This is a genomic window from Candidatus Vagococcus giribetii, assembly GCF_017316185.1.
In the GTDB taxonomy this organism is placed as follows: domain Bacteria; phylum Bacillota; class Bacilli; order Lactobacillales; family Vagococcaceae; genus Vagococcus; species Vagococcus giribetii.
In genome coordinates, this window is sequence record NZ_JAFLVX010000019.1 from 1 (window position 1) to 57,671 (window position 57,671).

49 protein-coding genes (1 of these 49 running past the window's edge) are annotated in these 57,671 nt (G+C 35.7%); 40 read left to right on the plus strand and 9 right to left on the minus strand.

Features of this window, described 5'->3' with window-relative positions; translation table 11 throughout:
* Nucleotides 1-192: 192 nt before the first annotated feature.
* Complete coding sequence (locus tag DOK76_RS07845) at nt 193-906, minus strand: GntR family transcriptional regulator (RefSeq protein WP_206966530.1); 714 nt, start codon at nt 904-906, stop codon at nt 193-195.
* A gap of 133 nt (nt 907-1,039) precedes the next feature.
* Here DOK76_RS07845 and DOK76_RS07850 point away from each other — a divergent pair, with 133 nt between their 5' ends.
* The 5 genes from DOK76_RS07850 to DOK76_RS07870 are packed head-to-tail and all read left to right on the plus strand — an operon-like array spanning nt 1,040 to nt 5,412.
* Nucleotides 1,040-2,809 (plus strand): glycoside hydrolase family 35 protein, encoded by a 1,770-nt coding sequence (locus DOK76_RS07850; RefSeq protein WP_206966532.1) that lies wholly within the window; start codon nt 1,040-1,042, stop codon nt 2,807-2,809.
* A gap of 14 nt (nt 2,810-2,823) precedes the next feature.
* Complete coding sequence (locus DOK76_RS07855) at nt 2,824-3,321, plus strand: PTS sugar transporter subunit IIB (RefSeq protein WP_206966534.1); 498 nt, start codon at nt 2,824-2,826, stop codon at nt 3,319-3,321.
* A 1-nt stretch (nt 3,322) separates the two neighbouring features.
* Complete coding sequence (locus DOK76_RS07860; RefSeq protein WP_206966536.1) at nt 3,323-4,228, plus strand: PTS mannose/fructose/sorbose/N-acetylgalactosamine transporter subunit IIC; 906 nt, start codon at nt 3,323-3,325, stop codon at nt 4,226-4,228.
* Nucleotides 4,218-5,018: a PTS system mannose/fructose/sorbose family transporter subunit IID gene (locus DOK76_RS07865; protein ID WP_206966538.1), complete on the plus strand. Its 801-nt coding sequence runs from the start codon at nt 4,218-4,220 to the stop codon at nt 5,016-5,018. Before DOK76_RS07860 ends, DOK76_RS07865 begins: the two co-directional genes overlap by 11 nt.
* Before the next feature lie 7 nt (nt 5,019-5,025).
* Entirely contained in the window at nt 5,026-5,412 is a 387-nt protein-coding gene (locus tag DOK76_RS07870; protein ID WP_206966540.1) for a PTS sugar transporter subunit IIA, read from the plus strand.
* Nucleotides 5,413-5,469: 57 nt separating this feature from the next.
* Here DOK76_RS07870 and DOK76_RS07875 read toward each other — a convergent pair whose 3' ends face one another.
* Complete coding sequence (locus tag DOK76_RS07875) at nt 5,470-5,685, minus strand: hypothetical protein (RefSeq protein WP_206966542.1); 216 nt, start codon at nt 5,683-5,685, stop codon at nt 5,470-5,472.
* Nucleotides 5,686-5,843: 158 nt separating this feature from the next.
* On the opposite strand from DOK76_RS07875, the gene DOK76_RS07880 reads away from it, so the two are divergent.
* From DOK76_RS07880 to DOK76_RS07915, 8 genes are all read left to right on the plus strand, one after another.
* Complete coding sequence (locus DOK76_RS07880) at nt 5,844-6,863, plus strand: D-alanine--D-alanine ligase family protein (protein ID WP_206966544.1); 1,020 nt, start codon at nt 5,844-5,846, stop codon at nt 6,861-6,863.
* A 76-nt stretch (nt 6,864-6,939) separates the two neighbouring features.
* A complete protein-coding gene (gene argR, locus DOK76_RS07885) occupies nt 6,940-7,389 on the plus strand; it encodes an arginine repressor (RefSeq protein WP_206966546.1) in 450 nt (149 codons plus the stop codon).
* A gap of 19 nt (nt 7,390-7,408) precedes the next feature.
* Nucleotides 7,409-8,911 carry a phosphohexomutase domain-containing protein gene (locus tag DOK76_RS07890; RefSeq protein WP_206966548.1) on the plus strand — a complete coding sequence of 501 codons (1,503 nt, stop codon included), beginning with the start codon at nt 7,409-7,411 and terminating at the stop codon, nt 8,909-8,911.
* Between the two features lie 14 nt (nt 8,912-8,925).
* Nucleotides 8,926-9,252, plus strand: coding sequence for a nitrous oxide-stimulated promoter family protein (locus DOK76_RS07895; RefSeq protein WP_206966551.1), 327 nt, complete (start codon nt 8,926-8,928; stop codon nt 9,250-9,252).
* Nucleotides 9,253-9,541: 289 nt separating this feature from the next.
* Nucleotides 9,542-10,987 carry a proline--tRNA ligase gene (gene proS / locus DOK76_RS07900; RefSeq protein WP_206966553.1) on the plus strand — a complete coding sequence of 482 codons (1,446 nt, stop codon included), beginning with the start codon at nt 9,542-9,544 and terminating at the stop codon, nt 10,985-10,987.
* Nucleotides 10,988-11,123: 136 nt separating this feature from the next.
* Complete coding sequence (locus DOK76_RS07905; RefSeq protein ID WP_206966555.1) at nt 11,124-14,990, plus strand: SpaA isopeptide-forming pilin-related protein; 3,867 nt, start codon at nt 11,124-11,126, stop codon at nt 14,988-14,990.
* Nucleotides 14,991-18,332: 3,342 nt separating this feature from the next.
* Nucleotides 18,333-18,959, plus strand: coding sequence for a Cna B-type domain-containing protein (locus DOK76_RS13390; protein ID WP_441006654.1), 627 nt, complete (start codon nt 18,333-18,335; stop codon nt 18,957-18,959).
* Nucleotides 18,956-22,342: a Cna B-type domain-containing protein gene (locus DOK76_RS07915; protein WP_206966557.1), complete on the plus strand. Its 3,387-nt coding sequence runs from the start codon at nt 18,956-18,958 to the stop codon at nt 22,340-22,342. Before DOK76_RS13390 ends, DOK76_RS07915 begins: the two co-directional genes overlap by 4 nt.
* 82 nt (nt 22,343-22,424) lie before the next feature.
* Here the strand turns inward: DOK76_RS07915 and DOK76_RS07920 are convergent, their stop codons facing one another.
* Nucleotides 22,425-23,291 (minus strand): RluA family pseudouridine synthase, encoded by an 867-nt coding sequence (locus DOK76_RS07920; protein WP_206966560.1) that lies wholly within the window; start codon nt 23,289-23,291, stop codon nt 22,425-22,427.
* Nucleotides 23,292-23,470: 179 nt separating this feature from the next.
* Between DOK76_RS07920 and DOK76_RS07925 the strand changes: the two genes are divergently transcribed.
* From DOK76_RS07925 to DOK76_RS07945, 5 genes are all read left to right on the plus strand, one after another.
* Entirely contained in the window at nt 23,471-25,609 is a 2,139-nt protein-coding gene (locus DOK76_RS07925) for a PBP1A family penicillin-binding protein (RefSeq protein WP_206966562.1), read from the plus strand.
* A 66-nt stretch (nt 25,610-25,675) separates the two neighbouring features.
* A complete protein-coding gene (locus DOK76_RS07930; protein WP_206966564.1) occupies nt 25,676-26,026 on the plus strand; it encodes a YlbF/YmcA family competence regulator in 351 nt (116 codons plus the stop codon).
* A 99-nt stretch (nt 26,027-26,125) separates the two neighbouring features.
* Nucleotides 26,126-27,331 (plus strand): metallophosphoesterase family protein, encoded by a 1,206-nt coding sequence (locus DOK76_RS07935; RefSeq protein ID WP_206966566.1) that lies wholly within the window; start codon nt 26,126-26,128, stop codon nt 27,329-27,331.
* The gene (locus tag DOK76_RS07940; protein WP_206966568.1) at nt 27,331-30,075 is read left to right on the plus strand and encodes an ATP-binding protein; all 2,745 of its coding nucleotides are present in this window, start codon (nt 27,331-27,333) and stop codon (nt 30,073-30,075) included. Before DOK76_RS07935 ends, DOK76_RS07940 begins: the two co-directional genes overlap by 1 nt.
* Nucleotides 30,072-31,022 (plus strand): 3'-5' exoribonuclease YhaM family protein, encoded by a 951-nt coding sequence (locus tag DOK76_RS07945; protein ID WP_206966570.1) that lies wholly within the window; start codon nt 30,072-30,074, stop codon nt 31,020-31,022. Before DOK76_RS07940 ends, DOK76_RS07945 begins: the two co-directional genes overlap by 4 nt.
* A 95-nt stretch (nt 31,023-31,117) precedes the next feature.
* Here DOK76_RS07945 and DOK76_RS07950 read toward each other — a convergent pair whose 3' ends face one another.
* Both DOK76_RS07950 and DOK76_RS07955 read right to left on the minus strand, forming a co-directional pair.
* Complete coding sequence (locus tag DOK76_RS07950; protein ID WP_206966572.1) at nt 31,118-32,416, minus strand: PTS sugar transporter subunit IIC; 1,299 nt, start codon at nt 32,414-32,416, stop codon at nt 31,118-31,120.
* 12 nt (nt 32,417-32,428) lie between these two features.
* On the minus strand, nt 32,429-33,043 hold the full coding sequence (locus tag DOK76_RS07955) for a hypothetical protein (RefSeq protein WP_242542259.1): 615 nt from the start codon (nt 33,041-33,043) through the stop codon (nt 32,429-32,431).
* Between the two features lie 43 nt (nt 33,044-33,086).
* Between DOK76_RS07955 and DOK76_RS07960 the strand changes: the two genes are divergently transcribed.
* Nucleotides 33,087-33,782 carry a MurR/RpiR family transcriptional regulator gene (locus DOK76_RS07960; protein WP_206966574.1) on the plus strand — a complete coding sequence of 232 codons (696 nt, stop codon included), beginning with the start codon at nt 33,087-33,089 and terminating at the stop codon, nt 33,780-33,782.
* 143 nt (nt 33,783-33,925) lie between these two features.
* Here the strand turns inward: DOK76_RS07960 and DOK76_RS07965 are convergent, their stop codons facing one another.
* On the minus strand, nt 33,926-34,708 hold the full coding sequence (locus DOK76_RS07965) for a class A sortase (RefSeq protein ID WP_370590116.1): 783 nt from the start codon (nt 34,706-34,708) through the stop codon (nt 33,926-33,928).
* A 210-nt stretch (nt 34,709-34,918) separates the two neighbouring features.
* On the opposite strand from DOK76_RS07965, the gene DOK76_RS07970 reads away from it, so the two are divergent.
* The 5 genes from DOK76_RS07970 (at nt 34,919) to acpS (ending at nt 40,458) form a co-directional block, all read left to right on the plus strand.
* Nucleotides 34,919-35,698 carry a hypothetical protein gene (locus DOK76_RS07970; RefSeq protein WP_370590117.1) on the plus strand — a complete coding sequence of 260 codons (780 nt, stop codon included), beginning with the start codon at nt 34,919-34,921 and terminating at the stop codon, nt 35,696-35,698.
* A 125-nt stretch (nt 35,699-35,823) separates the two neighbouring features.
* Nucleotides 35,824-36,870: a D-alanine--D-alanine ligase gene (locus DOK76_RS07975; RefSeq protein ID WP_206966575.1), complete on the plus strand. Its 1,047-nt coding sequence runs from the start codon at nt 35,824-35,826 to the stop codon at nt 36,868-36,870.
* Nucleotides 36,871-36,931: 61 nt separating this feature from the next.
* Entirely contained in the window at nt 36,932-38,302 is a 1,371-nt protein-coding gene (locus DOK76_RS07980) for a UDP-N-acetylmuramoyl-tripeptide--D-alanyl-D-alanine ligase (RefSeq protein WP_206966577.1), read from the plus strand.
* A gap of 133 nt (nt 38,303-38,435) precedes the next feature.
* Entirely contained in the window at nt 38,436-40,022 is a 1,587-nt protein-coding gene (gene cshA, locus DOK76_RS07985) for a degradosome RNA helicase CshA (RefSeq protein ID WP_206966579.1), read from the plus strand.
* An 85-nt stretch (nt 40,023-40,107) separates the two neighbouring features.
* Nucleotides 40,108-40,458 (plus strand): holo-ACP synthase, encoded by a 351-nt coding sequence (gene acpS / locus DOK76_RS07990; RefSeq protein ID WP_206966581.1) that lies wholly within the window; start codon nt 40,108-40,110, stop codon nt 40,456-40,458.
* Between the two features lie 27 nt (nt 40,459-40,485).
* On the opposite strand, the gene DOK76_RS07995 is transcribed toward acpS, so the two are convergent.
* Nucleotides 40,486-40,872 carry a hypothetical protein gene (locus DOK76_RS07995; protein ID WP_206966583.1) on the minus strand — a complete coding sequence of 129 codons (387 nt, stop codon included), beginning with the start codon at nt 40,870-40,872 and terminating at the stop codon, nt 40,486-40,488.
* 118 nt (nt 40,873-40,990) lie between these two features.
* On the opposite strand from DOK76_RS07995, the gene DOK76_RS08000 reads away from it, so the two are divergent.
* The 6 genes from DOK76_RS08000 to DOK76_RS08025 all read left to right on the plus strand — a co-directional run bounded on the left by DOK76_RS08000 (nt 40,991) and on the right by DOK76_RS08025 (nt 45,768).
* The gene (locus DOK76_RS08000; protein WP_206966585.1) at nt 40,991-42,691 is read left to right on the plus strand and encodes a patatin-like phospholipase family protein; all 1,701 of its coding nucleotides are present in this window, start codon (nt 40,991-40,993) and stop codon (nt 42,689-42,691) included.
* A 4-nt stretch (nt 42,692-42,695) separates the two neighbouring features.
* On the plus strand, nt 42,696-42,914 hold the full coding sequence (locus DOK76_RS08005; RefSeq protein WP_086340958.1) for a YdbC family protein: 219 nt from the start codon (nt 42,696-42,698) through the stop codon (nt 42,912-42,914).
* A 9-nt stretch (nt 42,915-42,923) separates the two neighbouring features.
* Entirely contained in the window at nt 42,924-43,805 is an 882-nt protein-coding gene (locus tag DOK76_RS08010) for a YicC/YloC family endoribonuclease (protein ID WP_206966587.1), read from the plus strand.
* 102 nt (nt 43,806-43,907) lie between these two features.
* Nucleotides 43,908-44,522, plus strand: coding sequence for a guanylate kinase (gmk, locus tag DOK76_RS08015; protein ID WP_206966589.1), 615 nt, complete (start codon nt 43,908-43,910; stop codon nt 44,520-44,522).
* Nucleotides 44,523-44,834, plus strand: coding sequence for a DNA-directed RNA polymerase subunit omega (rpoZ, locus tag DOK76_RS08020; protein ID WP_370590120.1), 312 nt, complete (start codon nt 44,523-44,525; stop codon nt 44,832-44,834).
* 61 nt (nt 44,835-44,895) lie between these two features.
* Nucleotides 44,896-45,768 (plus strand): PhzF family phenazine biosynthesis protein, encoded by an 873-nt coding sequence (locus DOK76_RS08025; RefSeq protein WP_206966593.1) that lies wholly within the window; start codon nt 44,896-44,898, stop codon nt 45,766-45,768.
* Between the two features lie 39 nt (nt 45,769-45,807).
* Here DOK76_RS08025 and DOK76_RS08030 read toward each other — a convergent pair whose 3' ends face one another.
* The gene (locus DOK76_RS08030) at nt 45,808-46,512 is read right to left on the minus strand and encodes a TIGR00266 family protein (protein WP_206966595.1); all 705 of its coding nucleotides are present in this window, start codon (nt 46,510-46,512) and stop codon (nt 45,808-45,810) included.
* A 263-nt stretch (nt 46,513-46,775) separates the two neighbouring features.
* Here DOK76_RS08030 and priA point away from each other — a divergent pair, with 263 nt between their 5' ends.
* From priA to DOK76_RS08075, 9 genes are all read left to right on the plus strand, one after another.
* A complete protein-coding gene (priA, locus tag DOK76_RS08035) occupies nt 46,776-49,193 on the plus strand; it encodes a primosomal protein N' (protein ID WP_206966597.1) in 2,418 nt (805 codons plus the stop codon).
* A 17-nt stretch (nt 49,194-49,210) separates the two neighbouring features.
* A complete protein-coding gene (gene def, locus DOK76_RS08040; protein ID WP_206966599.1) occupies nt 49,211-49,702 on the plus strand; it encodes a peptide deformylase in 492 nt (163 codons plus the stop codon).
* Nucleotides 49,695-50,636: a methionyl-tRNA formyltransferase gene (gene fmt / locus DOK76_RS08045; protein ID WP_206966601.1), complete on the plus strand. Its 942-nt coding sequence runs from the start codon at nt 49,695-49,697 to the stop codon at nt 50,634-50,636. The genes def and fmt overlap by 8 nt, the downstream gene beginning before the upstream one ends.
* On the plus strand, nt 50,629-51,999 hold the full coding sequence (rsmB, locus tag DOK76_RS08050) for a 16S rRNA (cytosine(967)-C(5))-methyltransferase RsmB (RefSeq protein ID WP_206966603.1): 1,371 nt from the start codon (nt 50,629-50,631) through the stop codon (nt 51,997-51,999). Before fmt ends, rsmB begins: the two co-directional genes overlap by 8 nt.
* 24 nt (nt 52,000-52,023) lie before the next feature.
* Nucleotides 52,024-52,779 carry a Stp1/IreP family PP2C-type Ser/Thr phosphatase gene (locus DOK76_RS08055; RefSeq protein ID WP_206966604.1) on the plus strand — a complete coding sequence of 252 codons (756 nt, stop codon included), beginning with the start codon at nt 52,024-52,026 and terminating at the stop codon, nt 52,777-52,779.
* Nucleotides 52,776-54,620, plus strand: a complete 1,845-nt coding sequence (gene pknB, locus DOK76_RS08060; RefSeq protein WP_206966606.1) for a Stk1 family PASTA domain-containing Ser/Thr kinase — start codon at nt 52,776-52,778, stop codon at nt 54,618-54,620. The genes DOK76_RS08055 and pknB overlap by 4 nt, the downstream gene beginning before the upstream one ends.
* A gap of 139 nt (nt 54,621-54,759) precedes the next feature.
* Nucleotides 54,760-55,641 carry a ribosome small subunit-dependent GTPase A gene (gene rsgA / locus DOK76_RS08065; protein WP_206966608.1) on the plus strand — a complete coding sequence of 294 codons (882 nt, stop codon included), beginning with the start codon at nt 54,760-54,762 and terminating at the stop codon, nt 55,639-55,641.
* Between the two features lie 12 nt (nt 55,642-55,653).
* A complete protein-coding gene (gene rpe, locus DOK76_RS08070) occupies nt 55,654-56,307 on the plus strand; it encodes a ribulose-phosphate 3-epimerase (RefSeq protein ID WP_206966611.1) in 654 nt (217 codons plus the stop codon).
* Nucleotides 56,307-56,960, plus strand: a complete 654-nt coding sequence (locus DOK76_RS08075) for a thiamine diphosphokinase (RefSeq protein WP_206966612.1) — start codon at nt 56,307-56,309, stop codon at nt 56,958-56,960. Before rpe ends, DOK76_RS08075 begins: the two co-directional genes overlap by 1 nt.
* A 51-nt stretch (nt 56,961-57,011) precedes the next feature.
* Here the strand turns inward: DOK76_RS08075 and rpmB are convergent, their stop codons facing one another.
* Nucleotides 57,012-57,200, minus strand: coding sequence for a 50S ribosomal protein L28 (rpmB, locus tag DOK76_RS08080; RefSeq protein ID WP_086340982.1), 189 nt, complete (start codon nt 57,198-57,200; stop codon nt 57,012-57,014).
* A 206-nt stretch (nt 57,201-57,406) separates the two neighbouring features.
* Between rpmB and DOK76_RS08085 the strand changes: the two genes are divergently transcribed.
* Nucleotides 57,407-57,671: the 5' portion of an Asp23/Gls24 family envelope stress response protein gene (locus DOK76_RS08085; protein WP_206966614.1), read on the plus strand. Its footprint extends 101 nt past the window's final position; 265 of the gene's 366 nt are visible here — the first part of the coding sequence; the start codon lies at nt 57,407-57,409; the stop codon falls past the right edge of the window.

Below are 57,671 nucleotides of genomic sequence, written 5' to 3' on the forward strand. Positions count from 1 at the left end.
GTTTGTCTTCAATCTGAGAGGCTGACATTTGAGTCAGCCTCTTTTCTTATCCCTGAATTTTCTTCATTTAGTCAGGGGATAAAAAGTCTACTCTTTCAACAACTTCACAATTAAGGTTCAATCGAAAGAGCCGATTGTACCTTAACTCCTCCAGTTGCCAGAGCAAAACGACTTTTGACCCATCCTAATTTTTTAGTTAGGTGAAAAAGTAGAAAACTCAATTTTATAGTAATTCCATTTTTTGTAAGATTCTACAAATTCAATTACGTCACCATTGTCTTTTAATTCAGTTATCTTTTGTTGAAGAACCGTGGGAGTTTTTGGATCGATTCCAAGTTCATCAGCAATTAAAATAGGTGTGGGAAAGCAGATTTCATTTGTTTCAGTAGCTAACTGCTCATTGGCGTTAATGCCAAAATCAGTTTTGAATCGATGATAAATGGATTCGTAATAAGATTTGTTTTCAATGTTTTCTTTCAAGTAGGTACTAGGTATATAAGAAAATTGTAAGAAATACGCTTCTTCATTATAAGAGCGAATTCTAGTTATCTTATAGAAAGTTTGATTTTTTTTCAGTTTCAATTTTGCTCGAATCTCATCGTCATCACAAAGATCAATAGCTAATACTTTTACCACATCTTTGCTTTGTTCAAATATTTCAATATCAGAAAATTCTACTAGCGATCGTTTACGGGAACGAGAAATAAAGGTTCCTTTCCCCTGATGGCGAACAAGAAATCCTTCATTGGTCAATTCTTGGATGGCACGAATCACAGTAATTGAGCTGACATTGTACTTATTAATCAATTCTTTTTCACTATAAAACTTATCTCCACTAGCAAAATTACCAGATTTAATTTCCTTTTCTAGGTCGTTTTTTATTTGCAGATATTTTGGTGTTTTCATAAGAGTCCCTCACATTTATTGTATAGTTTATATATTAACTCATATTTCAAGAAAAAGATATATTGACACAATCAACTTAGTATATTAATATGTTAATATATTAAATGATAACGTTTTTACAGGAGGCGAAAAAGTGTCGACATTTGAAATAAAAGAAGAATTTTACTTAAATGGTGAAGCGATGAAGATTTGGTCAGGTGCTATTCACTATTTTAGAATTCATGAAAACGACTGGCACCATTCACTATATAATTTAAAAGCTCTTGGTTTTAATACAGTAGAGACATATGTGCCGTGGAATATGCATGAGAAACAACCAGGTGAATATGATTTTAGCGAGAACCTTGACGTGACTAAATTCATTAAAACGGCACAAGAACTAGGGCTATGGGTCATTGTTAGACCGTCACCTTATATCTGTGCTGAGTGGGAATTTGGTGGCTTACCTTACTGGTTGTTAAATGAAAGCGATATCCGTTTGAGATCCTCTGATCCTAAATTTTTAGGCTTTGTTGATCGTTACTACGAACAATTGTTTAAAAAACTAGCACCTCTTCAAATTGATCAAGGTGGTCCTATCATCATGATGCAAGTTGAAAATGAGTACGGCTCATTTGGAGAAGACAAGGATTATTTAGTGGAAATGAAGAGGCTAATGGTTAAACACGGGGCAACTGTTCCTTTATTTACCTCAGATGGTGCTTGGAAAGCAACTCTTGAAGCAGGGAGCCTAGTGGAAGAAAATTTACTACCAACAGGAAATTTTGGTTCTAAAGGAAAAGAAAATTTTGCTAATTTAAAAGCATTTCATGAGCAGCATCATAAAAAATGGCCGTTAATGTGTATGGAGTTTTGGGCTGGCTGGTTTAATCGCTGGGGCGAGCCAATTGTCACACGTGAAACAGATGAGTTAGTTGAAGCCATTTACGAAGTGATGTCTTTAGGTAGTATTAACTTATACATGTTCCATGGAGGAACTAATTTTGGCTTTATGAATGGTTGTTCAGCAAGAGGTACTAAGGATTTACCGCAAATCACCTCTTATGATTACGGAGCGCCTTTAGATGAGCAGGGGAATCCAACGGGAAAATACTATGCCATTCAACAAATGATTGCGGAAAAATTCCCATGGACCAAACAAATGGAACCAATCATTAAGGATACAATGGCAATAGAGACTATTCCATTAACGGATAAAGTAAGTTTATTCTCGATTTTAGATGAAGTTCCAACTCACGTAACGGCTAAATATCCGCTATCTATGGAAAAATTAAATCAACATTCAGGTTATTTGTTGTACCAAACAAGTTACCGTAAAGATACGGATAATGAGCGCTTTAGACTAATTGATGGTCGTGACCGCGCACAGTTCTATCTGAATCAAGAACTTATCGCTACTCAATATCAAGATGAAATTGGTGAAGATATTTATGTGGATATCACCAAAGAAATAAATGAAATTTCGATTTTGATGGAAAATATGGGACGAGTGAATTACGGGCATAAGTTATTAACTGATACACAACGAAAAGGATTACGCCAAGGTGTCATGTCAGACATTCATTTTATGTTAGAGTGGCATCATTACGTCCTTGATTTTGAAACAACGGACTTTATCGATTTTAGTCGCCAGTGGCAAGCAGGAACACCAAGTTTTTATCAGTTCAATGTCGCTCTTGATCAAGTGGAAGATACTTATATTGATATGACAGGGTTTGGAAAAGGCTGTGTCCTTGTTAATGGCATCAATATAGGTAGGTATTGGGAAGTTGGACCGTTGACAACCTTGTACATACCAAAACATATATTAAAAGAAACTAATGAGATTATTGTGTTTGAGACAGAAGGAGTTTACCAAGAAAGTATTCGGCTGGTTGACCAACCGATTAACATCATTAATTAAAAGGAGAGTTGAAGATGAATATTATTGGAGCGCGTATTGATAGTCGATTGGTTCATGGGCAGGTAGCGAATCTTTGGATTCCTAAACTACAAATTGAACGGGTTATTGTGGTAGATGATTCTATTTCAGAAAGTGATATTGAGAAAAGTGGTCTTCGTTTAGCAACACCAACTGGGGTTAATTTAAGTGTTCTGCCAATTGAAAGAGCTATTAATCAGTTGAAAGATGATCGCTACGGGAATCAACGTTTGTTGTTTGTGCTTAAATCACCAGCCATTTATCTTAAATTAGTTGAAGCAGGTATTCCTATAAAAGAAATTAATGTCGGTAATATGGCTAAAACAGAAGGCTCTTTAAAAGTAACTAACTCAATTAATGTGGTGGAATCAGATATTCAAGATTTTGAAGCAATCACTAAGCTAGGGACAAAAGTGATTTCTCAAATGGTTCCAGGTGTAAAAGAAGAAGATTTTATGACCTTATTAGATAAAGCAAAAGAAGGAGGAAAATAAGATGGCAATTGCTTGGTGGCAAATCTTACTGTTAACGTTGTATGCAGGGTATCAAATTCTAGATGAATTAGGTCCTTGGACATCTATTTCTCAACCAGTTTGGGCTGGTTTAATCACAGGGTTGATTATGGGAGATATGGGTGCAGGTTTAATTATTGGTGGTAGTATGCAGTTGATGGTATTAGGAGTGGGAACATTTGGTGGTGCCTCAAAAATCGATGCCAACTCAGGAACTATTTTAGCAACAGCTTTCTCTATTTCATTAGGAATGGCGCCTGAGCAAGCCTTAGCAGCGATTGGAGTACCTGTAGCAAGTTTAATGATTCAAATGGATATTTTAGGTCGTTTCTGTAATACGTTTTTTGCTCACCGAATCGATGCAAAAATTGAAGATATGGACTATAAAGGAATCGAAAGAAACTTCTTATACGGGTCAATGTCATGGTTCTTGTCACGTGCGATTCCAGTCTTTTTAGCTTTAACATTTGGTGGTGGCTTAGTAGAGCAAATTGTAACAGTCTTAAATGGCGATTTAAAATGGTTAGGTGACGGTCTAGCAGTTGCGGGTGCCGTTTTACCAGCAGTCGGTTTTGCTATTTTATTAAGATTTTTACCAGTCAAAAAACATTTCCCTTATCTTGTATTAGGATTTGTCATCACAGCCTTATTAACAACAGTCTTTGGTAATATTCAATTAATTGGTGGTAGCTTAGGATCTGTTGTAGAAGGGTTCAGCGCAACCTTTAATAACTTACCAATGTTAGCAATTGCTTTAATTGGTTTAGGTTTTGCGATGCTACAATACAAACGATCAGAAGAACCTCAAGCAGTAACAAATAGCACTAATGTATCAAATACAACTGTAGAATCTGATGCGAAAGGAGAAATATTAGAAGATGAGCTATAAAATGACGAAGAAAGACTTCAAACAGATTAACTTAAGAAGTATTATTGCTTTCCAATTTGGTTGGAACTATGAAAGAATGCAAGGTTCAGGTTATTTATATACCATTCTGCCTCAACTTAGAAAAATTTATGGTGACGACACACCTGAGTTAAAAGAAGCGATGAAATCTCATACTCAAGTTTTTAATACAAGTAACTTTGTTAATACTTTAATCACTGGTGTGGACTTGGCGATTGAAGAAAAAGAAGGGATTAAATCTAAAGAGACTGTTCAAGGATTAAAAGTAGGGTTAATGGGTCCTTTTGCAGCGATTGGTGATTCTATTTTCGGTTCATTATTACCAACTATCTTTGGTGCATTAGCTGCTAATATGGCCGTTAATGGAAATCCTGTGGGTTGTTTCCTTTGGTTAGCTGTTTGTTTAGCGATTATCTGGTTTAGATGGCAACAACTTCAATTTGGTTACCGTGAAGGGGTAACACTTGTGACAACGATGCAACATAAATTATCTGCTTTAACAGATGCTGCTTCTTTACTAGGTGTTTTCATGGTAGGAGCGTTGATTGCAACTATGGTTAATGTGAAAATTGCATTTGCACCACAGATTGGTGATTTAACGATTGATATCCAAAATAGTTTGGATATGATTTTACCTCGTCTATTCCCAGCTTTAATTGTCTTTGGTGTGTACTCTTTATTAGGTAAGAAAAAGATGACTTCAACAAAAGCTATTTTCATTGTGTTAATCGTGTCAGTTGCCTTATCTGCACTAGGCATTATTTCAAAATAGAGGTGTCTTGATGAAGAAAATAATATTAGCAAGTCATGGTCATTTTTCAACTGAACTAAAGAACAGTGTTGAAATGATTATGGGTGAGCAGGAAACCATTTTGATTATTAGTTTATTGCCTGATGAGGGTGAGGACGATTTTAATGAGAAGTGGGAGGCGTTAATCCAACCAGAAGAAGATTATACGATTTTTGTTGATTTACTGGGAGGAACCCCATGTAACTTGATTAGTAAGTGGGTAATGCTTAACAACAAGAATTATGATATCTACTCAGGTATGAACTTGCCTATGGTGATTCAGGCTATCAACAATCAGTACTTAGGTGAGATGGCTGGTGATCTTGTTACACAAACAAAAGAGTCTATTGTTTATGTAAATGACCGTTTGAACTAAGCCCTAAAAAATCCCCTAAAAAATTAGTGTTAAGTGCTAATTTTTTAGGGGTTATTTTTATTTATTTATCTTTTCATGCCAAAGGAAACCAAGAAAAAATGGAAGGATTAAAGAAGAGGTACCAACGATTAGAGAGATGATAAAGCTATCTATGTTGAAGACAGTTAGAATGAAATCATTGAGAATATCACCTAATTCAAAGCCAATTAGTATAAGAAAAACAACTAACCATTTATTCTCTGTTTTAAGCCATGCTTTTATTTTATCCTCCAAAGATTATCACGTCCTTTTGATATGTTCTGTTATTTAAAATTTTAGCACACTCATTTTATTTTTGCTACGATATGTTTAATAAATGAAAGGAAGGATACCTGTTTGAATAAAAATTTGGTATACTTGTGTTTACATTTAATTCGGTTGGAGGAATTTGTATGAAAATAATTGTTTTAGCAGGTGGCTTAAGTGATGAACGAGATGTCTCTTTATCTTCAGGAGCTCAAGTAGCTAATGCCTTGCAGAAAAATAATCATCAGGTTTTATTGCTAGATTTACTAGATGATGTTTCTTGTTACGAGAGTTTTGATATCGCTTACGAATCTTTAAAACAAGACACTTATTACTATGAAGTGCCAGAGATAGCACCTGATATTACCTCATTACGAAAAGACTACCAAAAACAAGGGGAAGTTCGTATGGATTTGATTCACCTTTGCCAATCAGCTGATATTGTCTTTTTAGCTTTACATGGTGGTATAGGTGAAAACGGTAAGATTCAAGCCTTATTTGATATCTATGATATTAAGTATACAGGCTCTACTCATAAAGGTAGTGCCATGGCTATGGATAAATTACTAGCTAAAGAATTAATGGCTTTTAATGGCATTAGTACACCTAAGTGGCGTGCTTATGAAGAGGGTATGACGTTTGAAGCTCCTTGTGTGGTAAAAGCCAATGACAATGGCTCAAGTATTGGTGTCTATATGGCAGATACCAAAGAAGCATTTGATTTAGCTATTCGTGAGGCAAAAACATTTAAAACAGAGATTATCATTGAAGAAAAAATTGTGGGACGAGAATTTGCAGTAGGTGTTTTAGATAAAGAGGCTTTACCTGTGATTGAAATCATTCCTAAGGTAGGATTTTATGATTACAAAAATAAATACCAAGCAGGTAGCACAGAAGAAGTGACACCAGCTCAGTTATCTGAAGAAATAACGAAAAAAATGCAAGAGATGGCAGTGAAAACTCATCAAGCACTAAGGTTATCTGCTTATTCGCGGATTGATTTCTTGATGAACGAGGCTCATGATATTTTTTGTATTGAAGCCAATACTTTACCAGGAATGACGCCAACTAGTTTATTGCCTCAAGAAGCTCAAGCATTAGGTTTAGATTATGCTACGCTTTGCGATAGATTAGTTGAGTTATCCTTAGAGAAATACACTCATTAAGTCGAATAAACATCGTCTGAGAATGGTTAGTTTGTTATAATTAGCAAGAGAAACAGATAGGGAAGGGAACACCAAGATGAAAAAGGAAGACCGTCAATCGTTAATTACCCAAATCATTGCCAATCAACCAATAGAAAATCAACACCAACTAATTGAGGAGTTGGCCAAAGAAGGCGTTGTAGCCACTCAAGCAACGGTTTCAAGAGATATTAAAGAGCTTCGAATTGTTAAAGTCCATGGTGAAAAAGGCGTGATTACATATGGTATCTTACCTGAAGTGAGTGTAGAGCAAGATGAGCATTTACGAGAGTTGTTTCAAGATTCAGTCTCTCAAGTGACTCAAGTTCAGTGTATGAATGTCATTAACACGCTACTAGGGACGGCTGATGTTGTGGCTGCTGAAATAGATGAACTCCAAATGCCAGAAATTGTTGGCACTCTTGCGGGGACAGATACTATTGTTTTAATTTCAACATCAGACGCAGAAGCAAAACGAATCAATAAACGATTAGTCGCTTATTTATAAGTTATTAAGGAGGAAGTATATGTTATCAAGATTACAAAATGGCTCAGATATTCGTGGTGTCGCAATTGCTCATGAAGAATTTCAAGTTAGCTTAGGAAAAGAAGAAGTCACACGTATTGGCTCAGGTATTTTAAGCTGGTTAAAACAGGTTAAACAGATTCAACATCGCCCAATAAAAATAGCTATTGGTCACGATAGTCGTTTGTCAGCGGACTTAATTAAAGATAGTCTAATAGAGGCCTTTTTAAAAGAGGACGTAGTAGTTTATGATACAGGACTTTCAACAACACCAGCTATGTTTATGGCGACTCAATTTGAAGAATTTGGGGCAGACTGTGGGATTATGATCACAGCAAGTCATTTGCCTTATTACTATAACGGCATTAAGTTGTTTACCACATCAGGTGGTGCAGAGCATGAAGATATTGAAGCTATTTTAGAGATGAGTACGTCTTTTGATGCCACGTTACCTATTAAAGGGAGTGTGGAGAAAAAAGATATTGTTTCTTTATACGCTCAAGACATGGTAGAAAAAATTCAACAAGAAACTAAGAGCGAACAACCTTTAGCAGGCTTTCATATTGTCTTAGATGCTGGGAATGGCGCTGGTGGTTTCTTTGCTGAAAAAGTATTAGAAGCATTGGGAGCAGATACTACTGGAAGTCAATTTTTAGAACCAGATGGGACTTTCCCGAATCACATACCAAATCCAGATAACAAAGAAGCTATGGCAAGTATTCAAGAAGCTGTCTTAGCGAATCATGCTGATTTAGGAGTTATTTTTGATACAGATGTGGACCGTGCAGCAGTTGTTGCTAAATCAGGTCAAGTCATTAATCGTAACAACCTGATTGCTGTTTTAGCACACATTGTCTTAGATAATAATCCTGGGGAAACCATCGTGACAAACTCACCTACTTCAAGTCATTTAAAAGATTTTATTGAAACGTTAGGTGGAAAACAGATTCGTTATCTATGTGGTTATCGTAATGTGATTAATAAAGCGATTGAATTAAACGAGGCAGGGATTGAAACACCTTTGGCGATTGAAACAAGTGGTCATGCTGCGTTTAAAGAAAATTACTTTTTAGATGATGGGGCTTATGTAATTGCCAAAATATTGATGCTTTTACCTAAATTGAAAGAAGAAGGAAAAACCATCAGTGAGTTGATTTCTCTTTTAAAACAACCAGCAGAAGCACAAGAAGTTCGTTTTAAAATTTCAGGAACTGAGTACCGTACATACGGAGAAGATGTCATTAATGACTTAGAAGCCTTTGTTGCAACGGTCGATGGATTTGAAGTGGATCCTGAAAATGACGAGGGGATTCGGGTCAACACAAGAGGCGCTTATGGTTCTGGTTGGTTCTTATTACGCATGAGTTTACATGAACCCTTACTAGTGCTTCAAGTCGAAAATGATGAAGCAGGCAAAAATAAATTAGTTTTTGCTAAGTTAGCTGAGTATTTTGATGGAAAAGAACGTTTAAATACAGAAAAATTAGCTGAGATTCTACAATAAAGGTGTGATGGATCGTGGTAAAGCCGATAAATGATGGACCAAAAATTAACTTTGAAAAGAAAACAGTCAGTGCCATGATTGATATTTACTACAAACAATTTAAAGATGAGGCGCATCAAGAAGAAAGAAGTGATGTCTTGTCATATGCTATGGCACGCTTGAATTACTGTCGTTTTGGGGAAGAAAAGCCAACTTGTAAAATCTGTCCTGTTCATTGCTATCAAAAAAAGTATCAGGATCAAATGAAAGTTATCATGCGCTACTCAGGGCCTCGTATGTTGCTATACCACCCAATCATGTCAGTTGAACACATGCTAAAAGAATGGCGATACAAAGGATAAGAGGATTGACTTTGAAAAATAGGGATGGTAGTATTTTTGTGTTACCAATCGAATATTAAGACTGGACTAGTAAAGGACAACTACTGGATTAAAAGAGAGAAATCATTTGCTGAAAGATTTCATCGAGTACCCCTTGAACCTACCAATGAAACAAATAGGTCTGATACCTATATCATCAATTAAGTTGTAAAGTACAAATCTACTTTAAAGCAAGGTGGCACCGCCGTTTTTGGTCCTTGCATTAAAGTAGATTTTTTTGTGTTTTAAACCAATTAGGAGGAAAGTAAAAATGGCTAAAAAACAAGGTTTCGTTAAAGAAATTACAAGTCGTGATGATGATTTTGCAAAATGGTACACAGATGTGTGTTTAAAAGCAGAATTATGTGACTATTCAAGCGTTAAAGGAATGATGGTAGTTCGCCCAACAGGAACAGCTATTTGGGAAAATATCAGAAATGTCATTGATGCTAAATTAAAAGCAACAGGACATGAAAATGTCTTAATGCCAATGTTAATTCCAGAAAGTTTATTATTAAAAGAAGCAGAGCATGTGGAAGGTTTTGCTCCAGAAGTGGCTTGGGTAACTCATGGAGGTAACAACGAATTACAAGAACGTCTTGCTATTCGTCCAACATCAGAAGTCGTCTTTGCAGAACACTTCAAAAAAATTATCCACTCTCACCGTGATTTACCAGTTCTTTATAACCAATGGGTAAGTGTAGTTCGTTGGGAGAAAAATACACGTCCATTCTTAAGAACAACTGAGTTTTTCTGGCAAGAAGGACATACTTGTCACTCAACACCTGAAGAAGCACAAGCAGAAACTAAATTAATGTTAGAGACTTATGAAGATGTTTGTGAGAATTATTTAGCGATTCCTGTGGTATCAGGCGTGAAATCTGAAAGTGAAAAATTTGCAGGAGCAGATAAAACATTTACTAATGAAACATTAATGTATGATGGAAAAGCTCTACAAATCAATACATCACATGACTTTGGCAATAACTTTGGTAAAGCATTTGATATTAACTTTACTAACAAAGAAGGTAAAGAAGAAGCAGTTTACACTACATCATGGGGATTCACAACTCGTGCTATTGGTGGCATGATCATGGTTCATAGTGATGACCGTGGTTTAGTGATTCCGCCAAGAATTGCACCAACACAAGTGATGATTATTCCAATCGCTCAACATAAAGAAGGCGTGTTAGACAAAGCTTACGAACTAAAAGACTTATTAGGTAAAAACATGAGTGTCAAAGTGGATGCAAGTGATAAACAGCCTGGCTGGAAATTTAGTGAAGCTGAAATGAAAGGTTACCCAGTTCGTATTGAAATTGGACCTCGTGACATTGAAGAAGGCAAAGTAGTAGTAGTTCGTCGTGATACATTAGAAAAAATCACTATGGAATTAAATGACGAATTAGCAGCTAATATTGAAACGTTATTAGAAACAATTCAACAAGATATGTTTGACCGTGCTAAAGAGCGTCAAGATGCTAAAACACGTACAGCAACAACTAAAGAAGAATTCTACGAGTTAATCGAAGAAGGTGGCTTTGTGTTAGCTCCTTGGTCAGGGGACCCTGAAGTAGAAGCTAAAATCAAAGAAGACACTGGTGCAACTTCAAGATGTTGGAGTTTAGATCATCAAAATGATGATTTAACAGGTGTCAAAGACTTATGGAACGGCGAAGATGCTAAATACATGATGCATTGGGCAAAAGCATACTAAACAAATGAAGAAGTTGACTTTTATGAGTCAGCTTCTTTTTTTACACAAATCCACCGTATATTGTGAAAAATAACACTATGTTTAATGTTAGACTATACATATAGTTGTATGTGTAAAAAAGAAAGTAGGGATTGAGATGAAAAAAGCTAAAAACAACACATTAGGTTTAATAGTTGTTAGTCTACTCTTTTGTTTAGGAACGGTTGGTTTTATAGATGTTTTAGCGACTTCAGATGTTCAAGGTGCTGGAAGTTTTTATACAGATGTACCCGAAGCAGAACAGTCTCTTTTAGGCGCTGCTAGTTACTTCCATATATTTGCTAATAAGGCTCATTTGGCTAATCATACTAATGGAAATGTTGCGACAAAGGAGTTATCAGGTTCAGCAAATTTCGGTACACAAGGAATATCGTGGACGGAATATGATTATGCACAACAAGTACTTGAAATAAATGGTGCTTCTGGTATTAGAGACCATACAAAAATGGTGTTCGGAAAAGATACTCAGATTGATTTGTCAGAATACAATCGACCTAAAGTGAATGGTAGACAAATGGACCGTTTATCTGGAAAAGATGTGTATCAAGATAAGGGTAGTAATGTGTACATCGACTTTAATCATGAATTTGCTAGATTAGAAAAGGTAAGTAATGAGTTGATAGCTACTGAAGCTAGTCATGTTTATTACAATAAGGATTTTAAAAACGAGAATGAGCGTGAAATAGATGTATCCAATCTTGCTGGTCCAGATGTTTATATTAGATTAGCGCCTGAAGTATTAAAATTGAATACACCTCTTACTATCAAGGGATTGGAAAAAAATCAGGGCGATGGGAATTTTAAAAACGTCTATGTGATTATAGAAACAGATAGTGCCTCAAGTTATAACGTGCAAAGCCAAATTAAATTTAAATACACTGATGGCACAGAAAGAGGAAACAAAGAAACTACTGATTTCTCAGATAACACGTTGTTATGGACGTTTAGTTATAACAATCAACCTTTTTCAGGGGATATTTATCTAGGAAGTACTTGGCTAGGTAGCATTCTCGCACCCCTTGCTTCATTAGGTGGCAGTCAAAATATTGATGGTAATATAATTGTGGATCACTTTAAAGGTGCCGGGGAAACCCATGGTTGGAATTTTCAAGAGAATAAAAAAGGTAGAGTTGTCTTAAGAAAAACATCGTCAATAGATGGAACCAAATTAGCTGGTGCAGTATTTGATCTCTATCAAGAAGGTAAAGAGGAACCAATCAAAACCGATCTAACAACAGATGCAAATGGAGAAATTTATGTAAACGATTTAAAAGTTGGACGTTATTATTTTAAAGAAACCAAAGCACCAGATGGTTATGAATTGTCTGATAAGAAAATACCTTTTGAAATAACAGCAGACACATTAAAAGAATTAACAGTTGTTGGAGTGACTAATGATAAAACACCTGAAGAACCGGAATTTTATTTAGGTGAAGTTCGTGTTCGCAAGATGGATGCAATTGACACTGCTGATCGCTTAAAAGGTGCTGTGTTTGCTTTATATAAAGTAGAAGATGGTAAAAAAGATGTATTGATAGATGGTAATTTAACAACAAATGACAAAGGTGAGGTTGTTAAAACAAAATTAAAAGAAGGTAGCTATTATTTCCAAGAAGTAAAAGCACCAGATGGCTATGAAAAATCAGATAAAAAATACCCATTTGAAATTACCAAAGAGTTTATAAAAAATAAAATAGATATCTTGGTTGATGTACCTAATAAAAAAATACCGGAGTTAGGTTCAGTGGTAATCATAAAAACAGATCAAGAGGATGACTCTTTGTTTTTAGCAGGTGCAGAGTTTTCATTATTTAAAAAAGATGGAACTGAAATAGCAACTGGATTAACAACAAATGCCGAAGGGAAACTAACCTATAAAAATTTATTACCAGGTTCTTATTACTTTGTAGAAACTAAAGCGCCAGCGGGTTATGAACAATCCAATAAGAAATGGGAATTTGAAATTGAAAAAGGAAAAATAACGGAAGAAAGAATTGTTCATATAGACAACCACAAAGAAGAAATTTTAGATAAAGGGTCAGTCACGCTTAAGAAAATTGATAGCCAAGGGAAAAATGTTTTGTCAGGCGCCCAGTTTAGTCTTTATACAGAATCAGGTGAAGAAATCGCTAAGTCATTAGAGACAAATGAGCAAGGGATACTCACTGTAACGGATTTGGCATTTGGTTCATACTATTTTAAAGAAAACAAAGCACCAACTGGTTACGAATTATCAACTCAAGAATGGAAGTTTACAATAGGACCTAGTGAAGTCAGTGAGCCGATTCTTATTGTAGCTGAAAATACAAAAGAAAAAGAACCAGAAAAAGGCTCAGTTGTGTTAACCAAAGTTGATGGTGGTAATCAAGATGTAACGTTAGCAAGTGCTATGTTTACACTTTATAAAGAATCGGGTGAGTTAATTCAAGATAATCTGACAACAAATGAACAAGGCGTATTACGCGTAGATGATTTAGAAGTTGGAAGTTACTATTTTATAGAAACGAAAGCACCAGATGGCTACTCAATTGTTTCTAAAAAACACAGTTTCGATATTAAAGAAGGTAGCGCTGAAGAGGTAGTCATGCTTCAAGCGACAAATGACAAGGAAGTTTATCTAGGTTCAGTTGTTTTAAGGAAAACAGATCAAGCTAACAATCAAAAAGTTTTGTCAGGAGCAGAGTACTCACTCTTTAAAGCAACAGGCGAGTTAGTCCAAAATGAATTGGTCACAGATAGTCGTGGAGAAATTCAAGTGACTAATTTGGCAGAAGGAGATTACTACTTTGTAGAAACAAAGGCACCTGTTGGTTATGAACTATCAACAACACCTTATGAATTTACGATTAAGGCTAAGGAAACTAGTGAAGTTGTACGTGTTGAGGCAACTAATATCGAGAAAATAATAGTAGGTGCTGTTCAATTAACTAAAGTCGATGTTGATAATCCCTCTATGACGTTAGATGGCGCAGAATTTTCATTATTTAAAGAAACGGGAGAGTTAGTAGCAGATCAACTAACAACAAAAAATGGGATTATTGTTGTTAATGAGTTGCCTTTAGGAAGTTATTATTTTGTAGAAACCAAAGCCCCAGAAAACTATCAATTATCTACTCAAAAATACAGATTTGATATATCAGAGACGAACTATCTAGAAACCATTCACATTCAAGCGACGAATAAAATTACAAAGAAATTACCAGAGCTTGGTGGGGTAAAATTAATAAAAGTAGATAAATCTGATCCAACTATTTTGTTAAGTGGTGCAGAGTTTTCACTTTATCATGAAGATGGTAGCTTGCTTCAAGATGGGTTTACAACAAATGAACTAGGTGTTCTAGAAGTCACTCAATTAGAAGTGGGTAGTTACTACTTTGTAGAAACCAAAGCCCCAGTTGGTTATGAAAAATCAAATGAGAAGTATGGATTTGACATTAAAGAAAATGAGACGAGTGTCGTCCAACAGGTTAAAGTCACCAATGAAAAAGTCAAAGAAGAGGAGTACCTAGGTTCCGTTAAGTTAATCAAAACAGATAAAACAGATTCTAAAAAATATCTAAAAGGTGCAGAATTCTCATTATTTGATAAAGCGAATAAGTTAGTAGAGAAGAATTTAGTCACTAATGACGAAGGCTTCTTAGTAGTCGAAAACTTAAAAGAAGGTAGCTATTACTTTATAGAAACCAAAGCCCCAGCGGGTTATGAAAAAACAAACGAGAAATATGCATTTGACATTAAAAAGAATGAGACAAGTACTGTTCAACAAGTTCATGTAACAAATAGAAAAGTACCTGTCGTTCCGAAAACACCGTCTGTACCAGGTACACCAAATACACTAACAAGCAAATATTTACCTAAAACAGGAGAAGCATCTTCTAGTTTGGTATTAGTCGGGTGGACTTTTTTACTAGTTGTATTCTTTCTTTATTGGAAAGAACGTCGCTATAATCACTCATTAGACTAATTACTTATAGGACGAAAAAAAGGTTGTGATAGAACTTATCACAGCCTTTTTTATTTTACATTAATACCTCGTTTATTGTGGTAAAAAAGAATATGAATGATGGTAAAATATATATTATAAGAAACTGTGTAAATAAACTTTCTGTATGTATAAGAAAATACAATAGTTTAGTAGATTAGTTCGATAGTTGTTGTTTAATGTTTTGTTTAGGAACTGTAGGTTACTTATCATTGTGTTAGGTGGGAAGTGGCTAGGTTGAAGTTGGAAAAGGTATGTTATTTTTATGTTTTTGAATTATTTTTAACAGAATGATACTTATGAATAGGATTAAACAGTTAACTAGAAACTGTGACATAAATAAGTGAAGTTGGTTACTTTTCTTTTAAAGTGGAGATGTCACAATTTCTTTTTTTATAAAAAGGAGAAAGCTTAAGGAGGAGAAATAGTATGAAGAAAAAAATGACAGTATATCTAGGGTTGATGACCATTATTTTTTCTTTTTTTATGACACCAATCAGTATGTTAGCAGAGGTCAATGAAATAAGTGGAAGTTCAGGTGAACAAGTTCTTTCAGAAACTAATACGCAACCTAAAACAATGGAAACTTCTGAGGTGAGTGCTCAGAAAGAAGAAGTCCCTAGTGAATCATTAGATAAGGTACCTGTGAGGGATTCTTCTAACATGGAAGAAACTAGTCCAAAAAAGACAACTGAAGAACCAGCGAAGATAAATGTTTTAGATGAAGAGAAGACTACTCTCAGTTTTTTAGGTGTGAGAGATGAAAAAGGTGACTATACGCATACAGAACCAGTAAGTAAGCTAACTGGGGAGTCCTCAGTTTTTTTTGCAGGGTTTAAATTAGGAGATTTCTCAGGTAAAGGTAAAAATTTGACCTTAAAGATTGTGATGCCGAATCAATTTATAGAAGGGGTAGATGCCTCTGATACAAGTAATCAACAAGATAAAAAAGTTGATATAGGAACAAAAACAACAACGATTACGTATACATTTACTAACATGACAGGTGGTTTTTCTCTTGATGTGCCAGTTAAATTTATCAATAAGAATTACGACACACCAGAAGGTTATAAACTACCAATTGAAGTATCTGTTTATGAAGAAGGCAATCCAGTGCCTCTAGGTACACAAACAATGAGTTACCAGTACACATTAAAAAAATATGCTATTACTAAGTTTATCAGTTTAGACGGACAGGGAGGAACTTGGACGGATCGTGATAATCAGGAAGTTTATGCTGGAGAGGAAGATCCTGATAAACTAGGTTATGTGACTAGTGACATAGCTAAAACAGAAAAAGTTCGTTTTTCTATTACTAATGACATTTCGCCTGGAATATACGGTGGTCGTTATTTAGAAAAAATAATTGTTGAAGATAAACTACCAGACGGAGCTGTTTTTTTACCAGAAGATAATCCTGATTGGACTTATGATTCTGTGACCAGAATAGCCAAACTAGAGAAAATAGATGCAGTGCGGTCTGATTTAAGTTATAGACACATACTAAATTTAAGGTTCCCAGGGGTAAAAGTGAAGACTTTAATGGCAAATGAAGGAACAGTGACAGCTATTCCAAAAGAAAAACCAGACTATGAAAAAAATATGGTAGGGACAGATTCGATTACCTTTAAATTAAAAACTGAAAAAACGAAGCCTTCAGAAACTTTTAGCCTAAGTGTTAGAAAATATGCTGTCAATTCACGACTTGCGGATGATCCTAAGAAACCAGAAGATAAAGAAAATTGGGAAGTTGAGTGGCAACTAAGTGCTAATACCAATGAAATCTTAGATGGTATTTATGATGTTAGCTTACATGATCACAGTTTGGACAGCCGTATGAAATACACAAAAGTAGAGTTACCGCAAACAACCAATTTTGAATCTACGGTGACTTTAAGTGCTATTAGGGCTGATGGGCAAAAAGAAGTTATTAGTGATTCAATTGATCTGTCAAAAGAATCGTTTTTTTATACTATGCCAGTGGATACTGATTATCGGGAGTTGTTTTTAGAAGGACAACTAAAAGATGGTAATAAAGGCTATCAGTATAAGATTTTTACTAAATTAATCAATCCTTCAGAAGTTAAGGTGCCAGAAGGTAAAGAGTACGTACAATTTAGTAATACCTTAAAAGCTACTTTTACTAGAGTGGGTGTCACTAAAACTAAATCAGGAGGATATTACGCGGAACTGTACCGATTGTCTGAGCCAATGATTGCTTTAAGCAAAGAACGAACAGGTGAAGAAAGTTTATTTTTAAATCAGAAAAGTAGTTTTTATTTAAGTTTTACCTCAACGAATCTTGGAACAGAAGGAAATAGAACATCAATGGCACTTCAAAATGTTGTCGTTGTGGATATATTACCACTTGGAGCCGAATATGTTGAGAATTCTGCGATGATTATACCTGAAAAAACAAATAAACAGACAGAGTTACGAGCTTTAAAGAAACCACAAATAATTCGGGACTATAAAAATACAGGTCGTGTAGCATTGATTTGGACGCTAAATGACTTTAATATTGAAACAACTAGTTCGAAAACAGATCAAGAGTATTTTCTTTATATTATATATGATGTCAAAACAACAAAAAATTCAGTAGAAGGTAATAATAAGAATGAAGCTTTTCTGTTGTTTGATAGTTCCGATGGGGTCCAACCAAATAAACAAAAGTTAGTTAATGATATTTATAAAATTGGTAAGGATAAATTAAATCAGATTTTAGGAGCCTCTGATTCATTTAACTACATTCCACCTAAAGAAATAATTACCTATAAGGAAGTAAAAGGAAATGTAGATCAGGGTGTAGTTAAATCTCCAGGAGTGGGGCATTCTGAGATTGGTGAAGAAGGTAGTTATTTCTTAAATATTTACAATAATTCTGCATACGACCAATCAATTTTAAGTGTGATAGATGTCTTTCCTCATGTAGGAGATAAGAATAGTTCTAAAGATAAGGATGGCGAAAGAAAACCAAGGCATTCAGATTTTTCAATAAAACTGACTGGTGAAATAGCTGTTCCAGAAGGTTATACTTTGTACTACACAACAGATGAACCAGATGTGTCTTCAGAAAAAATCAATGGCTTTTTCCAAAGTGCTTCTTGGCAAACACAGGTAGCTGATTACGGAGAGGTCACGGCAATTAAAGTGGTTATGGATCAAGGTCACAAATTAAAAGCTGGTGCCTCTATCAGAATAGAAGTGCCGTTTACCGTACCAAATAACAAAGAATTAGTCGGTAAGTCAGCGGTCAATTCATTTGGAACGGCAACGAATTCAATGTTAGATTTTTTTGAATCTAATAATATTTCGTTGAAACTAATGAAGTACCGAGTAGATGGTTTTTCATTTGAAGATAAAAATAAAGATGGACTCTTTGATAAAGCTACGGAAAAACCTTGTATTGGTTGCCATATTGAATTGTTAGATAAAGCTGGTAGTCCAGTGCTAGATGACAAAGGAATGCCGATTGAGACATTAACAGATAATTTTGGTTATTATTCAATGGATGTCTATAAACATGGTGACTATCAAGTCAGAATTTCAACACCTGATAATTCACTGATTACAGTCAAAAATCCAGATGAAGAATCAGGTTCCCATATTAATCAATCAGAAAAATCAGATATGTTTTCATTAGATATGTCAGCGCCAGAAAAAAGAGTTAACGGAGGATACTTTGTCGACCCGAGTAATATCACTAGTGTGACAGTGACAAAAAAATGGGAAGATGAAGATAATCTTGATGGTCACCGACCAAGTACTATCAAAGTTCAGTTACTAGCTGATGGTGTGAAAAAAGATGAGGTTGTTGAATTAACAGAGGCGGATAAATGGACAACAACTTGGAGTGATTTACCACTAAAAGCTAAAGGTGAGCTGATTAACTACACGGTGGAAGAAGAAGCAGTNNAGCTAATGGTAAAGAAGTGGACTCAAAAGACGTGACAGAAGCCATGGGTTGGAGCTATCAATTTACAGAGCTACCTAAATACGAAAATGGTGACGAAATTAAGTATACCGTGACAGAAAATAGTGTTCCTGATTATAGTACAACCATTAAAGGATATGATGTGATAAATAGTTACACACCAGAGAAAACCAGTGTGACTATGACAAAGAGTTGGGAAGATAAGAACAATATTGATGGTCACCGACCAAGCATTATCAAGGTTAAATTGTTAGCTGATGGCAAAGAGGTTGGTAAAGCAGTCGATGTAACAGAGGTTGGTAATTGGACGAAGACGTGGAGCGACTTACCATTAAAAGCTAAAGGTGAGCTGATTAACTATACGGTGGAAGAAGAAGCAGTTCCTGGGTACACTGTCTCAGTTGATGACAGTGATAAAGGTAACATAGTGTTAACTAACACTCACGAACCAGAGAAAACTAAGATTGAAGGCAAAAAAATCTGGAGAGATAATGACAATCAAGATGGTAAGCGAAAAGAATTAGTCACAATCAATTTATTAGCTAATGGTAAAGAAGTGGGCTCAAAAGACGTGACAGAAGCCATGGGTTGGAGCTATCAATTTACAGAGCTACCTAAATACGCAAATGGTGACGAAATTAAGTACACTGTGACAGAAAATCAAGTCCCAGAGTACAACACAACCATTAAAGGCTACGATGTGATAAACAGTTACACACCAGGAAAAACTAGTGTCACAATGACGAAGAGTTGGGAAGATAATCACAATCAAGACAGGAAACGCCCAAGTATTATCAAAGTTCAGCTACTAGCTGATGGTGAGAAAAAAGGAAAAGTTGTAGATCTGACAAGTGCAGACAATTGGACGAAGACTTGGAATGATTTACCGCTAAAAGCTAAAGGACAATTGATTAGCTATACTGTAGAAGAAATAGCTGTCCCAGGATATGTGACAACAGTTGATGATAAAGATAAAGGGAATGTCAAACTGACCAATACGCATAATCCTGAAGTCACAGCAATCAAAGGTAAAAAAACGTGGCAAGATAATGATAATCAAGACGGTAAGCGTCCAAAATCCTTAAAAATCAATTTATTAGCCAATGGTAAGCAAGTAGATTCAACGGAAGTCACAGAAGCATCTGGTTGGGTGTATGGATTTAGTCAGTTACCAAAATATGAAGCAGGAAAAGAGATAGTTTATACCGTAACAGAAAATCAAATTCCTGAGTATAGTACAACAATCAAGGGTTATGACGTGACAAATAGCTACACACCAGGCAAAACCAGTGTGACAATGACGAAGAGTTGGGAAGATAATCACAATCAAGACGGGAAACGCCCAAGTATTATCAAAGTTCAACTACTAGCTGATGGTGAGAAAAAAGGAGAAGTTGTAGACCTGACCAGTGCAGATAATTGGTCGAAAACTTGGAGTAGTTTACCACTGAAAGCAAAAGGTAAGTTGATTAACTATACAGTAAAAGAAATAACCGTTCCAGGATATGTGACAACAGTTGATGATACTGATAAAGGAAATATTAAGCTAACAAATAGTTATCAACTAGAAAAAACATCTGTTAAAGGAAGTAAAATCTGGGAAGACAATGACAATCAAGACGGTAAACGTCCAAATCAAGTCAAAGTCAACCTGTTAGCTAATGGTAAAGAAGTAGACTCAACAGACGTAACGAAAGACACTAATTGGACTTACGAATTTACAGAATTAGCTAAATACGAATCCGGTAAAGAAATTACTTATACAGTAACAGAAGACCAAGTTCCTGATTACAGTACAACAATCAAAGGCTATGAAATTACCAATAGTTATACACCGGGGAAAACCAGTGTATCTGTGACTAAGAGCTGGGAAGATGATAATGACAGGGATCGTAAACGTCCAAGTATTATCAAAGTACAGCTGTTTGCAAACGGTGAAAAGAAAGAGAAAGCAGTTGAGTTGTCTAGCGGAAATAAATGGACGACAACTTGGAATAATTTACCATTAAAAGCCAAAGGGAAATTAGTCCGCTATACAATAGAAGAAGTCTCTGATACAGGCTACCAAGTAACAATAAATGATACGAATCCAGGTAATATTAAGTTGACCAACACTCGTCAGTCAGAGCAAACTGCAATTAAAGGAAGTAAAAGTTGGGAAGATAATAACAATCAAGATGGTAAACGCCCAAATCAAGTCAAAGTTAATTTGTTGGCTAATGGTAAGGAAGTAGACTCAACAGAAGTAACAAAAGCCACTGATTGGACGTACGAGTTTACCGAGTTACCAAAATGCGAATCAGGTGAAGAAATAGTCTATACTGTGACAGAAGACCAAGTCCCTGATTACAGTACAACAATCAAAGGTTATGAGATTACCAACTCTTACACACCGGAAAAAACTAGTGTGACAATGACGAAGAGTTGGGAAGATAAGAACAATCAAGGCGGTAAACGCCCAAGTGAAATCAAGGTTCAACTACTAGCAAATGGTGAGGAAAAAGGAAAAATTGTTGAGCTGACAAGTGAGGACAACTGGACAACAACATGGAATGATTTACCACTCAAAGCTGATGGTCAATTAATTAAGTACACCATAGCGGAAATGAGTGTCCCGAATTACCAAGTAACCATAAATGATGATAACCACGGAAACATCAAGTTAACCAACACGTATCAACCAGAACAAATTGCAATTAAAGGCAGTAAAGTCTGGGACGACAATAATAATCAAGCTAAAAAACGTCCAGAGAAAGTAACAATCAATCTATTAGCCGATGGTAAAGAAGTCGATTCAACAGACGTAACGAAAGCCACTGATTGGACTTACGAGTTTACTGAGTTACCAAAATACGAATCGGGTAAAGAAATTACGTATACCGTAACAGAAAATCAAGTCCCTGATTACAACACAACAATCAAAGGTTATGACGTTACTAACCGTTACACACCAGGAAAGACCAGTGTCACTGTAACGAAACGTTGGGAAGATAACAACAATCAAAATGGCAAACGCCCAACAAGTATTAAAGTCCAGTTATTGGCTAATGGTAAAAAAGAAGGCAAGCCAGTTACTTTGACGAACCAAGAAGATTGGACAAAGACTTGGAATGAGTTACCGAAACAAGAGAAAAATAAAGACATCAACTACACAGTAGAAGAAATCGCTGTTTCAGGTTATCAGGTAGCGGTCGATAATACGAATAAAGGGAACATTAAATTAACCAATACCTATAAAGCAAAATTACCAGACAAACCGAAGAAGAAAACAGGAGGTTCAGGTAAGTTATTGCCAAAAACAGGTGAAACAGACTCTAACTGGTGGGACTCAGTTGGTTTGATCTTTGTTGGAAGTATGGTGATAGGTCTGTCTATTAGAAGAAGGAAAGAAAAAGAGTAAGTCGTTATACGTGTAGAGCAGACTAAAAAAACAATCTCTTGACTAAAAAATCTAGTCAGGGGATTGTTTTATTCTATCCTACTTAATGAGACAAGAAAGGAGTTGCTTGAGTGGTAATTTTTTCCTTGGTAAAGGGATGGATAAGTTCTAATTCTTTGGCATGAAGCATTAATCTTGGTTGAGACTCGCCTTTTGGATGATACAAAGGATCACCAATTATAGGCTTACCAATAGAAGCTAAATGAACTCTGATTTGATGGGTTCGTCCAGTGTCTAAACGACATTCGACCCAAGAGCTTTTACCACTTCGTTTAACTTCTTTCACATGGGTAATGGCGATTTGTCCACGATTATTATCAATTACTCGTTTTCGCCGGTCATGTCGGTCACGGCCTATTTTTTTAGTGATAGTCATTTCTTGTTTAGGTAAGGTACCTTCGATTTGAGCTTCATAAAGACGGCTAATTTCTTTTTGTTCAAGCATTCTACCTAAAATGGGTAGGATAACTGGGTTCTTGGCAAATAAAATAGCGCCACTGGTTTCTTTATCTAAGCGATGAACCACATAAGGAACTTGCTTCTTGTCAGCTAGATAGGCGGCTAAATCATTTAGTAATGTATCAGTCTCATCTGGCTGGTTAGGATGGGTTTTGACTCCTGCCTGTTTATTCACGATAATTAAATGCTCGTCTTCCCAAATCGGAACAACTCTTGAAGGGTTTCCTTTTAAAATAGTAGGAACGTCATAATCGCTATCTTCAAAAATCAAGGTAACTGTGTCTCCTGGTGAGACTTCTTGATGAAACATAGCAACTTCATCATTAATTAAGACATTTTTTCTTGTTCGTAAAAAATGTCTGACTTTACGTGGGATGAGCCATTCTTCTTCTAAAAGCTCTTTTAATGTTTGTTTAGTCGTTTCTTTAGGTAAAACAAAAGAAAATTTCATGATGACACTCCTAAATAAGTTCGAAATTTTAGATATTTTTTAAAATTGTAACACACTTTATTAACAACTTCATGTTACCATAGGCTAGAGTTGAAGATAAGTCCTTGGTCTTATCCAATCAAATAGTAGTCTGTGTTACTATAAATATAACTTAAATAAAAGAATTAGAGGAGCTATTCATGGAATATATCAAAAAAATAGGTGCCACGATAAAAGCGTATTTTCAGAAGTTTTGGGCGTGGTTCTCTCCTTATTTCCAACAATTTAGAGCTTGGAGAAAGCGAGTCTGGAAAAAATACCATATTAATAAAATTATTGTCTTAGCTATTATGACAGTGGTGTTAGTCATGAGTATTTACCTGTTCTACTTGGCTAAAAATACCAATGTCTCAAGTTTGAAAGCGGGACTAGAACAAGTAACAACGATTTATGATAAAGACGGAGACGAAGCTGGTACGACTGCTAAGTACGGGGCAAAAGGAAATTTTGTGAAGATTGAGGATATTTCTCCTTATATCAAAGATGCCGTTATTTCCACAGAAGACCGGAAGTTTTATGATCATAAAGGTTACGACATCAAAGGGATAGCCCGAGCCGCTGCGAGAAAAGTCGTTCGAAGGGATAACAGTGGTGGTGGTGGTAGTACTATCACCCAACAGTTAGCTAAAAATGCTTTCTTAACCCAAGAACAAACGATGACGCGTAAAGCAAAAGAACTCTTTTTAGCCATTGAAATTGAGAAAGAGTACACGAAAGATGAGATTCTAGAGATGTACTTAAACAAAGCTTACTTTGGTAATGGTGTTTGGGGCGTGCAAGATGCTTCGCTCAAATACTTTGGAAAAAATGCAAGTGATGTGACTGTTGATGAGGCGGCTGTGATTGCTGGGATGTTAAAAGGACCAAGTATCTACAATCCAATTGATCACATGGATAATGCGATTGCTAGAAGAGACACCGTTTTGTCAGTGATGGTGGATAATGGTAAATTAGATAAAGCAACAGCGGATCATTTAATGACTCAACCATTAGAGATTCATGATGCGTATCAACCAGAGCATGATACTTACAAATACCCGTATTATTTTGATGCGGTGATTAATGAAGCTATTAGTAAAACTGGCCTTTCAGATGATGATATCGCTAATGGGGGCTATAAAATATTTACGGCTTTAGATCAGCAATATCAAATAGGAATGGATCAGACATTTGCTAATGATAGTTTATTCCCACCAGCAGCAAGTGACGGGGCGATTGTTGAAGGAGCTTCCGTTGCACTTGATCCTAAAACAGGTGGTGTGAGAGGGATTATTGGTGGACGTGGCGAGTATACTTATCGTGGTTGGAACCGAGCAACAGATTCGATGTTGTCACCTGGATCAACCTTAAAACCACTAGCTGTCTATACACCAGCTCTTGAAGCAGGCTACAAACCAGATGATGTCTTAAAAGATGAGCCTTTAAGTTATTACGATGTGCAAAACTATTCAAGAACTTATTCAGGGGAAGCAACAATGACTCAAGCTTTGATTCAGAGTTTAAACGCACCTGCTGTGTGGTTACTCAATGAAATTGGTATTGACCGTGGCTATAAAAAAGTCGAACAATTCGGCATTAAATTAGATGAAAAAGACCGTTACTACGGACTGGCTCTAGGTGGTTTGACGAAAGGGACAACGCCGTTAAATATGGCAAGTGCCTACAGTGTCTTTGCTAATCAAGGGATGAAGATGGATCCTCACTTTATTACGAAGATTGAAGATGCTAACGGGGTTATCATTTATGAAAATGAAAAACCAAAATCAAAACGTGTGACTACACCAGAAGTGGCCGATCAAATGACTAGCATGTTGCAAGGTGTTTTCAGTTCAGGAACAGGAATGGAAGCTAAACCATATGGCTACACAATTGCTGGTAAAACAGGAACAACTGAAAACATCAATGCTGATGGTATGTCAAAAGACCAATGGATTATTGGTTACACACCAGATGTTGTTGTCTCTACTTGGATTGGTTTTGATAAGAGTGGACCAGATCACTACTTAACAGGTAGTAGTGGTAGTAACTTGGCTAATATCTTTAGAGATGAGACGCAACGCGTTTTAGCGGCCTCTCCTAATACACCATTTACAACAGAAGACATCACTCAAACAGGTGTTAATGAGACAACTAAACAAAAAGGAAACTTTGGTGAAAGTCTTAATGACATTGGTGAAAAAGTAAAAGAAGGAGCTAACACTGTAGGCGACGGCATTAAAAAAGGAGTCGAAACAGTAGGCGACATGTGGGATAGTCTATGGAACAAAGTAAATAGATAAATAGTAGGTTTTTAATGGCAATAATGTTACAATAACATCAGATTAAACATTAAAGGAGCAATATAAATGACAGTTAATATTTATGATAGTGCTAACCAAATCGAAAGAGAAATTCGTGAAATGGACGAATTCAAAGCATTACAAGAAGCTTTTACAGCAATGAAAGCTGAAACAGAATCATTTGAATTATTTACTAACTTCCAAGAATTACAAATGGAATTACAACAAAAACAAATGCAAGGCGTTGAATTCTCAGAAGAGGATGCAATGAAAGCACAAGAAATGGCAATGAAAGTTCAAGAAACAGCAGTGATTCAAGACTTAATGCAAAAAGAACAAGCATTTAGCGTAATCATCAATGACTTAAACCGCATCATCATGAAGCCAGTTCAAGAATTATATGACATGGGTAATTAATTGTTTAGAGAGCTAAAGTGAAAACTTAGCTCTCTTTTTTGTCTTTTTTATAGAAAAATAGGGATGAAATAGGTATGATGTAAGGAAGGAGTGATACGGATGAAATTTATACACACAGCTGATTTACATATAGACCAACCCTTTTCGGGGATTCATTCAGATCATGCTGACATGAAAGAGATTCTAAAGACTGGTAATCAACAAACACTCACAAGAATTGTGGACCTTTGTATAGAAAAAGAGGTTGATTTTTTATTAGTCGTGGGAGATACATTCCACCAAAATCAACCATCTATTCACACACAAAAATTTGTGATGGACCAGTTTGAACGCTTAAATCAAGCTAATATTAAAGTTGTGATGTCTTTTGGGAATCATGATTACTATACAGAAAGTCGTTACTGGTTTGAATGGCCAGATAATGTCGTCCTTTATAAAAAAGAGGAAGTTCAAACTAAAACATTAACCTTAAAAAATGGTGATTCAGTAGCTATCAGTGGTTTTTCTTATGAACATAATTGGATAACAGACTCTAAGTTACCTGAATTTCCAAGAAGAGATATAGCTTCTACTTATCATATTGGTTTTTATCATGGAGATGATACAGGTAACTATGCGCCGTTTTTACCAAGTGATTTGCCTCTTAATTATGAGTACTGGGCATTAGGCCATATTCATAAAAGTGGTGTGCTTTCAGAACGTCCACTAACGGTCTATCCTGGAACTCCTCAAGGTCATACAAAAAAAGAAACACAAACAAATGGTGTCGCTTATGTAGAGATTGACCGAGGTGGCCGACACATTGAGTGGTTAGATGTGGCCGCTATTAAATGGTATCAAGAAACTGTTCAAGTAGATGATGACATTAGTAAAACAAGCCTTCTAAGTCACATAGAAACAACTGTGCTAGAAAAAGATTACCTCAATGAGTTAAATGTGGTATCTATTCATCTTGTGACAACGGCTGAAAATGCACGTGAGATTTTACATGAGAAGGAAGAAGTATTAGCCTTTCTACAAGAAAAAATCTATCAAGCTTCTAACAAGAAAGTTTGGGTTCAAGAGTTAACTATTGCTAAAGCCACATCAGATAAATTAATCATGGGATTTCAAGCGTCTCTAATTGATGATTTAGGTAGAGTATATCAAACAAAGGAAAACTTTGAAGCAGTGGTTAGTGACTTATTGAATCAACCAGAACTTGTGACAAGTCTTAAGTGGGATGAAGAAGACATGAAGGATATTGTAACCGAGAGTAGTCAACTAATTAAAGATAAAATGATTTTTAAAAATGAGGAAGACTAATGAAATTACGACAATTAAAAATAGATGGCTTTGGAAAATTTAATAATCAAGTGATAACAATCGACCCTCAAAACCAGTTGATATTTGGTGACAATGAAGCAGGTAAGTCTTCTATTTATCAATTTATTCGGACGATTCTCTTTGGCTTTCCTAAAAAACGAGAGATGACTCGTGATTTTACTCCAACAAGTGGAGCTGTTTACGGTGGTCAGCTTATTTTTGATGACTCTGTTTATGGAGAGGTCGTTGTCGAAAGGTATAAAGAAAAAAATAAAGGGCAAGCAACAGTACGTTTAGAGAATGGCGAAGTAGGAAACGAGTCATTACTTGAGAGTTTATTGTCTCCTTTAACAAAAGAAACCTTTGATCATATATTTACCTTTCAACAAGAACAATTACTTGATTTAAATCAACTAAACGAAACGAAATTACAACATTTGTTGCTAACGGTAGGATTGACAGGAAGTCAAAAATTAACAAAAATGAACGACCGTTTTTTAAAAGAACGTCAGAAATTATTTAAGCCAAGTGGACGTATTCCTGAGATTAATCAACGCTTGCGTCAATTGAAAAAAATAAACGAGCAAATTGCTTTAGTGGAGTCACAAGAAGCTACCTATCAAGAAAAACAACAAGAAATGACTAAACTAACTAAAGAGATTGAGCAAATTGAAACGGAAAAAAACTATCAATCAGAGTTAGAAAAAACAGTTTTAGAACAACAAAAACGATTTCCAATGTACATTGAATGGGAAACCCTTAATCGTGAATTTTCAAGAGAAACAACTGTATCTGCAACAGAGTTAGTAGCTATCAAAGAAGAGTTGGCTAATTACGAGTTTTTATTACGAAAAGAAAAAGAGTTGTTAGAAAGCCAGACAGGTTACTTAGAAACAGAATCACCAGCATATCAATTTTACGTGACTAATCAACGTGTATTTGATGACTTGCTAGAAGAGCAATTAATGGTGGAGTCTCTTAGTCAAAAAAGAGAATTACTAGAAGAACAATTAAGAGAGTATCAAGAAAGTAAAGCTACACTTTTTGATAAATACCGTTTGTCAGAACAAGCGGTTCATGTGGACTTGTCTGATGAAGTAGAAGCAGAGATGCTTGCCTTAGCTCAGGAAGAAGAAGAGTTAGTTCGACAAAAAGTTGTTTTGTCCAATGAGAAGAGTCGTTTGAATATTCGCCATAAAGACATGGATTTTGCTTTGACACAAGTTGAAAACAACTTACAACCTGTAACGTCAAGAAAAGCAGCGCCAGTCAATTCAAGCTTTAATAAGTTATGGTTTTCTGGTTTGGCAATTGCGATTGCCGTTTTATTCTTATTACTTGCAGTGGTATTAGGTAAAGGTTGGCTATATATTCCTGTAATATTACTTGGAGCATTAGGAGTATATGGCTTTATGAGTATCAAACAAGGTAGCTCAGCAACTGTGTCTCCTGAAACAACGAAAGAGGATTACTTACTTCAATTAAGTGTGGCAGATGAAGTAGCTCACTCGTTGCATGAATTAGATGAGCAACTTGAAGAAGTGGAAAAACAAGATGTTATTCTGCAAGAGAAAAAACAAGAATGGGCAGATCGTTACGGCTTTTCAATGAAAGAAACTATGAGTTTATGGTTATCGCGTATTCCGATTTACTTACAACTTCAAAACATTGAAGAAAAAGAACGAGAAATGCAACAGAATTTACTTGAAATTGATCGCGTGTTAGAAGCTTATAGTGAGTCTTTAAATTTTGCTAAACAATGGGTACCTCTTGAAAATAAATCGGTAAAAGAAAGTTTCCAAGGGATTAAAGAATTTGTTGCAGAACAACAACGCTATTTGACAGAAAAAGCATTATCTACAACTAATCAACAGTCTTTCCAAGAGAAATTACATCACTTGAGACAAAATCTTGCTTCAAGTAAAGACAAGTTACTATCGATGATTGATTCCCCACAAGTAACAGATATAGATGAAAGTAAAATGTGGGTGAAAAAACAAGAGATGTCTCAAAAGAGTCAAAGTCGTAGAAATGAGTTATCGTTAATGTTAGAGGATTACTTCGACTTGACGAAACGCTATAAATTAGTAGGAATCAACCAACAATTGATACAAGTCAAAAATGAGATTGATCGTTGTAATGAGCAGATAAATCAACATCAAAACACGTATCAAGGGTTGAAATATGAGTTACTTCAAATGGGGAAAAATGGGTCTCTAGATGTGTTGTATCAAGAAAAAGAAAATCGATTATCTGTGATTAAAGACTTATCTGATCAATGGATGACCTATAAAATTGCTGAAGAATTAACTCAAGATGTGTTCCAATATTTATCTGATCAACAACTACCAGCTCTTTTAGCAACAGTGACGTCTTACTTTAAGATATTAACGGAAAATCGCTACGTTAAAGTAATGGTGAAAGAAGGACAATTACTAGTCGTTGATCAAGAGCAACGAAAATGGCCAGTGGTGCAATTATCTACAGGAACTAAAGATCAGTTATATACTGCCTTTAGATTGGGATTTGTTCACCTACATCATGAAGATTATCAAGTACCATTAATCATTGATGATGGTTGGCTACATTTTGACCAAAAACGAAAACTTGTTTTATTTAGATTACTAAAAGGCTTTAGCCAACGCACACAAGTAGTATGTTTGTCCTCAGATGAGGCAATTCGCTCGTATTATGAAAGTCAAGATTTAGACTGTATTGTTATTGGGAAGGAAGAGGCAGAGTGAAAAAATTAAGAGAAGTTGAACTTGATGAAACATTTGAATTATTTGCTTTATTAAAGGCAGCTGATGTTCGTGTGGCTAGAAATGGCAAAAAATTTATTGCTTTTACTTTTCAAGATACATCAGGCAGCATTGATGGTAAATATTGGGGAGCTTCAGAAGAAGAAATTGAAAAATTTGTAGCAGGTAAAGTAGTCCTTCTAGGTGGTAAAAGAGAAGTCTACCAAAACATGCCTCAAGTCAAAATTTTAAATCTACGTTTGGCTCAAGCTGGTGAACCAGATGACGCTGCTCTTTACATGGAGAAGCCACCTGTTCAAGTAGAAGAATTAAAAGAAACCTTCAATCGTTTCTTATTTGAAATTACTCAAGCCAAATGGCACCGTATTGTGCGCCATATTGTAGGGAAATATCAAAAAGAATTCTTCGAGTTTCCAGCAGCTAAACGAAATCATCATGCTTTTGTAGGAGGCTTAGCCTACCACACAATCACCATGTTAGAGTTAGCTAAAAGTGTGAGTGAGCAATATCCTGAGTTAAATACCTCTTTACTTTATGCAGGTGTGATTTTACATGATATTGGCAAAGTGAAGGAATTATCTGGTCCAATCGGGACAGAGTACACACTAGCTGGTAATTTACTAGGTCACATTGTGATGGTAGATGAAGAAATCACAAAAGCATGTGTGGAGTTAAATATTTCAGAAGAAGATGAAGAAGTGCTTGTGTTAAAGCACGTGGTATTAGCTCATCATGGTTTAATGGAATACGGCTCGCCTGTCAGACCAAAAATTATGGAAGCAGAGATTTTACATCATTTAGATAATCTCGATGCCTCTATGCAAATGATGCTGGGTGCTTTAAAACAAGTTGATCCAGGGGAATACACAGATAGAATATTCGGTTTGGATAATCGTAATTTCTATCGACCAAAAATTGAAGTGAAATAAAAAAGTTGAGAGGTAAGCGTGTAAGCTTACTTCTCAACTTTTTATGTGTTTATTTTTATATAAGTGTCCACTGTGATTGAAATAGTTATATGAAATTAAGCTGTTTCTAGCTGTGTTTTTTCAAACACTTTAAAGAATGGATAGTAAATGACTACACTGACTACCACTAAAAACAGAGTAAAAATAACGTTTTTCCAATCCATACTTGATAAATAAGATTGAATAAAGAATGGTGTGAACGAAGGGTCAACAATATAGCCATTCGTAATAATATGAAGTTTTTCAGCAAAATAAGTTAATATCAATGAAACAATAGGTGTAATAACAAAAGGAATACCTAGAATTGGATTAAAAACAATTGGTAAACCAAAAATAACAGGTTCATTGATTGAACAGATTCCAGGAATAAAAGATAAACGACCAATCATTTTGAATTGAGGAACTTTACTATACATCATCAATAAAACTAAACCTAATGTATTTCCAGCACCACCAAGAACAGATATTCTAAACATTTGTAAATTCATCAAATGAGTCATTTGTTCACCATTTGCAAATTGTTCAGCATTCATCCCAGTTTGAGAAATTCCTAAAGTGAATAAGATTGGGAAAATAATAGAAGTTCCATTGATACCAAATAACCATAGTATCTGTCCTATTGTTACGATTAGAATCATACCGCCTAGACTTCCAGCAATATTTAAACCGGGAGTTAATATGTCCATAATTACTCCTGGGAAGTTACTGTTGAATACTGAGATAAAAATTAAGTTAATGCCGTAAAAGATAATGATGTTCGCCAACAAAGGTAATAGTGAATTGATAAAGGTTGAAACCATTGGAGGGACAGAGTCTGGCATTTTTAATTTAATATTCTTAGTTTCAAATAAACGAGTTACTTCGACGACTAATAGCCCTAGAATAATAGCTACAAATAGGCCGTTTGACCCTAGGTAATCTAAATTAATTCTGCCTTCTTCTACTTTTGTACAAACTAGTAGGTATGTGACAACTGTCATAAGTCCATTTGTTGCAGCATCTAAGTTATATTCCTTAGATAAGGCATATGAAATTCCGAAGGCTGATATTAAACCGATAATACCAAAAGTTAGTGTGTACGGAGTTGTGATAGCATCGTAATTAGCAACAGACCAATCTTTCCAACCTGCTAAAAATCTCATAATAACATTTGCTGTATCAGGATTATAAGTATCAATGTTGATTGGTGGATTTGCTAATATCAAGAAAAAAGCTCCTACCACCATGAATGGTAGACCTAAAAACATCCCGGTTGAGATAGATTTCAAATGACGTTGGTTTCCAATTTTTGAAGCTATTGGGCTCAACCAACTGTTTAAGCGTTCAATTAAATTAGATTTTGATTCATTCCCCATAAGAATAGCCCCCTATACTTGCCATGAATTAAAATCAAAAGCAGACTCAACAACATTTTCAGGATCATATTTCTTTAAAATCTCAGCATACTGTTCTTTAAAATTATTTTTAATGTCGGCTTGTGGTATAACTAAGCTCGCTTCATTTAAGAAATGTTCAGAACCACGACCCATTTCTTGTCCTCGAGTTGTGTGTTTATCCAGAGCGATATCTGGAATTTCAGGGACATATCCCATTGCAAAACTTTTAATAATAATATTTTTTAATAAATCTGAAGAACGATCTTTTTCAAGTGAACATAAATAGCGAATAGCGTGAATAAAAAACATTGCTCTATCAGATTCATTGTATTGAAAATTTTGACGCATTTGGTTTAGTGAATTGATTAAAATAGGTGCTTCAACACAGCCCATTCCAATATCCTCTACAGCAATTGCTAGTAAGCGACGCCACAATTTTTCTTCAAATTGTGGGGAAGTAATATACATTTCATAAGCAAATTCGCAAGCATCTTTTTCGTTTCCGCGACGAATGCTTTTTTGAAGTGCTGAAATTACTTCGTCTCCTGCTAAATTATTTCTTGTTTTCATTTTTGCCCATGGATCAACAACAAAGTCCTTTTTCATGATAAAATCTCCTTATAAATAAAATATGAATGGATGATAATCTTTGGATATTCAAGCTTTAGGTGAAAAATTTCAATTACACCCAAATGAAATAGCGGTATTGAGCTATATTAAAGACCATCGACACGATAAAAATTTAAGTATTAGACAAGTTGCAAAGGAAACCTTTTCGTCTCCATCATCAATAGTTAGTATGTGCCAAAAGATGGGTTTTTCTGGATATAGTGAATTACTCTACTATATGGTAGCTGCTACCAATTTAACTTTTTCTCTTCATCAAAGAAGTGATGTTATTAAAGATTACGGCGATGAATTTTCAAAGCTAATAAAAAAAAATAAAGATAACCACATAATGCTTTTAAGTTCAGGTATGTCTAGCCATATTGCTAATTACATGTCTGATTATTTAAACTTACACAATTTTCGAGCAACTACTTCTAGTCATCTACAATTAATTAGATCAGATCAGAAAGAGAAGACATTGGTCATTGCGATTTCAAATTCTGGAGAGACCAAGCGACTTCTAGAACTGGTCAAACAAGCCCATTCAAATAAATTAGATGTGATTAGTTTTGTGGGTAATAGTAATTCTAGTTTGTTTAGAGAATCAACTTTAGCTATTTCAAGTGCAACAAATTCTGCTTATTCTTATCAAGATTATTATCCACAGTTATTCTTTGGTACTTCTTTAAATAATTTTGAGCTACTCATGAGTTATACGCTTTCAATTTGGAATTAAACATTTATTTCCTGAATTCAATGTATCACTTTTTAAAACGTAATAGAATAGATGCAAGCCTTTCAAGAATTTGTTCTAAAAAAATAAAACATGTTCAATAAAAAAAGAATGTAAAATCATCTAAAGACGATTTTACATTCTTTTTAGTAATAATTTGTTTGATCCATTTCAAATGCTTCTTGCATGTACTTAGGTGCATCTGTTCCTTTTACTTCTCGGACCAATTCACCTTGAATAATCAAACGATTTGTACCAGATACATCACAAGTTACGAGTGTCACTAGTTGTTTGTTTTCAACGTCATCAATGACTTCTACTCGAGAAGGTTCGACATACTCTTTATAAGTTACTTTGTATTCATAAATATATTCTAAGTCAGTTAGGAGTACAGATTGTCCTAATTCCACATTAACTAAAGGAGCGAATAATAACGTAGGATCATACATGTAGTGACTGGCTAAAGCGTAATTACCTCGTCCCATTTGTTGTTCTTCCTTCATTGTACCTGCCCCAACGGCTAATACATAGTTAGAAACGCCTTTGAAGATAGGTAAATTAAGCTTAACACTGGGAATGGCAATCCCGCCAATGGTATTTAAGCCGGTATCTCGTCCTTTTGTCGCTTGGGCAACTAAGTTAAAATCGAGAGACTCTACTTGATCAAAATCAAAGGTAGCGTCTTTTTGTTCATTTTTTTTCACGTCTGCTCGAGTGACATTGCTTATTGTATGTTTGTTAGTTGTGTCTTTTACTAGATAGTTCTTGATTTGATTATTAAAAACAAGGGCTAAACCAACCAGCAACAACAACAGCATGAATAGATTTAGTAATATATTCATTATTCTAGAGCCAATACTAGGCTTTTTTTTCTTTTGTTGTCGAGAGGAAGATTTCTTGGATTGTGCGTGTTTTCGTTTTTGACTCACTGGGGTTCCTCCTTTATAGCACTCGAAATCATCATAACATAAAAGCACAAAAATGAATATTACATAAGTATTTCTAGAAATCGCTTTAAATAGGAGGGATGTAATATAAACTTAATTTAAGGATTTGTCTTTTTAGATTTAAATTTTCAGAATAAATGGTATAGTTATACTAATGAAAAAAGTGTTTGAGGAATAGAAACGAGGTGAAAGGTGTTGCAAGATTATTTGTATGTTCATTTTGATGGGATTAGTAACTCAATTCTCACAAAAGGGATGAACCACAGAGATTTTAATCGGTATACAACTCATAGACCTGAAAATCTTCTGTTACTTAATCCTTATGAACGTGAAGGGGAGTATGAACCACATACTGGTTTTCGTGTTATTAGAGGTCATGAAAATGTGGAGCAATACTTTTCTTTAGTAGAAAATAAAGAAGTCAATGATTTGAAGTGGATCGATTTTAAAGAGTATGAAATGCTGCAGAGATTAACTCCCAATGAGATATCTGAGCTACTTTATTTCGGTCACATGAAGAATCAGTTGCGTTCGCCTTTTTTCTATCAATTACAAAATAGCTTTGCGTTTTTTGAATTAACCAAAAAGACAACCAAAATTTATTACCGAGATATCGAAGATTTTTATGATATGTTAGCCAAAAAAATCAGTTGTTTAACGACTCAACAAATAAAAGGAACGCCTTCTTTTTTTAAACGTCGTCAAAACATACTCGTTCCTGAAGTGCCTAATGATATTATCAAAAGCTTAAAAGGAACGATGCAAGAAGGTATTGTTTTTAACTTCTCTCAAATTGGTTTAGAAAATGATGAATACGTTGTTCCCATTCATGTAGTGGAGGATAATTTACGAAAAGTCGAGAACTATCATTTTAAACAAGAGTACAAAATTGGTACCTTGATTTATTCAAAAGAAGCAGGGGTTTGGCGCATTGTAAAAGAAGAGTTTGAATCAATCTTATTAACTCAATAAAAAAAGCCACTTGCCTTTAGTTTGACAAAATAGGTGAGTGGTTTTATTATTTTATAGTAAAAATGATATTGGTGTTTGATTAAAAATACAGTATAATAAAGTCTACGAAACTTAGGAGGACTGGGATGAAAGTAACACTAATTTACGGGGGGAAAAGTGCGGAGCATGACGTATCTATTTTGTCTGCCTTTTCAATTTTAAAAGCAATCTATTATAATTACTATGAAGTGCAAGCTATTTATATTACTAAAACAGGTCAATGGCTAAAAGGACCTTTATATAAAAAAGCCCCTGAAACAGAAGAAGAATTACATTTAACCGTAACTAATGCACAAGAAATTAATCCAAGTGACATCAAGGAAGAAAACAGTGTGATTTTCCCTGTTCTTCATGGACCTAATGGGGAAGACGGAACGGTACAAGGTTTATTTGAAGTATTAAATATGCCTTATGTAGGAGCAGGTGTTTTGGCAAGTGCCTGTGCCATGGATAAAATTGTTGCTAAACAATTATTCCAACAAGCAGGTATTCCGCAACTACCTTATGTATCTGTTATTCGTCAAGGTTACCAAGAAGACCCTGAGACTATCTATGCTAAATGTGAAGGAACGCTCATTTACCCGATGTTTGTTAAACCAGCCAATATGGGCTCTAGCGTAGGAATTAGTAAAGCTAATTCAAGAGATGAGTTAACAAAAGCGATTGAGGAAGCTTTTAGATATGACCGACGCGTGATTGTTGAACAAGGAATCGAAGCTCGTGAACTAGAAGTGGCGATTTTAGGAAATGATGAAATTAGAACCACAGAAGCAGGCGAAATCGTTAAAGATGTAGCCTTCTACGATTATGAGTCTAAATACATTGACAATAAAGTAGAACTTCAAGTGCCAGCAACCGTGTCAGATGAGTTACATAAAAAAATGCGAGACTATGCAAAAAAAGCATATATTGCTTTAGATGGTAGCGGCTTAAGTCGTTGTGACTTCTTTGTGACTGCCAATGATGAAATTTTCTTAAATGAAGTAAATACCTTGCCAGGCTTTACGCCATTTAGTATGTATCCTTTATTGTGGCAACATATGGGGATTAATTACAGCGATCTTTTAGAAGAGTTGATTCAACTAGCTAAATTACGTTTTGAGAAAAAGCAACAAATTGAGTTAGGACAATAAAGAGAAGCTGAACATTTTCGTTCAGCTTTTTTGTGTGAGATAGAGATATGGAGGAACCAAAGTGAGATTAAAAGCAAAAGAAATTGAACAAGCTGTTCGAGGAAAGCTATCAAGTAACGTATCCTTTGATACAGTGATTACACATGTGGAGTTTGATACTAGAAAAGTATCTGAAGGGACTTTATTTGTTCCTTTAAAAGGTAATCGAGATGGTCATGATTTCATTAGTAATGCCTTTGAAGAAGGGGCAACATTGACTTTATCAGACAGAGATTTAGAGGGAGATTTTCCGTATATTTTAGTAGAAGACACTCAAAAAGCCTTACAAGATTTGGCAAAGTATTACTTAATTCAAGTCAATCCTAAAGTTGCAGCTATTACAGGAAGTAATGGTAAGACAACGACTAAAGATATGACAGCAGCTGTGTTGGGTAGCTTCTACCAAACATATAAGACACAAGGTAATTATAACAATGAGATAGGATTACCTTACACAATTCTGAATATGCCCAAAGAAACAGAAGCTTTGGTTCTTGAAATGGGTATGGACCGAAAAGGTGACATTGAGTTATTGTCTTCTATTGGCCGACCAAATGTAGCTGCGATTACCATGATTGGTGAATCCCATATTGAGTATTTAGGTTCTAGGCAAGGAATAGCTGAAGCCAAAATGGAGATTGTTTCAGGTTTGAAAGAAAAAGGCACGCTGATTGTTCCAAGTGAAGAAGAATTGATTACACCATTACTAGCTAATGTCACTCAAAAAGTTCTTCGCTTTGGATTAAATGATTCAGCTGATGTGAGTGCTAAGATTTTAGAAGAAGGACGTGAAAAAACGACTTTCACAACACCCCTTTATCCAGATGTTATCTTTAGTATTCCTGTACTAGGACAGTACAACGTAGGGAATGCTTTGATTGCTATTTTGATTGGGACAGAGTTAGGTGTGCCAGTTGAGAAGATTCAAAAAGGATTGGCTAACTTTGACTTAACCAAAAACAGAACGGAATGGCTTGAAACGGCAAAAGGCATGTCTTTACTAAGTGATGTGTATAATGCCAATCCAACTGCAATGACTCTAGTGCTAGATTCTTTTTCAAAGATTGAGACAACTGGACGAAAATTAGTTGTTCTTGGTGATATGCTTGAATTAGGTGAAGGCTCAAGAGGTATGCATGAAAGTGTCTCAGCTCACTTGTCGCCTGAAATTATTGATGAAGTATATCTTTACGGTCAAGAGATGTCTTATTTGTATGAGGTATTAAAAGAAACATACGCTACAGATAAGTGCCATTGGTTCTCGAAAGAAGATAAGAAGGCTTTGATGGATAGTCTAGGCGAAAAAGTAACACCAACCGATACTGTTTTTCTGAAAGGAAGTAACGGGATGGGATTAAAAGAAATTGTTGATTATTTGTTAAATAATCATTAACAAGACTTGTTTTGTTGTAGAATTAGTTAGAATATGATAGTATTATACGAATGCTCGTTTTCAATTTTTTTTCATAAATGGCAAATGATGAGAGAGAGTTGATGTTGAGGCACAGTTATTAGGAGGATATCATTTGAAATTTAGTGAATTAAAATTAGACAAAAGATTATTAAAATCAATTGAAGCAATTGGTTTTGAAGAAGCAACACCCATCCAAAGTGAAACAATTCCTTTGGCATTAGAAGGAAAAGACGTTATTGGACAAGCTCAAACAGGAACTGGTAAAACAGCTGCGTTTGGTCTACCAATGTTAGACAAAATCGACACAGAAAAACAAACTCTACAAGGTTTAGTAATTGCTCCAACAAGAGAATTAGCTATCCAGACGCAAGAAGAGTTATACCGTTTAGGTAAAGACAAAAGAATTAAAGTTCAAGCTGTTTATGGTGGAGCTGATATTGGACGCCAAATTCGTTCATTGAAAAATAATCCGCATATTGTTGTGGGAACACCAGGTAGAATGTTAGACCACATCAACCGTCGCACATTGAAATTAGATACAGTTGAAACATTAGTTTTAGATGAAGCAGATGAAATGTTAAACATGGGATTCTTAGAAGATATTGAAGCAATTATCTCTAGAGTACCTGAAACAAGACAAACATTATTATTCTCAGCTACAATGCCAGATAGTATTAAACGTATCGGTGTTAAATTCATGAAAGAACCAGAACACGTTAAGATTAAAGCTAAAGAAATGACAGCTAACTTAATCGATCAATATTTTGTTCGTTGTAAAGAATTCGAAAAATTCGATATTATGACACGTTTATTTGACGTTCAAAACCCAGATTTAACCATTGTATTTGGTCGTACTAAACGTCGTGTTGATGAATTAGCACGTGGACTTGAAATGCGTGGTTACAAAGCTGAAGGTATCCATGGTGACTTACCTCAGCACAAACGTATGAGTATTTTAAAGGCTTTCAAAAACGATGAAATTGATATTTTAGTTGCAACGGACGTGGCTGCTCGTGGATTAGATATTTCTGGTGTGTCACATGTTTATAACTATGACATTCCTCAAGATCCAGAAAGCTATGTTCACCGTATTGGCCGTACAGGTCGTGCTGGTAAAGAAGGTATGTCAGTAACATTCGTTACACCAAACGAAATGAGCTACTTACACGTTATTGAAGATTTAACTAAGAAAAAAATGACAACACTTCGTCCACCTTCTAAAAAAGAAGCAATCGAAGGACAAATCGGTTCAGCTGTTGCGACTATTAAAGAAGCAATGGTAGAAAATGGTTTAGAGTCTTATCAAGAGGCAGCAAGTGATTTATTAGAAAACTACTCAGCAGAAGATTTAGCAGCTTTATTAATTAAACAAATTGCTAAAGATGATGCTTCAGAAGTTCCTGTAAACATCACGCCTGAAAGACCTTTACCAAACCGTGGTAACAAACGTGGCGGTAATCGCGGAGGAAACCGTGGAGGTAATCGTGGTGGAAACCGCGGAGGAAACCGTGGTGGAAATCGTGAAGGCAACCGTGAAGGTAATCGTGGTGGAAATCGCGACAATAATCGTAAACGCGATAACAACTTCAACAAAAAAAATCGCAACAACGATAACAACAAACCGGGAGAAAATCGTAAACGCGACAATGGCGGTAAAGATAAATCTCGTGGATTCACTATCCGTAACAACGCTAAATAATAAATGAAAGCTAATGCCTTTTGGTATTGGCTTTTTTTATTTTTTCACTTTATAATGAAAAACAAAGAGATTAAAGGAGAAACAGATGATTATTGGTATTGGCGTTGACATCGTAGAGTTAAATCGTATTAAAGATATTATTCAGAATAATCCTAAATTTATCGACCGGGTTCTGACTGAAAAAGAAAAGGCTATTTTTATGACGTTAGGGGATAAACGAAAAGCAGAGTATTTTGGTGGTCGTTTTGCTTGTAAAGAAGCCTTTTCAAAAGCCTATGGTACTGGGATTGGTAAGGTACAGCTAAAAGATATTGAAGTGTTGAATGAAGAGAACGGTAGACCCTTTGTTTCAGAGTCGCCTTTTGAAGGGAATGTCCATGTATCTATCTCACACACAGATACAACGGCTATTGCTCAAATTATTTTAGAGAAATAAAAAAAGTAACAAAGTAGATTTACTTTGTTACTTTTCTAATCGTGCTTGACGATGGGTAATAATCGATATTTTTTTTATGTTCTTCGCAGAAATCATGCGAACTTGATTATTTTTTTGAAGTTTAATCACTAACGCTTCAGGGTTAGTGGAGTGTTGGTAGATTCTACCGACAAGTGTTTCAAAACGGTCTGTGGCTTTTGCCTGTAGGTCGTCTCTATATTGGATAACCACAACACTTTTTTGCGCAATGGCTTGATTGATTTGTTGGAAAATATGATTGGCTTGTCTTTCTTTTTCTGAATCAGAATCAATAAAAGAAGCTAAAAAACGTTGAGATGACTGAGAAATAAAACGTGTGAATTTCTTTACACCATTTTCTGGTTCTGGTTTAATTGACCGACTACTACTAACCATTTTTTCGCCTCCCCTGTAATCTTTACCATCCCATTATACGAATGGGGTTGGCCTTAGTCAAATAATTCATGAAATTTACAATGTTTTTTATAAAAAATAATGTTAAGGAGGTCAATAGATGTTTAAAGAACTATACCCTTCAGACTTGAAACAACTATCATTTGAGAAAAGTTACCAATGGCTCCCTTTTTCAACATCAACGACTCAAGGGATTAAGGTAATTAGTCAAGAAATTATAAAAATGGCTGATCACACATCTATTTACGCGTGGTATGACAAAGGAAAAGTTGTTTATTTGTTTCACGTGACACATTTGAGTCGTGAGACGTTAATTGTTCATCAAGTTATTTGTTTAACGACGGAATACACGTTTGAAGCATGTCAACGAGGATTGGTTCGTTTAGGGAAGACCTATCGATTTGATCAACTCGTACTAGCTTTAGATAAACAAGCAACGGCAATTGATAGTTGGCTAAAACAACAAGGTTATGACTTTGTAGAAGGGCAAGGCTATGTCCTGAGTTTAAACTATCATACCGGCTTAGTACTAGGTGGTGGAGGTGCTAAAGGGTCTTATCAAATCGGTGTTTGGCACGCTTTAGACGAATTAGGTATTAAGTATCAAATGATTAGCGGAACTTCTGTAGGCGCGCTAAATGGTGGTCTTATCTTGCAAGGAGAGCGAGAGGTTGCTGAAAAGATGTGGGAAAACATCACGACGGATCAAATTCTTTCTGTGTCTCAAGGGGAAAACTCAGATTATTCAGTGTCTCATTTGATTGATAGTTGGCAAGAATTAGCAACAACAGCGGTGCAATCAAAAGGGGTTAGTACAGAGCCTTTGTTAGGCCTGATTAGAGAATTAGTGAAACCAGAAATCATTTTTTCAAAAGAGCTCCCTTTTTACATAGTGACAACAAAAACACCTATGATGGAAGAAACAGTAGTCTCTTTAAAGGAAATAACAGAGGAGACACTGCCGTATTGGTTGTTAGCCTCTTCATCTTTTTTTCCAGCTATGGAACCGTGTTTAATAGATGGTGTTTATTATGTTGATGGTGGGTACAAAAATAATGTGCCAAAAGATGTGCTGATTGAAAAAGGAGCGACTGAATTAATTATTATCGATGTCAGTGGTCCAGGATTTGCTAAAACAACTAAAGTTCCAAAAGAAGTTGTTGAATCAACGTTGAAAAGCCCTTGGAGTTTAGGAAGTGTGTTACTTTTTGATGGCAATCGGGCGAGTTGGAATATGTCTTTAGGTTACTTAGAAGCTATGAAATTATTTGGTCATTTTAAAGGTATTGAGTACACTTTTGACAAGCAAGATTTCAAACAACGTATATTTGGCTTGAGCCGAGATTTTATTCACTTTATTAGTCAGATTGATGTGTTTGAATCTTGGTATCAAAAGAAAACAAGTTTAAAAAAATGGGATTGGTTAATCAGTCATAAACAAACACCAGAAATGATTAGTTTACTAATTATGGAAGACTTGGCCAAAAAATTTAAGATTAATCCAGCACAATTATATGATATAGATGAGTTACTGGATTTAATTCTTTTAAAAACCAACCAAGAAGAACAAACGGAACTGTTGAATCAACCAGAACAAATGCTAAAATCAGTAGGAGAGTGGTTGACTCGTTACTTAAAAGAAAAAACACCTATTAATGAGTATCAACTCCTGCTTTATTTTTATCGTTACTTAAAAGATGATAAACTAAAGAATAGAGAGATGTATCAAGTTTTAATGGACTTATCTTGGAGAACAGGCCTAGAAGCTTTGTTTTTACTATTTTTAGAAGAGAGGAAGTAAACAAATGGCACAAGAATTTTCATATGAAATTGTAGAAGAAATCGCCGTACTTTCAGAAAACCCTAAAGGATGGACGAAAGAATTAAACTTAGTAAGTTGGAACGGTAGACCACCAAAATTCGATTTACGTGACTGGGCACCAGGACATGAAAAAATGGGAAAAGGGATTACTTTATCCAATGAAGAGTTCGATATATTACGTAATACACTAAAACAAATGTAGGTGAAAAATATGAAAAGTATGACAGGTTATGGTAAAAGTACCTATTCAACAGATCACTACCAACTAATTGTTGAAATCAAGTCAGTAAATCATCGCTTTTTAGATACAGTGATTCGCATGCCAAGAGAATACAATAGTCTAGAATTAGGGCTAAAACAATTGGTGAAACAAAAGCTAGTCAGAGGACGAGTAGAATGTTTTGTGACTGTCAAAAAAGAAGCTGACGTGTATCAAAACATGGCTATCAAGTGGGGTCTGTTAGATCAACTGGTAAAAGAACTTAGTGAAGCAGAAGAAACCCGTTATTTAGATTACCCGTTTTCAAGTCAAGCTATCTTAACAGGTGCTATTAATCATCCAGCTCTTTTTGAAGTAACGGAAAAAGAAGAAAAAGATGAAGCTCTTGAAGCGGATTTAATCAGAACTTTTGAACAAGCAGTAGCAGCACTTAATGAAAGTCGCTTAGAAGAAGGAGCAGGTATTAAGCAGTTGTTTGTCTCTTATCAACAAGAGATTTCAGAAGGTATTGAAGTGATTCGTCAGGAACAGGCTGCGATTGAAAGAGATTATCAAGAAAAACTAAGTAAAAAAATAACTGATTTAATCGGAGATAAAGTAGATGAAGCTCGCTTGTTAACAGAGGTTGCCCTATTGATTGAGCGTGGAGATATTAACGAAGAGCTAGACCGTTTAGGGATTCATCTGACTAAATTAACCAAAATTTTAGAAAAAGCAGAAGTGGGTAAAGAATTAGACTTTTTAATTCAAGAAATGAACCGTGAAGTGAATACAATTGGCTCTAAATCAACTACGATTGAAATCAAAGAGCAGGTTGTAAGACTGAAAACCATGATTGAAAAAATTAGGGAACAAGTTCAAAATATCGAGTAAACTTGATATTTATGAAGATTTTAATGAAAGACACCTTGCAAATTTTCTTTCCAGAGTGCATTATAATAGATAAAACAAAAAAAGTGTGGAAAGGAAGACACCATGTCAGAGAGAGGGTTACTAATAGTATTGTCTGGGCCATCAGGCGTTGGTAAAGGAACAGTACGAAAAGCGATATTTGATAGTGAAGGCAACGAGTTTGAATATTCGATTTCAATGACAACTCGAAAAATGAGAGAAGGAGAAACAGAAGGTGTTGATTACTTCTTTCGTACAAGAGAAGAATTTGAAGCATTGATTCAAGCGGGAAAAATGTTAGAGTATGCTGAGTATGTTGGCAATTATTACGGTACTCCCTTAGACTATGTGAATCAAACCTTAGATGAAGGCAAAGATGTCTTTTTAGAAATAGAAGTGCAAGGTGCCATGAAAGTAAAAGAACAAGTACCAGATGGTGTCTTTATCTTTTTAACTCCACCAGATTTTGATGAGTTAAAATCAAGAATAGTTAACCGAGGCACAGATGCTATGTCAGTGATTGATGAACGCATGAGAGTGGCTCGTGAAGAAATTGAAATGATGCGTCATTACGACTATGCTGTTGTTAACGACAAAGTAGAATTAGCTGTTGAACGCATTAAAAAAATTATCGAGAGTGAGCATTACCGTGTTGACCGCGTTATTGATTACTACGAAAAAATGTTAAAGGAGTTTTAAATTATGTTACATCCATCAATTGATAAATTATTAGAACAAGTAGATTCAAAATATTCATTAGTTATTCTTTCAAGCAAACGTGCTCATGAGTTAGACTTAGGAGCACAACCAATGATTGAAGAAGACAAATTTGTCTCAGTAAAAAACGTTGGCCGTGGCTTAGAAGAAATCGCTAATGGAGATGTTGTTATTGATCCAAACCCTGAATTAAAAAGAGAATTACAACGTCGTCAAGAAGAAGACCGAAAAGCAATGAAAAAACGTGAGCACCAAGAATTAGAAGCTCGCGTCCAAAACGATCGTAAAATGTAATAAAGTAAAGAACTTGAAACTACCTGTTTCAGGTTCTTTTTTTGAAGGAGGAAATACGTTTATGACTAAAAAAAGCTGTGAGGTTTTAAGAATTGATGTATTCACCCAAACACCAGGCAAGGGAAATCCGGCTGGGTTAGTTTTAAATGGAGATGATTTTACGAACCAAGAGATGCAACAAATTGCTAAAAAGGCTAATTTTAGTGAAACAGTTTTTGTTTGTTCTAGTCAGGTAGCTGACATGAGGTTTCGTTTTTTTATGCCTTTAAAAGAAACTGAATTATGTGGACATGGAACAATAGGGACAGTCTTAGCGCTTCTTCAAGGAACGATAAGCCAAGAGATAACAGTGGAAACATTAGCAGGCGTTTTAGAAGTTAGTTATGATAAAGATAAAAATGAAGTTACTATGAAGCAGAATGAAGCTATTTTCAAAACTTTTTCAGGCAATAGGTCAGAACTTTGTCACTTACTAAACATTCAAATGGGTGACTTGTCAGATGAGTTACCAATTATTTATGGTAATACAGGTGTGTGGACGTTACTAGTTCCTGTAAAAACTGAAAGTATCTTAGATAAAATGACTCCTCGCACAAAAGAGTTTCCGAAAGTGTTAACAGAATTTCCGAATGCATCGATTCATCCTTTCGCGATTTCATCAAAAGAGGAAGCTAGGGCTCGTCATTTTTCTGGCTTTGGGTCAGGAAGTGTCGAAGACTCTGTCACAGGAACAGCGTCAGGTGTGATGGGAGCCTATTTACTTAAGTATTTTTTCAAAGAAAAAAGGCAGTTAGAGTTATTAGTTCACCAAGGAAAACATCTTAATCAAGAAGGTGTTGTTAAAGTGAGTGCTTCTAAAAGTGAGTTGAAAACGTATGAAGTTAAAATATCTGGAAAAGCTTGTTTGAACGGTAAAATAAATATCAGCATATAAAAACAGAGGTGACTAAAATGTCAGCCTCTGTTTTAAAATTTAATTAGAACTGCCACTATCCATGAAAGGTGATAAGATGCCTGCTAAGGATTGGATATTTCTTGTTTGGATTAAAACTTTTCCAGTACCTGTAAATCGATTGACAAGACCTTCACCTGTTTTAAAGCCAAACATACCAGAGGCTACTTCAATGGAGTAGTTAAGAGAATCTTCCCACGCAACAACATGAGTGTTATCAATAATAAAATCTTTTGAGCCATCTAACTCTAATTCAACAATGTCACCATAGCTACTAACTAGTAAACTACCGCTACCAAGAGATTCCATAACAAACAACCCACCGGTTCCTGCAAATAGAGCTTTTCCAACACTTTGTTTGACCATGTTGTAAGATACGCTATTGTCACAAGCTAGAAAAACACCTGTATTGAGACGCCACTGAGTATCCCCAACAACTAACTCGCGAATGGCACCGATTGTCCCAGGAGCAATTGCAATTTTTGAGTTATTTTCTTGACTAATCGCATGAGAAATAAAGAAACTTTCACCACTTGTCATGGAACGACCAACTGCACTAAAGAAGCCACCAAGACCATTTTTCCCATTGCTATTCATTTTCCCTTCTAAGGAAATTTGACCATTGTGATAAACCATGGAGCCACGCTCGATTTTGATTTCTTCTCCTTTATCTAGTGTGATTTCAACTAGAGGAAAAGAAGTGCCGTTTGTTAGTGTGTAATTCATAATACCCCTCCTTTTTATTAATCATAACACGGTCTATTTTTTTAAGGAAGGAGAGACTGAGAAAGAGCCTTAATTGGAGTCGCTTCTGCCTATCTGTTATACTAATAGAACGACAAAAAAAGTAAGTCTTTATTAATGAAAAGCAAAGAGTGAAAGATACGGCTGGGTATCTTTTTTATTTTGTAAAAGCAATGACATAAAGTAATCACAGACAAATAGTCTAATTTTTAGTACAATAAAGCAGATAAGAAAGGGTGGAAGAAATGACGTTTATTGCAGATATTATTGTCGATGTCCCAACGATGCAAACAGATCAGCCTTTCAGTTACGTGATACCAGAAATATTAACAGAAGTCGTTGCTATAGGTATGCGTGTTGAAGTACCTTTTGGTAATGGCAACCGTCATATACAAGGATTCATCGTTGGTCTTAGAGAGACAGATGAGATTCAAGGTTTAAAACCAATTATCAATGTATTAGACCTTCATCCGGTGTTAAATGAAGAATTATTAGAGCTAGCTGATGAGATGAAAGAGACAACTTATTCGTTTAAAATAACGTGTCTCCAAACAATGTTACCTAGTGTTATGCGTTCTTCTTATAAAAAAATGGTCACTTTAACAAGTGAAGAGGTGTCAAAAGAGATTAAAGATGAGTTGTTTTTAGGCCTTGGAGAAATTGAATGGCAAGAAGCAGAAAACTCTCCTCATTTTCCCGATTTACTTCGCTTAAGACAACAAGGAAAAGTGGATATTCGTTATGAAGTCACGACAAAAAATAAAGTGAAAACTAAACGAGTGATTAAGAAGGCAATGACAAATGATGCCTTATTAAGTCAAAGAGAACAGTTGCGAAAAAATGCGGTTCAAAAATTACGTTTAGTGGATTTTTTACTTGAAATAGAATCAGAAGAGTTTGCTATTGCTGAGTTAATGGAGAATTTTGACATTGCAAGATCAGCTATTAATGACGGTGAGAAACAAGGCTGGCTTGTGATAGAAGAACGAGAAGTCTATAGAGATCCGTACGCCTTAAGAAATTTTAAACCAGATACAGCATTAGAACTCAATGAAGAGCAACAACAGGCTTTAGATGCTTTAACGCGTAGCATGGATCATAAGCAATCTGATGTCTTTTTATTAGAGGGTGTGACAGGTAGTGGTAAGACAGAAGTTTACTTGCAAGCTATTGCTCATGCGCTGGAAAAAAATCAAACAGCTATTATGTTGGTACCAGAAATTTCATTAACCCCTCAAACAGTGACTCGTTTTAAACAACGATTTGGAGGAGATGTGGCTGTTCTTCACAGTGGTTTGTCTCAAGGAGAAAAATACGATGAATGGCGTAAAATTGAGCGTAAAGAAGCACGTGTTGTAGTAGGTGCCAGATCAGCAATTTTTGCTCCCTTAGAAAATATTGGTTTGATTGTCATTGATGAAGAGCATGAAGGTAGTTATAAACAAGATGAGTCACCAAGATATCATGCTAAAGACTTGGCTATTTGGCGAGGAAAGTATCACCAATGTCCAGTGCTACTAGGAAGTGCAACTCCCTCATTGGAAGCACGAGCTAGAGCTCAGAAAAATGTTTATCAGTTACTGACTTTACAGCAACGAGCAGTTTCAAAGGCAAGTCTACCTGATGTGCAAGTAATTGATATGAGAGAATCCATGAAATATGCAACTAGCCAAAGTTTTTCTCCACAATTATTAGAAAAACTTCGTGAGAGAGTAAGTAAAAAAGAGCAGTCTGTCTTAATGCTAAACCGTCGAGGATATTCTTCTTTTGTGATGTGTCGGGATTGTGGCTTTGTGCTACCTTGTCCCAACTGTGATATTTCATTGACACTTCATATGGATACGAAACAGATGAAATGCCATTACTGTGGTCACGAAGAACGAATACCTTATCGTTGTCCCGTTTGTGATGGGGATAAAATTAGGTATTACGGAACAGGGACTCAAAAAATAGAGGAAGAGCTAAATCAAATTCTTCCTGAAGCTAGAGTGATTCGTATGGATGTGGACACCACTCGGAAAAAAGGTAGTCATGAAAAATTATTAAATCAGTTTGGTAACAAAGAAGCAGATATTTTACTAGGGACCCAAATGATTGCTAAAGGATTAGACTTTCCTAACGTGACTTTAGTAGGTGTTTTAAATGCAGACACGGCTTTAAATTTACCGGATTTTCGCTCTAGTGAAAAAACCTTCCAGTTATTAACTCAAGTTAGTGGTCGAGCTGGTCGAGGTGATTTAAAAGGGGAAGTCTTGATTCAAACCTTTAATCCTATGCACTATGCGATTGAGTTGGCAAAGGCTCAGGATTATGAGGCCTTTTACCAACAAGAAATGAAAGTGCGACATCGTGGTAATTACCCGCCCTTCTTTTTTACGACTCAATTAGTTGTTAGTCATGAGGAAGAACATCTCGCAGCTAAAAAAATGTATGAAATCGTCGCATTTTTAAAGCAGTACACATCGGATCAAGCGATTATTTTAGGCCCAACACCTAAATCAGTTGCGAGAATCAACAAAAGATATTATTATCAGACAGTGATTAAATACAAGAAAGAGCCTCATCTAGCAAAGGGGCTTCAACTGATTTTAGAAGAATCTCAAAAAGAGATGAGAAATGGTTTGAGGATTAGTATTGATCAAGAGCCGCAGCACTTTATATAGAAAGCAGGATTATAAAAATGAGAGAAATAGTTATGTACCCACATATTGCTCTGATGCAACCTACTAAAAAAGTAAAAGAAATAGATGATGAGTTAATTATTTTATTAGATGAGATGCATGAGATTATTAAGCGAGAAGATGCCATTGGGATTGCAGCCAATCAATTAGGTGTATTGAAACGTGTTTGTGTGGTTGAATTAGATGAAGAGACAGGTCTGTTTGAAATGATTAATCCTGAGATTGTAAGTCACTCAGGTAAATCAATTGATGTAGAAGGTTGTTTGAGTTTCCCTGAAGTCTACGGAACAGTAGAAAGATATGAAGAAGTAACAATTCGTTATGTTGATCGTGATGGTTATGAGATGGAAGTTGACGCAACAGATTACTTAGCTAGAGCTTTTCAACATGAGATTGAACATTTAGATGGAAAAGTTTTTACTGATAAAATTATTGAGACAATTGCCCCAGAAAATTTAGCAACATTTATGGAGGAGAATGGTTATGACTAAAATAGTATTTATGGGAACTCCAGAATTTTCAGTACCGATTTTAAATGGGTTAGTGGCAGAAGGTTATGATGTGATTCGTGTCGTGACACAACCTGATAGACCAGTTGGAAGAAAGAAAGTCTTAACACCACCTCCTGTTAAAGTAGCAGCTTTAACACATGACATTAAAGTCTTGCAACCAGAAAAAATTAGCGGCTCAGAAGAGATGGCAGAACTAATTGCTTTAGAACCAGATTTAATCGTAACGGCTGCGTTTGGTCAGTTTTTACCAGAAAGCTTACTTGAAACACCAAAACTTGGAGCGATTAATGTCCATGCTTCTTTGTTACCTAAATACCGTGGAGGAGCACCTGTTCATTATTCTATTATTAATGGAGATAAAGAAACTGGCGTTACTATTATGCGCATGGTGAAAAAAATGGATGCAGGAGCTATGCTAGCTCAAGAATCTCTACCTATCACATCAACAGATGACGTAGGAAGTATGTTTGATAAGCTAAGTCTTTTAGGAAAAGAGATGCTGCTTAAGATGTTGCCAGATTTTATAGAAGGCAACATTAAAGAAGTCCCTCAAGATGAAACCAAAGTCACTTACTCACCGAATATCTCAAGAGAAGAAGAACAAGTTAGTTGGGAGAAAACAAGTCAATTAATTGATTGCCAAGTTCGTGGTATGAGACCTTGGCCAGTAGCTTTTACCACGCTAGCGGGTGTTCGAGTGAAATTATGGGATACAACACCTGTAGCAGAAACAACTGCAGAAAAACCGGGAACAATTATCGCAATCAATAAGAAAAACTTTTTAGTAGCTTGTGGAGAAGGATCAGTTCTTCAAGTCAACGAACTGCAACCTGCTGGAAAAGGGAAACTAAAAGCGGTTGAATATTTAAACGGTGTGGGACGCACCATGGAAGTAGGCCATTATTTTGAATAAAAATAGAAAATTACCTAGAAAAGTATATGAATCACCTCGATTAGCAACTTTAGAATTATTGGTTCAAGTAGCAGAAGAAAATGCTTATTCGAATTTATTAGTCAAAACCTATCTAACAAAGCATCGTTTATCAGATAAAGATGGTCGTTTAATGACTGAAATTGTGTATGGAACAATTAGTCGCCGAATGACTTTGGAGTATGGATTAACCGATTTTGTAGAAGATACTTCTAAAATTGAAGTGTGGGTAAGAGAATTACTACTTTTATCTATGTATCAAATGGAATACTTAGATAAAGTTCCAGTCTATAGTGTGATTTCTGAGGCTGTTGAGATAGCTAAAGCAAAAGGAAATCAAGGGATTGCTCGTTATGTTAATGGTGTTTTACGTAGTATCCAGCGCCAAGGGCCAAGACCGACTAGTGAGATTAAAAATCGTTTGAAACGTTTATCAACAGAAATTAGTTTACCAAAATGGTTAACAAAGAAGTTGATTGAAGAAATCGGCTACGAAGAAGCAGAACAACTTGGTTATTCATTACTTGAGCCAAGTAAAGTCAGCGCCCGAGTAGACAGTCATCAAATTAGCCTAGATGAAGCAGTTGAGCGTTTGAATGCTGAAGGGATTCAAGCAGAAAAAAGTCAGGTATCTCCATATGGTGTAGTAGCTCAAAAAGGCTTTTTAGCAGGAAGTTCATTATTTAAAGAAGGTGCTTTAACCATTCAAGATGAAAGCTCAATGCTAGTGGCTCCTAGTATGCAATTAGAAAGTCATCATAAGGTATTAGATGCTTGTGCAGCGCCAGGTGGGAAGACAGTTCATATTGCTAGTTTCTTAGACAAAGAAGCAGGTGGCGAAGTGGTAGCGTTAGATATTTATGACCACAAAATTAACCTCATTGAAGAAAATGCACAACGTTTAGGTGTTTCGGATGTGGTAACAACTAAATTACTAGATGCAAGGGATGTTAAAGACAACTTTGAAGATGAATTCTTCGACCGCGTTTTAGTGGACGCTCCTTGTTCTGGTTTAGGATTACTACGTAGAAAACCAGACATTAAGTATAATAAAAGTGCTCAAGACTTCTTAGCCTTGCAAGAAGTTCAACTGGAAATATTAGAAAGTGTTGTTACAAAAGTCAAAGAGTGGGGTATAATAACCTATAGTACGTGTACGATAACACCAGAAGAAAATCAGGAAGTTATCGCAAAATTCTTAGAAAAACATCCGAATTTTGAGAAGATTGATGTGGAAGGTGCAACAACTTTAGAAAAAAGTTACCAAGACCAAATGTTACAACTCTATCCACATCATTATCAAACAGACGGCTTTTTTATTTGTTGCTTACAAAGAAAAGCGTAATGGATTGAATGAAGGGGTGACACTATGCAAATCAAGTACCAGACAAATGTCGGACGCAGAAGAAAAAATAATCAAGATACAGTTGGAGTTTATGAAAATCAAGCAGGTATTGTTATTGGGATTGTTGCCGATGGTATGGGAGGACATCAAGCAGGGGATACAGCGAGTCAATTAGCTGTGACTGGCTTAGGGTCATCCTGGGAAAAAACAGCATTAGAAACTCAAGAAGATGTAGCTAGATGGCTTATCTCAGATATCCAAAAAAAGAATAAAGAGATTTTTGAAGAAGGCAATAATAACCCTGAAAAATTTGGTATGGGAACTACCATTGTGGTAGCGGCGCTATTAGAAGAAGAGTTGTTAATTGCTCATGTGGGAGACTCTAGAGGTTATATTGTCCGAAAAGGTTTAATTAAACAATTAACCAGTGACCATTCCTTAGTGAATGAGCTAGTTAAAACAGGTGAAATCACTTCTGCTATGGCTCAGCGTCATCCTAAGAAAAATGTCTTGCTTCGCTCTGTAGGAGTACCTGGAGAGGTTGAAGTAGATATCTCTATGGTAACAACTAAACCAAATGACTATGTATTACTCTGCTCAGACGGTCTAAGTAATATGTTATCTGATGATGAGATGAAACAGATTATTTTACAAGAAGTGTCTTTAGAAGAAAAAGTCAGACAACTGATTGACTCTGCTAATGAAGCAGGCGGCAATGATAATATTACAGTGTTACTGATTGATCTGGAAGGTAGACAAGCAGGAGGTGAGGAAGAATGATATCGATTGGCACGAAGATCGGTCAACGTTATGAAATAATTGGCAATATCGGTAGTGGCGGTATGGCTAATGTTTATTTAGCAAGAGATTTAATTTTAAATCGTGAAGTAGCCGTTAAAGTCTTACGTTTTGACTTTCAAAACGACCAAGACGCGATTCGTCGTTTTCAGCGAGAAGCTTTAGCCGCGACTGAGATGGTCCATCCGAACATTGTTAGTGTGTATGATGTTGGAGAAGAAAACAACATGCAATACATTGTAATGGAGTATGTAAAGGGAACAGATTTAAAACGCTATATCAAAGATCAACCAACTATTCCTTTAGAAACTGTTGTCGATATTATGGGTCAAATTTTATCAGCTATTTCTCTTGCCCATCAACATCAAATTATTCACCGTGATTTAAAACCGCAAAATGTGTTAGTTGATCAAGATGGCACAGTGAAAATAACAGACTTTGGGATTGCGATTGCTTTATCAGAAACATCCCTAACTCAAACGAATACTTTATTAGGGTCTGTTCATTACTTATCGCCAGAACAAGCACGTGGTGGTATGGCAACAAGACAATCTGATATTTATGCTTTAGGGATTATTTTATACGAATTACTGACAGGTTCTGTTCCGTTTGAAGGTGAGTCGGCAGTATCTATCGCTTTGAAACACTTTCAAAATGAGATGCCTTCTGTTAGAAGTAAAAATCCAAACATTCCTCAAGCGCTTGAAAATGTGGTATTAAAAGCCACAGCTAAAGAAATTACAGATCGTTACAAATCTGTGAATGAGATGTATGCAGATATCAGAACCTCACTTAGTCCAGAAAGAGCTAATGAAGCGCCATTTATGCCAACAGCTATGATGGAAGAAACAATCATGATGCAACCTCTTGATGAAGTGCAGATTCCTTCAGTGCCTGAAGACTCTAACAAACAGGTTTATCAAGATGATGATGACGATGAGTTAGATGATGTGAAGAAAAAGTCAAAACGTGGACTTAAGATATTCTTCGCGCTTTTAGGACTTGCTATTTTAGTAGGCGGCGGCTTGTTCTTTATTGGGCAAAAACAAAATAAAAACAGTGATGTCGTGATTCCTGATATTACAGGGAAAACAGAAGCTCAAGCAAGAAAAATCTTAAAAGAGAGCAACATCACAGTTAAAGATACAGAAGAAATAACAGATGAAAAGATTGAAAAAGGCAAAGTAGTCAAAACGAAACCACCAATCGGGACTTCTGTGAAGAAAAACAGTGGAGATATTACGATTTATATTAGTTCAGGGCAGTCAGGGATTAAAATGCCTGATTACACGGGACAAGATGTAGTAGATGTTAGAGAAGATTTGATTAGTAAAGGATTTAAAGAAGAAAACATAAAGATTGAAAAAGAAAACTCTGAAACTCACAAAGAAAATCAGGTGTTTAAACAATCACCAAAAGCTAATCGAGAAGTGATTCCTGCTGAAGCTAAAGTTATTCTTTACGTAAGTGAAGGGGCAGAGACGGTTGTGCTAGAAAACATGTATGGTTATTCTAGAAACCGTGTGGAAACCTATCTAGATAGTGTAGGCTTAATATTAAATCCTGGCTCAGAGTACACCAATGATGTGCCTCAAGGCCAAGTTTATTACACTGTTCCAGGTGGTGGGGAACAAGTACCTAAGGGAAGTCGAGTAACAGTTGTCTTTTCTGCAGGAAAAGACCCATCGACTATTCCATCTAGTAGTTCGTCAAGTAGTAGTAGTTCATCGTCTTCGACAACTACTGAAAGTAGCGTGACACCGCCAACTGAGGAGTCTACCGTAGACAGTGAGGATCCTACTCAAAATAGTGGTAACAGTTAATAGTAAATGCTTTTTAATAAACGAGATTAATGACAAATCAGGTTCTTTTCCGCGGAAAAGCCTCTTGAATTTTCGATTAGTCTCGTTTATTTTTGTGTTACAATGTAAAGGATAAGACAAGGACTTAAGGAGGGACTCTATGCCAACAGGGCAAATTAGAAAAGCGTTAAGTGGTTTTTACTATGTCAAGCACGACGGGCAAGTATATCAAACAAGAGGACGAGGTAACTTTAGAAATCGAAACATTACTCCTTTAGTAGGAGATTGGGTAGAATTTGAAAGCAGTAATGCAACAGACGGTTACGTGTTAGAAGTTCTTGAGAGAAAAAATGAATTAATCAGACCTCAAGTTGCCAATATTGATTTGGGCGTTGTAGTAACAAGTTGTGTGAAGCCTAATTTCTCGTACAATTTACTGGATCGTTTTTTAGTAACTTTAGAATCAAAGCAGATTCAACCACTGATTTACGTGACAAAAATGGATATTGCTTCAGATGATGTAAGAGCAGAAATGACAGAAATGAGAGCTTATTACGAATCAATTGGCTATCCAGTATTATTTTCTGAAGCCGGTGAAAAAGACGTATTAACGGATTATTTCAAAGATAAGTTGACCGTATTCATGGGTCAATCTGGTGCAGGGAAATCAACTTTATTAAATAAAATTGCTCCAGAACTAGAGTTAGAAGTAGGCGATATTTCAGAGGCTTTAGGTCGGGGTAGACATACAACGCGTCATGTTGAACTGATTGAACTTCATGGAGGATTAGTTGCTGATACGCCAGGATTTAGCTCCATTGAATTTTTAGAAATTGAGTTAAGTGACTTACCAAAACAATTCCCTGAATTTTTAGAGGCCTCAGATTATTGTAAGTTTAGAGAGTGCCAACATTTAAAAGAGCCTAAATGTGAAGTGAAACGTTTAGTGGAGTCAGGAGAGATTAAACAATCTCGTTACGATGATTATTTACAGTTTTATGAGGAAGTTAAAACAAGAAAACCTAAATACAACAAAAAGTGAGGAAGATGAATTATGGTTAAAATCGCTCCATCTATTTTAAGTGCAGACTTTGCTAATTTAGAACGAGATATTCGTTTAGTTGACGAGTTAGGTGCTGATTACATTCACGTTGACGTCATGGACGGTCAGTTTGTCCCAAACATTACGTTAGGAGCTAATATTGTCTCAGCTATTAGACCAGTAACAGACTTACCCCTAGACGTTCACTTAATGGTACAAGATCCAGAACGTTTTATTGAAGATTTTGCTAAAGCAGGTTCAGATATTATTACAGTTCATCAAGAAAGTACAGTTCATATTCACCGTGCGATGCAAATGATTAAGCAGGCTGGTGTTAAAGCAGGTGTGGTTATCAATCCAGGTACTCCTGTTTCAGCGATTGAGCATGTATTAGGTTTAGCGGATTTAGTGCTAATTATGACGGTTAACCCAGGTTTTGGTGGACAAAAATTTATTCCCGAATGTTTAACTAAAGTTGAACAACTAGCAGCGTTAAGAAAAGAAAAAGGCTATACTTACGAAATCGAGATTGATGGTGGCGTAGATGATACGACTGCTGCAAGTTGCGTTAAAGCAGGTGCGGATGTTTTAGTTGCTGGGTCTTATGTGTACAATTCACCAAATGTAGGTGAAAGAATTGCTAAGTTAAGAGCTGTTACAAACTAATGATAGAGTCAGTTGTCATTATTGGAGGAGCTTCACCAGATTCTTGGCCTGATATGACTCAATTTGATCTCAGTAAAACTGTGTTTATTGGTGTGGATCGTGGGAGTTTATATGGTATTAAAGCAGGGTTTCAAATAGATATAGCAGTGGGAGATTTTGATTCTTTATCTGAATCAGAGTGGGAGTGGCTAGTTAAACAAGTGCCAGAGGTTAGGCGTTGTGCAGCTGAAAAAGATGATACAGATATGGAATTAGGAGTCTTAAAGGCGATTGAGACGTATCCAGAGGCTTATTATTACCTTGTAGGGGGGACTGGAGGAAGGTTGGACCATTATCTTTCTAATTTGTGGTTGCCTCTACAAGAGCGTTTTGAGCCTTTTATGGACCGGATAAGATTATTAGATGTTCAAAACACTATTTCTTATTATTTGCCAGGTGAGTATACAGTGGAAAAAGAAATGGATAAAACTTACTTAGGCTATATTTGTTTGACAGCAGTGACTAAACTGAGTCTGTATGACGCGAAGTATCAGTTGGATCAAGTTGATTTTCCTTATCCACGTTCTTTATCAAGTAACGAGTTTATCGGAACAACTAGCCGCTTTTCGTTTGAGAGTGGTTGTATGTGTGTCATTCAATCTAAAGATAACTAACATAAAAAGAGGTTGGCCTAATAAAAGGTCAACCTCTTGTTTTATTATGAATTAAACGCGTTCAACTTTTCCTGATTTCAAAGCACGAGTAGAAACCCAAACTTTTTTAGGCTTACCGTCAACTAAAATACGAACTTTTTGTAAGTTTGCACCCCAAGTACGTTTAGAAGCGTTCATTGCGTGAGAGCGTGTGTTACCAGATCTTGCTTTACGCCCTGTTATATAACATTCTTTTGCCATGATATTCCCTCCTTTGCTTTGAATATATCATTTGTACAATAATCACACTAGAATAATTTATCATAGTTCTATCGATTATGCAATAAAAAATTGAAGATAAATTTAATAACTTATGAAAACCGTGGAATTTTTCTTTAATAATCTTCTGCTCTATGATAAAATGATGAATGATAATGGGAAAATACTGACTATAGGGAGGTAGCAAAATGGCTGTAAAAATTAAAACACAAGCTGGTACCATTGAAATTTCAAATGATGTTATCGCTACTGTTGTTGGCGGTGCTGCAACAGATATCTATGGTATTGTTGGAATGGCGAGTAAACATCAAATTAAAGATAACTTGAATGACATTTTAGGAAAAGAAAACTACTCACGTGGAGTAGTCGTTCGCCAAGAAGAAAACGGCGTAGCTGTTGACGTTTATATCATGGTAAGTTATGGAACTAAGATCTCTGAAGTAAGTCGAAATG

Coding starts and splice junctions, on each gene's coding strand:
- DOK76_RS07845 (WP_206966530.1), bottom strand. CDS start 906: ATGAAAACACCAAAATATCTGCAAATAAAAAACGACCTAGAAAAGGAA.
- DOK76_RS07855 (WP_206966534.1), top strand. CDS start 2,824: ATGAATATTATTGGAGCGCGTATTGATAGTCGATTGGTTCATGGGCAG.
- DOK76_RS07860 (WP_206966536.1), top strand. CDS start 3,323: ATGGCAATTGCTTGGTGGCAAATCTTACTGTTAACGTTGTATGCAGGG.
- DOK76_RS07865 (WP_206966538.1), top strand. CDS start 4,218: ATGAGCTATAAAATGACGAAGAAAGACTTCAAACAGATTAACTTAAGA.
- DOK76_RS07880 (WP_206966544.1), top strand. CDS start 5,844: ATGAAAATAATTGTTTTAGCAGGTGGCTTAAGTGATGAACGAGATGTC.
- argR (WP_206966546.1), top strand. CDS start 6,940: ATGAAAAAGGAAGACCGTCAATCGTTAATTACCCAAATCATTGCCAAT.
- DOK76_RS07890 (WP_206966548.1), top strand. CDS start 7,409: ATGTTATCAAGATTACAAAATGGCTCAGATATTCGTGGTGTCGCAATT.
- proS (WP_206966553.1), top strand. CDS start 9,542: ATGGCTAAAAAACAAGGTTTCGTTAAAGAAATTACAAGTCGTGATGAT.
- DOK76_RS07905 (WP_206966555.1), top strand. CDS start 11,124: ATGAAAAAAGCTAAAAACAACACATTAGGTTTAATAGTTGTTAGTCTA.
- DOK76_RS07920 (WP_206966560.1), bottom strand. CDS start 23,291: ATGAAATTTTCTTTTGTTTTACCTAAAGAAACGACTAAACAAACATTA.
- DOK76_RS07925 (WP_206966562.1), top strand. CDS start 23,471: ATGGAATATATCAAAAAAATAGGTGCCACGATAAAAGCGTATTTTCAG.
- DOK76_RS07930 (WP_206966564.1), top strand. CDS start 25,676: ATGACAGTTAATATTTATGATAGTGCTAACCAAATCGAAAGAGAAATT.
- DOK76_RS07935 (WP_206966566.1), top strand. CDS start 26,126: ATGAAATTTATACACACAGCTGATTTACATATAGACCAACCCTTTTCG.
- DOK76_RS07940 (WP_206966568.1), top strand. CDS start 27,331: ATGAAATTACGACAATTAAAAATAGATGGCTTTGGAAAATTTAATAAT.
- DOK76_RS07950 (WP_206966572.1), bottom strand. CDS start 32,416: ATGGGGAATGAATCAAAATCTAATTTAATTGAACGCTTAAACAGTTGG.
- DOK76_RS07955 (WP_242542259.1), bottom strand. CDS start 33,043: ATGAAAAAGGACTTTGTTGTTGATCCATGGGCAAAAATGAAAACAAGA.
- DOK76_RS07975 (WP_206966575.1), top strand. CDS start 35,824: ATGAAAGTAACACTAATTTACGGGGGGAAAAGTGCGGAGCATGACGTA.
- acpS (WP_206966581.1), top strand. CDS start 40,108: ATGATTATTGGTATTGGCGTTGACATCGTAGAGTTAAATCGTATTAAA.
- DOK76_RS07995 (WP_206966583.1), bottom strand. CDS start 40,872: ATGGTTAGTAGTAGTCGGTCAATTAAACCAGAACCAGAAAATGGTGTA.
- DOK76_RS08000 (WP_206966585.1), top strand. CDS start 40,991: ATGTTTAAAGAACTATACCCTTCAGACTTGAAACAACTATCATTTGAG.
- DOK76_RS08005 (WP_086340958.1), top strand. CDS start 42,696: ATGGCACAAGAATTTTCATATGAAATTGTAGAAGAAATCGCCGTACTT.
- DOK76_RS08010 (WP_206966587.1), top strand. CDS start 42,924: ATGAAAAGTATGACAGGTTATGGTAAAAGTACCTATTCAACAGATCAC.
- gmk (WP_206966589.1), top strand. CDS start 43,908: ATGTCAGAGAGAGGGTTACTAATAGTATTGTCTGGGCCATCAGGCGTT.
- DOK76_RS08025 (WP_206966593.1), top strand. CDS start 44,896: ATGACTAAAAAAAGCTGTGAGGTTTTAAGAATTGATGTATTCACCCAA.
- DOK76_RS08030 (WP_206966595.1), bottom strand. CDS start 46,512: ATGAATTACACACTAACAAACGGCACTTCTTTTCCTCTAGTTGAAATC.
- priA (WP_206966597.1), top strand. CDS start 46,776: ATGACGTTTATTGCAGATATTATTGTCGATGTCCCAACGATGCAAACA.
- def (WP_206966599.1), top strand. CDS start 49,211: ATGAGAGAAATAGTTATGTACCCACATATTGCTCTGATGCAACCTACT.
- fmt (WP_206966601.1), top strand. CDS start 49,695: ATGACTAAAATAGTATTTATGGGAACTCCAGAATTTTCAGTACCGATT.
- DOK76_RS08055 (WP_206966604.1), top strand. CDS start 52,024: ATGCAAATCAAGTACCAGACAAATGTCGGACGCAGAAGAAAAAATAAT.
- pknB (WP_206966606.1), top strand. CDS start 52,776: ATGATATCGATTGGCACGAAGATCGGTCAACGTTATGAAATAATTGGC.
- rsgA (WP_206966608.1), top strand. CDS start 54,760: ATGCCAACAGGGCAAATTAGAAAAGCGTTAAGTGGTTTTTACTATGTC.
- rpe (WP_206966611.1), top strand. CDS start 55,654: ATGGTTAAAATCGCTCCATCTATTTTAAGTGCAGACTTTGCTAATTTA.
- DOK76_RS08075 (WP_206966612.1), top strand. CDS start 56,307: ATGATAGAGTCAGTTGTCATTATTGGAGGAGCTTCACCAGATTCTTGG.
- rpmB (WP_086340982.1), bottom strand. CDS start 57,200: ATGGCAAAAGAATGTTATATAACAGGGCGTAAAGCAAGATCTGGTAAC.